The sequence below is a fragment of the Bacillus sp. FJAT-27445 genome (assembly GCF_001510665.1).
In the GTDB taxonomy this organism is placed as follows: domain Bacteria; phylum Bacillota; class Bacilli; order Bacillales; family Cytobacillaceae; genus Bacillus_D.
The window spans coordinates 108,583-166,253 of sequence record NZ_LMTI01000005.1; the positions used below are offsets into that span (position 1 = coordinate 108,583).

55 protein-coding genes and 1 riboswitch (1 of these 56 running past the window's edge) are annotated in these 57,671 nt (G+C 45.9%); of the genes, 30 read left to right on the top strand and 25 right to left on the bottom strand.

Annotated features, from left to right (window positions below):
• Positions 1-343 (top strand): hypothetical protein (locus AR337_RS23635; protein ID WP_216637387.1); only part of this gene is annotated, 343 nt, incomplete at its 5' end.
• A gap of 111 nt (positions 344-454) precedes the next feature.
• On the opposite strand, the gene AR337_RS15165 is transcribed toward AR337_RS23635, so the two are convergent.
• Positions 455-802 (bottom strand): metalloregulator ArsR/SmtB family transcription factor, encoded by a 348-nt coding sequence (locus AR337_RS15165; RefSeq protein ID WP_059172864.1) that lies wholly within the window; start codon positions 800-802, stop codon positions 455-457.
• A 17-nt stretch (positions 803-819) separates the two neighbouring features.
• Positions 820-2,586, bottom strand: a complete 1,767-nt coding sequence (locus AR337_RS15170; protein ID WP_156424417.1) for a SulP family inorganic anion transporter — start codon at positions 2,584-2,586, stop codon at positions 820-822.
• Between the two features lie 167 nt (positions 2,587-2,753).
• Here AR337_RS15170 and AR337_RS15175 point away from each other — a divergent pair, with 167 nt between their 5' ends.
• Positions 2,754-3,434 (top strand): copper homeostasis protein CutC, encoded by a 681-nt coding sequence (locus AR337_RS15175; RefSeq protein WP_082687007.1) that lies wholly within the window; start codon positions 2,754-2,756, stop codon positions 3,432-3,434.
• Between the two features lie 96 nt (positions 3,435-3,530).
• Here AR337_RS15175 and AR337_RS23225 read toward each other — a convergent pair whose 3' ends face one another.
• A complete protein-coding gene (locus tag AR337_RS23225) occupies positions 3,531-3,674 on the bottom strand; it encodes a hypothetical protein (protein ID WP_156424418.1) in 144 nt (47 codons plus the stop codon).
• 211 nt (positions 3,675-3,885) lie between these two features.
• Between AR337_RS23225 and AR337_RS15180 the strand changes: the two genes are divergently transcribed.
• The 5 genes from AR337_RS15180 (at position 3,886) to AR337_RS15200 (ending at position 9,731) form a co-directional block, all read left to right on the top strand.
• Positions 3,886-4,260 carry a metalloregulator ArsR/SmtB family transcription factor gene (locus AR337_RS15180; RefSeq protein WP_059172865.1) on the top strand — a complete coding sequence of 125 codons (375 nt, stop codon included), beginning with the start codon at positions 3,886-3,888 and terminating at the stop codon, positions 4,258-4,260.
• The gene (locus AR337_RS15185) at positions 4,229-6,361 is read left to right on the top strand and encodes a heavy metal translocating P-type ATPase (protein WP_082687040.1); all 2,133 of its coding nucleotides are present in this window, start codon (positions 4,229-4,231) and stop codon (positions 6,359-6,361) included. Before AR337_RS15180 ends, AR337_RS15185 begins: the two co-directional genes overlap by 32 nt.
• 91 nt (positions 6,362-6,452) lie before the next feature.
• Positions 6,453-7,115, top strand: coding sequence for a class I SAM-dependent methyltransferase (locus AR337_RS15190; protein WP_059172867.1), 663 nt, complete (start codon positions 6,453-6,455; stop codon positions 7,113-7,115).
• 48 nt (positions 7,116-7,163) lie between these two features.
• Positions 7,164-8,090: a cation diffusion facilitator family transporter gene (locus AR337_RS15195; RefSeq protein ID WP_059172868.1), complete on the top strand. Its 927-nt coding sequence runs from the start codon at positions 7,164-7,166 to the stop codon at positions 8,088-8,090.
• Between the two features lie 636 nt (positions 8,091-8,726).
• A complete protein-coding gene (locus AR337_RS15200; RefSeq protein WP_059173283.1) occupies positions 8,727-9,731 on the top strand; it encodes an STAS domain-containing protein in 1,005 nt (334 codons plus the stop codon).
• 69 nt (positions 9,732-9,800) lie between these two features.
• On the opposite strand, the gene AR337_RS15205 is transcribed toward AR337_RS15200, so the two are convergent.
• The 3 genes from AR337_RS15205 to AR337_RS15215 form a co-directional block, all read right to left on the bottom strand.
• Positions 9,801-9,995 (bottom strand): hypothetical protein, encoded by a 195-nt coding sequence (locus AR337_RS15205; protein ID WP_059172869.1) that lies wholly within the window; start codon positions 9,993-9,995, stop codon positions 9,801-9,803.
• 138 nt (positions 9,996-10,133) lie between these two features.
• The gene (locus AR337_RS15210) at positions 10,134-11,075 is read right to left on the bottom strand and encodes an AtpZ/AtpI family protein (RefSeq protein WP_059172870.1); all 942 of its coding nucleotides are present in this window, start codon (positions 11,073-11,075) and stop codon (positions 10,134-10,136) included.
• A 413-nt stretch (positions 11,076-11,488) separates the two neighbouring features.
• The gene (locus AR337_RS15215) at positions 11,489-11,788 is read right to left on the bottom strand and encodes a HesB/YadR/YfhF family protein (RefSeq protein ID WP_059172871.1); all 300 of its coding nucleotides are present in this window, start codon (positions 11,786-11,788) and stop codon (positions 11,489-11,491) included.
• 211 nt (positions 11,789-11,999) lie between these two features.
• On the opposite strand from AR337_RS15215, the gene AR337_RS15220 reads away from it, so the two are divergent.
• A complete protein-coding gene (locus tag AR337_RS15220; protein ID WP_059172872.1) occupies positions 12,000-12,356 on the top strand; it encodes a hypothetical protein in 357 nt (118 codons plus the stop codon).
• Positions 12,357-12,484: 128 nt separating this feature from the next.
• Here AR337_RS15220 and AR337_RS15225 read toward each other — a convergent pair whose 3' ends face one another.
• From AR337_RS15225 to AR337_RS15235, 3 genes are all read right to left on the bottom strand, one after another.
• Positions 12,485-13,837 carry a hemolysin family protein gene (locus AR337_RS15225; protein ID WP_059172873.1) on the bottom strand — a complete coding sequence of 451 codons (1,353 nt, stop codon included), beginning with the start codon at positions 13,835-13,837 and terminating at the stop codon, positions 12,485-12,487.
• A 58-nt stretch (positions 13,838-13,895) separates the two neighbouring features.
• A complete protein-coding gene (locus AR337_RS15230) occupies positions 13,896-14,330 on the bottom strand; it encodes a MerR family transcriptional regulator (protein WP_059172874.1) in 435 nt (144 codons plus the stop codon).
• A 182-nt stretch (positions 14,331-14,512) separates the two neighbouring features.
• Complete coding sequence (locus AR337_RS15235) at positions 14,513-15,064, bottom strand: GNAT family N-acetyltransferase (protein WP_059172875.1); 552 nt, start codon at positions 15,062-15,064, stop codon at positions 14,513-14,515.
• A gap of 171 nt (positions 15,065-15,235) precedes the next feature.
• On the opposite strand from AR337_RS15235, the gene AR337_RS15240 reads away from it, so the two are divergent.
• Positions 15,236-16,507 (top strand): dicarboxylate/amino acid:cation symporter, encoded by a 1,272-nt coding sequence (locus AR337_RS15240; RefSeq protein WP_059172876.1) that lies wholly within the window; start codon positions 15,236-15,238, stop codon positions 16,505-16,507.
• 57 nt (positions 16,508-16,564) lie between these two features.
• Here AR337_RS15240 and AR337_RS15245 read toward each other — a convergent pair whose 3' ends face one another.
• A complete protein-coding gene (locus AR337_RS15245) occupies positions 16,565-17,473 on the bottom strand; it encodes a cation diffusion facilitator family transporter (protein WP_059172877.1) in 909 nt (302 codons plus the stop codon).
• A gap of 214 nt (positions 17,474-17,687) precedes the next feature.
• Positions 17,688-17,796: riboswitch (TPP riboswitch) on the top strand.
• A gap of 158 nt (positions 17,797-17,954) precedes the next feature.
• Here AR337_RS15245 and thiT point away from each other — a divergent pair.
• On the top strand, positions 17,955-18,557 hold the full coding sequence (thiT, locus tag AR337_RS15250) for an energy-coupled thiamine transporter ThiT (protein ID WP_059173284.1): 603 nt from the start codon (positions 17,955-17,957) through the stop codon (positions 18,555-18,557).
• A 65-nt stretch (positions 18,558-18,622) separates the two neighbouring features.
• On the opposite strand, the gene alr is transcribed toward thiT, so the two are convergent.
• From alr to AR337_RS15265, 3 genes are all read right to left on the bottom strand, one after another.
• Positions 18,623-19,804, bottom strand: a complete 1,182-nt coding sequence (alr, locus tag AR337_RS15255) for an alanine racemase (RefSeq protein WP_059172878.1) — start codon at positions 19,802-19,804, stop codon at positions 18,623-18,625.
• 118 nt (positions 19,805-19,922) lie between these two features.
• Complete coding sequence (ald, locus tag AR337_RS15260; protein WP_059172879.1) at positions 19,923-21,056, bottom strand: alanine dehydrogenase; 1,134 nt, start codon at positions 21,054-21,056, stop codon at positions 19,923-19,925.
• A 131-nt stretch (positions 21,057-21,187) separates the two neighbouring features.
• Positions 21,188-22,423 carry a CdaR family transcriptional regulator gene (locus AR337_RS15265; RefSeq protein WP_059172880.1) on the bottom strand — a complete coding sequence of 412 codons (1,236 nt, stop codon included), beginning with the start codon at positions 22,421-22,423 and terminating at the stop codon, positions 21,188-21,190.
• A gap of 434 nt (positions 22,424-22,857) precedes the next feature.
• Here AR337_RS15265 and AR337_RS15270 point away from each other — a divergent pair, with 434 nt between their 5' ends.
• The 5 genes from AR337_RS15270 to AR337_RS15290 all read left to right on the top strand — a co-directional run bounded on the left by AR337_RS15270 (position 22,858) and on the right by AR337_RS15290 (position 27,524).
• On the top strand, positions 22,858-24,273 hold the full coding sequence (locus AR337_RS15270) for an amino acid permease (protein ID WP_059172881.1): 1,416 nt from the start codon (positions 22,858-22,860) through the stop codon (positions 24,271-24,273).
• 215 nt (positions 24,274-24,488) lie between these two features.
• A complete protein-coding gene (locus AR337_RS15275) occupies positions 24,489-24,713 on the top strand; it encodes a FeoA family protein (RefSeq protein WP_059172882.1) in 225 nt (74 codons plus the stop codon).
• Positions 24,714-26,717, top strand: coding sequence for a ferrous iron transport protein B (gene feoB, locus AR337_RS15280; RefSeq protein WP_059172883.1), 2,004 nt, complete (start codon positions 24,714-24,716; stop codon positions 26,715-26,717). It begins immediately after the preceding gene.
• A gap of 24 nt (positions 26,718-26,741) precedes the next feature.
• Entirely contained in the window at positions 26,742-26,891 is a 150-nt protein-coding gene (locus AR337_RS15285) for a FeoB-associated Cys-rich membrane protein (protein ID WP_059172884.1), read from the top strand.
• Positions 26,892-27,068: 177 nt separating this feature from the next.
• A complete protein-coding gene (locus AR337_RS15290; protein ID WP_059172885.1) occupies positions 27,069-27,524 on the top strand; it encodes a helix-turn-helix transcriptional regulator in 456 nt (151 codons plus the stop codon).
• Positions 27,525-27,543: 19 nt separating this feature from the next.
• Here AR337_RS15290 and AR337_RS15295 read toward each other — a convergent pair whose 3' ends face one another.
• Positions 27,544-28,053, bottom strand: coding sequence for a universal stress protein (locus AR337_RS15295; protein ID WP_059172886.1), 510 nt, complete (start codon positions 28,051-28,053; stop codon positions 27,544-27,546).
• 191 nt (positions 28,054-28,244) lie between these two features.
• Between AR337_RS15295 and AR337_RS23230 the strand changes: the two genes are divergently transcribed.
• Both AR337_RS23230 and AR337_RS15300 read left to right on the top strand, forming a co-directional pair.
• Positions 28,245-28,412, top strand: a complete 168-nt coding sequence (locus AR337_RS23230) for a hypothetical protein (protein ID WP_156424419.1) — start codon at positions 28,245-28,247, stop codon at positions 28,410-28,412.
• 426 nt (positions 28,413-28,838) lie between these two features.
• Complete coding sequence (locus AR337_RS15300; RefSeq protein WP_059172887.1) at positions 28,839-30,917, top strand: transglycosylase domain-containing protein; 2,079 nt, start codon at positions 28,839-28,841, stop codon at positions 30,915-30,917.
• Positions 30,918-31,278: 361 nt separating this feature from the next.
• Here AR337_RS15300 and AR337_RS23520 read toward each other — a convergent pair whose 3' ends face one another.
• Both AR337_RS23520 and AR337_RS15310 read right to left on the bottom strand, forming a co-directional pair.
• A complete protein-coding gene (locus AR337_RS23520) occupies positions 31,279-31,428 on the bottom strand; it encodes a hypothetical protein (RefSeq protein WP_172797556.1) in 150 nt (49 codons plus the stop codon).
• Between the two features lie 108 nt (positions 31,429-31,536).
• Positions 31,537-31,860 (bottom strand): HPr family phosphocarrier protein, encoded by a 324-nt coding sequence (locus tag AR337_RS15310; RefSeq protein WP_059172889.1) that lies wholly within the window; start codon positions 31,858-31,860, stop codon positions 31,537-31,539.
• 234 nt (positions 31,861-32,094) lie between these two features.
• On the opposite strand from AR337_RS15310, the gene iadA reads away from it, so the two are divergent.
• The 4 genes from iadA to AR337_RS15330 all read left to right on the top strand — a co-directional run bounded on the left by iadA (position 32,095) and on the right by AR337_RS15330 (position 39,349).
• Positions 32,095-33,267 (top strand): beta-aspartyl-peptidase, encoded by a 1,173-nt coding sequence (gene iadA, locus AR337_RS15315; RefSeq protein WP_059172890.1) that lies wholly within the window; start codon positions 32,095-32,097, stop codon positions 33,265-33,267.
• A gap of 396 nt (positions 33,268-33,663) precedes the next feature.
• Positions 33,664-35,421: an ABC transporter ATP-binding protein gene (locus AR337_RS15320; RefSeq protein ID WP_059172891.1), complete on the top strand. Its 1,758-nt coding sequence runs from the start codon at positions 33,664-33,666 to the stop codon at positions 35,419-35,421.
• Positions 35,418-37,433 carry an ABC transporter ATP-binding protein gene (locus AR337_RS15325; RefSeq protein ID WP_059172892.1) on the top strand — a complete coding sequence of 672 codons (2,016 nt, stop codon included), beginning with the start codon at positions 35,418-35,420 and terminating at the stop codon, positions 37,431-37,433. The genes AR337_RS15320 and AR337_RS15325 overlap by 4 nt, the downstream gene beginning before the upstream one ends.
• 539 nt (positions 37,434-37,972) lie before the next feature.
• Positions 37,973-39,349 (top strand): LVIVD repeat-containing protein, encoded by a 1,377-nt coding sequence (locus AR337_RS15330; protein WP_059172893.1) that lies wholly within the window; start codon positions 37,973-37,975, stop codon positions 39,347-39,349.
• Positions 39,350-39,423: 74 nt separating this feature from the next.
• On the opposite strand, the gene AR337_RS15335 is transcribed toward AR337_RS15330, so the two are convergent.
• Together AR337_RS15335 and AR337_RS15340 are read right to left on the bottom strand one after the other, a co-directional pair.
• The gene (locus AR337_RS15335; RefSeq protein ID WP_059172894.1) at positions 39,424-40,044 is read right to left on the bottom strand and encodes an NAD(P)-dependent oxidoreductase; all 621 of its coding nucleotides are present in this window, start codon (positions 40,042-40,044) and stop codon (positions 39,424-39,426) included.
• A gap of 227 nt (positions 40,045-40,271) precedes the next feature.
• A complete protein-coding gene (locus AR337_RS15340; protein ID WP_059172895.1) occupies positions 40,272-42,050 on the bottom strand; it encodes a M3 family oligoendopeptidase in 1,779 nt (592 codons plus the stop codon).
• 118 nt (positions 42,051-42,168) lie between these two features.
• Between AR337_RS15340 and AR337_RS15345 the strand changes: the two genes are divergently transcribed.
• The gene (locus AR337_RS15345; protein ID WP_059173285.1) at positions 42,169-42,693 is read left to right on the top strand and encodes a GNAT family N-acetyltransferase; all 525 of its coding nucleotides are present in this window, start codon (positions 42,169-42,171) and stop codon (positions 42,691-42,693) included.
• Positions 42,694-42,835: 142 nt separating this feature from the next.
• Here the strand turns inward: AR337_RS15345 and clpP are convergent, their stop codons facing one another.
• Both clpP and AR337_RS15355 read right to left on the bottom strand, forming a co-directional pair.
• Positions 42,836-43,417, bottom strand: coding sequence for an ATP-dependent Clp endopeptidase proteolytic subunit ClpP (clpP, locus tag AR337_RS15350; protein ID WP_059172896.1), 582 nt, complete (start codon positions 43,415-43,417; stop codon positions 42,836-42,838).
• A gap of 54 nt (positions 43,418-43,471) precedes the next feature.
• Complete coding sequence (locus AR337_RS15355) at positions 43,472-44,161, bottom strand: sigma factor-like helix-turn-helix DNA-binding protein (RefSeq protein ID WP_059172897.1); 690 nt, start codon at positions 44,159-44,161, stop codon at positions 43,472-43,474.
• A gap of 279 nt (positions 44,162-44,440) precedes the next feature.
• On the opposite strand from AR337_RS15355, the gene fumC reads away from it, so the two are divergent.
• The 3 genes from fumC to AR337_RS15370 all read left to right on the top strand — a co-directional run bounded on the left by fumC (position 44,441) and on the right by AR337_RS15370 (position 46,433).
• On the top strand, positions 44,441-45,817 hold the full coding sequence (gene fumC / locus AR337_RS15360; protein ID WP_059172898.1) for a class II fumarate hydratase: 1,377 nt from the start codon (positions 44,441-44,443) through the stop codon (positions 45,815-45,817).
• Positions 45,818-45,922: 105 nt separating this feature from the next.
• Positions 45,923-46,144 carry a hypothetical protein gene (locus tag AR337_RS15365; RefSeq protein ID WP_059172899.1) on the top strand — a complete coding sequence of 74 codons (222 nt, stop codon included), beginning with the start codon at positions 45,923-45,925 and terminating at the stop codon, positions 46,142-46,144.
• Between the two features lie 46 nt (positions 46,145-46,190).
• Positions 46,191-46,433, top strand: a complete 243-nt coding sequence (locus tag AR337_RS15370; RefSeq protein WP_059172900.1) for a hypothetical protein — start codon at positions 46,191-46,193, stop codon at positions 46,431-46,433.
• Positions 46,434-46,615: 182 nt separating this feature from the next.
• Here the strand turns inward: AR337_RS15370 and AR337_RS15375 are convergent, their stop codons facing one another.
• From AR337_RS15375 to AR337_RS15390, 4 genes are all read right to left on the bottom strand, one after another.
• Positions 46,616-47,728, bottom strand: coding sequence for an ABC transporter ATP-binding protein (locus tag AR337_RS15375; RefSeq protein ID WP_059172901.1), 1,113 nt, complete (start codon positions 47,726-47,728; stop codon positions 46,616-46,618).
• A 192-nt stretch (positions 47,729-47,920) separates the two neighbouring features.
• Positions 47,921-48,829 (bottom strand): CdaR family transcriptional regulator, encoded by a 909-nt coding sequence (locus AR337_RS15380; protein WP_059172902.1) that lies wholly within the window; start codon positions 48,827-48,829, stop codon positions 47,921-47,923.
• Between the two features lie 85 nt (positions 48,830-48,914).
• Entirely contained in the window at positions 48,915-49,127 is a 213-nt protein-coding gene (locus AR337_RS15385) for a YheE family protein (RefSeq protein ID WP_059172903.1), read from the bottom strand.
• A gap of 87 nt (positions 49,128-49,214) precedes the next feature.
• Positions 49,215-49,508 (bottom strand): hypothetical protein, encoded by a 294-nt coding sequence (locus AR337_RS15390; protein WP_059172904.1) that lies wholly within the window; start codon positions 49,506-49,508, stop codon positions 49,215-49,217.
• 126 nt (positions 49,509-49,634) lie between these two features.
• Between AR337_RS15390 and AR337_RS23950 the strand changes: the two genes are divergently transcribed.
• The 4 genes from AR337_RS23950 (at position 49,635) to AR337_RS15410 (ending at position 55,495) form a co-directional block, all read left to right on the top strand.
• Positions 49,635-50,795: an SEC-C metal-binding domain-containing protein gene (locus AR337_RS23950; protein ID WP_059172905.1), complete on the top strand. Its 1,161-nt coding sequence runs from the start codon at positions 49,635-49,637 to the stop codon at positions 50,793-50,795.
• Between the two features lie 17 nt (positions 50,796-50,812).
• Entirely contained in the window at positions 50,813-52,948 is a 2,136-nt protein-coding gene (recQ, locus tag AR337_RS15400; RefSeq protein ID WP_059172906.1) for a DNA helicase RecQ, read from the top strand.
• A 117-nt stretch (positions 52,949-53,065) separates the two neighbouring features.
• Positions 53,066-53,854, top strand: coding sequence for an ABC transporter ATP-binding protein (locus AR337_RS15405; RefSeq protein WP_059173286.1), 789 nt, complete (start codon positions 53,066-53,068; stop codon positions 53,852-53,854).
• A 3-nt stretch (positions 53,855-53,857) separates the two neighbouring features.
• Positions 53,858-55,495: a hypothetical protein gene (locus AR337_RS15410; RefSeq protein ID WP_059172907.1), complete on the top strand. Its 1,638-nt coding sequence runs from the start codon at positions 53,858-53,860 to the stop codon at positions 55,493-55,495.
• A gap of 115 nt (positions 55,496-55,610) precedes the next feature.
• Here the strand turns inward: AR337_RS15410 and AR337_RS15415 are convergent, their stop codons facing one another.
• The gene (locus AR337_RS15415; RefSeq protein ID WP_059172908.1) at positions 55,611-56,975 is read right to left on the bottom strand and encodes a YheC/YheD family protein; all 1,365 of its coding nucleotides are present in this window, start codon (positions 56,973-56,975) and stop codon (positions 55,611-55,613) included.
• A 348-nt stretch (positions 56,976-57,323) separates the two neighbouring features.
• Here AR337_RS15415 and AR337_RS15420 point away from each other — a divergent pair, with 348 nt between their 5' ends.
• Positions 57,324-57,671, top strand: partial view of a DUF445 domain-containing protein gene (locus tag AR337_RS15420; RefSeq protein ID WP_059173287.1) — the beginning only. The gene runs 789 nt beyond the window's last position; 348 of the gene's 1,137 nt are visible here — the first part of the coding sequence; its start codon is at positions 57,324-57,326; its stop codon lies off the right edge, out of view.

Genomic DNA, 57,671 nt, shown 5'->3' on the forward strand with positions numbered 1-57,671 from the left:
TGTTGGAGGAACGGGTCGCCGCAGGAGGACGTGCCGCACACGCGGAACGGGCCGCCAACGCACAACCGGGCGAGTAGGAGGAACGGGCCGCCGCCGGAGGACGTGCCGCTCACGCGGAACGGGCCGTCAACGCACGACTGGGCGTGTAGGAGGAACGGGCCGCCGCCGGAGGACGTGCCGCTCACGCGGAACGGGCCGTCAACGCACGACTGGGCGTGTAGGAGGAACGGGCCGCCGGAGGACGTGCCGCTCACGCGGAACAAGTCGGTCAAAAGCACATTTTACCCGTGAAGAACGCTTCTGGCATAATGGCAGCATGGTAGAGTTAAGATTAAAAAAATAGTTTTTTAGAATGATAGAGAGTCCAAAAGTATCTGAATTCTCTATTCTTACATGAAAAACCTCCCTTTTGGGAGGTTTTTGCATGGGTGCAACTTGACTCGTCTAATTATGTCTAAAGCTCTTCTGGCTTTTCAAAATCTTCGCTGAATCTGTCCAGCATCGTAATCGTATCGACAAGATGATTATTAAAGATTTGGCGCGCGACAGCGAGCAATTCAATGATTAGGGGATCGCGGAGTGAATAAATCACACGGTTCCCGTCTTTTTTTCCTGAAACAATATTCTTAGTCCTTAATATCATTAATTGCTGCGAAACGGCAGAGCCTTCACTCCCGACCAGGCTTTGGATTTCATTTACACTTTTGTCGCCTTCCCCAAGCAATTCAAGTATCCTGATTCTTAGGGGATGAGCCAATGCTTTAAAAAAGTCAGCTTTAAATTTTTGCATTTCCAAATCCAATACTTTTTTCCTCCCTTTTACCCCTGCGAATGAATGAGGGCTTGTCTTTTTGAGCCTGCCTTTTGTTTAATTGCTGATAATGTGGCGCATTCCCTGAAAGCGAAATGTTTGCATCCAAGGCATTGGTCTTTATTTAAATGATTCAGTGCAAACTGAATGGCATCTCCCGTTTCAATGAAAAAGTGCTCTTCGCCAATAAAATCATACAAGCCTGTTTTCTTCAGCAGCTCTCTTGGCCCGGGTTTTATCCCGGTGACCAATACTCTTCCGTGAGCCGAGAAATCTTTAACGATGCTGGATAGATGCGACTCACCGGTCGTATCCATAAATGGGACTTTGCCAAGCCTTAAAATAAGGACCTTTGGTTTATAGTTTATTGTATTTAGTATCGTTTGTTCAAATGTTTGTGCCGCTCCAAAGAAGAGGGGGCCTTCTATACTGTAAATACTAATCTGAGGGCAATCATGGGAATTGGCCGTGGCCGGCATGTTTACAGCTTCAAGTTTGCGATTGTTGTTCGGCAAGACTTTTGTGGTAACCAGTGCTTCGCTCATCCGTTTTGTGAAAATAATGACTGCAAGAAGAAGCCCAACCTGGACTGCGACTGTAAGATTGACAAATACCGTTAATAGGAATGTAACGATTAAAATGAATGAATCAAGTGTTTTCGTTTTGAGAACATTGTAAAATATCGTCTTTTCGCTCATATTCCATGCGACAACCATCAGGATCGGCGCCATGCTGGCTAACGGAATCTTTGAAGCAAAAGGCGCAAACATGACAAGTACAACGAGTACAACGAGTCCATGGATGATGCCCGACATTGGGGAAACGGCCCCGTTCTTAATATTGGTGGCAGTCCTTGCGATTGCACCCGTTGCCGGAATCCCGCCGAACAATGGGGCAATCATGTTGGCCATACCCTGGCCCATCAATTCCCGGTTACTATTATGCCTGCTGCCGCTCATCCCATCGGCAACGACAGCCGATAATAAAGATTCAATTGCACCAAGAATGGCAATGATAAATGCGGGTTTAATGAGAAGCTGGATTCTTTCCATCGTTAGATCGGGAAATTGGAATTCCGGCAGCCCGCTAGGAATATCCCCGTAAGTTGACCCAATAGTTGGGACGTGGCCCGGATAGAGATACGCAGCAACCAGAGTCGATAGGATTAGGCCGATTAGAGGGCCAGGAACTTTTGGAAAAAGCTTTGGTGTGAAGAGGACAGTTACTAGGCAAATAGCAGCTGTCGCAATGCTGTATAGGTTCATGCTCTTGGAGTGGATGATTATCTCCCTTACATTGTCGATAAAATATTCATGGTTTTTAACCCCAGCCAGCCCAATGAAATTCGGGATTTGCCCGATGAAGATGATAACGGCGATTCCAGCAGTAAAACCAATTGTTACTGGTCGCGGAATGAATTTTATTAGTGAACCAAGGCGTAGTACTCCCATTAAAAAGAGGATAATTCCAGCCAAGAATCCGGCAATCAACAGATTTTCGAATCCATAGGTCATGACTATTCCAAACAGGATAGGTATAAATGCGCCTGTCGGGCCGCCAATCTGATACTTTGAGCCGCCCAGCAACGAAATAAGAATTCCAGCAATGATAGTTGTATAAATCCCGTATTCCGGCTTCACTCCAGAAGCGATTGCAAATGCCATCCCAAGCGGAATGGCGATAACGCCCACGACAATGCCTGAAATAAGATCTTTTTGAAAGGAGTGAAGAGAATAATTCTTAAATCTTCCGTCAAACGCCAACTTATGCAGCACACTTACACTTCCTTAGTATTGATATTTGTATATTTGATTATTTGAATATACACTAACTTATTTTACGCCATTTAGTTAGCATGTCAATGCTTTTGTTTTATGTCATGACTTTACAATTGCTCATAGGATGATATTCTGAACCAAAAGGCGTGAAAGGAGCTGACAATGTGTTAATTGAATATATTGCCACAACTTTTGAAGATGCCATGCGAATCGAGGAATCCGGGGCGGACCGGATAGAACTTGTATCCGCATTGACAGAAGGAGGGATAACCCCAAGCTATTCCCTTATTGAAGCGGTTGTTAGAGGCGTGAGCATACCGGTGAATGTTATGGTGAGGCCCCATTGCCAATCGTTTGTCTATTCGGCTGCGGACGTAGCAATAATAAAAAATGATATCAAGGTAATCCGGACCTTGGGTGCAAATGGTGTTGTAATAGGAGTGCTTAACGAGGAAAAAGAGATAAACCGTATCGCCTTGGAGGAATTGCTTACGGAGTGTGGCGGTATGGATGTTACTTTCCACCGGGCAATTGACGGGACAGTCAGCCTCAGCCATTCAGTCCGGCTCCTATCCGAATACAAGGAAATTACCAGTATATTAACCTCAGGCGGAAATGGCGATTTAGCGGGCCGCCTTAAGGCTGTCAACGAGATGAAAATCGAATCAGGGAAGGCTGCCATATTGGTTGGCGGCGGTTTAACAAGAGAGAATATTCTATCTGTACATTCCGAAGTAAACACTGGGCATTACCACTTTGGAACAGCAATACGGAAAAACAATAGCCCGATAGAGGGTGTGAACTTGAATAAGGCAAAGGAAATTGTACAACTGTTAAAAGGATGAGAAAAGAGCCTGGATTAGGCTCTTTTTTTCTTTTTAAAAATTATTAATCCGCCTTTAATGGATGCAATTTTCTCTCGGTTCCGCATGGTTTACCTCTTATTGATCGCCTTTACCCAACTTGGAGGCAATGAATGCGTCCAAACCTTCACTGACTTTCTGATTTATTGGGCTCGCATAAACGGCCATGCCAAGCCCGAAAAAAGAGGCGCAACTCAATAAGATGATAAGGATTCGCTTCATCTTTCTTCTCCCCCCATGTTAGAAAATGGTTATTGTTGTTTTTATTTTATCAATTTCTTAATAGTGGAAACTATATATATATGTCCAAAAATCAACGAATGTAAAAATTGAAATGCGGCTTTTTTTTTTTGAAAAAATGAAAAATGTTTGACAATCAAATGCCCATTTGAATATTATATACTCAAATGAATGTTTGAATGAGGTGCAAGATATGGTTCAGCATGATATATGTGAAGTTACCTGTGTCGAGCGAGAGAAAGTAGAGAGGGTTAAGGTCAAGCTTCAGCAGCAAAGTACCGTGGGTGTAGCGAAAATCTTCAAGGCTCTTTCTGATGATACGAGGGTTAGGATTGCCTATGCCCTCGCAATGGAGGATGAGCTATGCGTCTGTGATGTAGCCAATATAGCCGGTTCATCGCTGGCGACGGCTTCCCACCATCTAAGGACACTACGGAACCTGGGCATCGCAAAGTTCCGAAAAGAGGGAAAGCTTGTTTATTATTCCCTGGACGATGACCATGTTAAGCAGCTCATCGAGATTGCATTTGAACATCATGAGGAGGTGGCGGGGCGTGGCAGAAGTTAAACAGACTTTCCGGATCCAGGGACTTTCTTGAGCCAGCTGTGCAACGAAGTTCGAAAAGAACGTAAAACACCTGGATGGTGTTTCTCATGCAGCAGTCAATTTTGGCGCTTCGAAAATAACCGTTTACGGACAAACAACTATTGAGGAAATTGAAAAAGCGGGTGCCTTTGACCGCCTGAAAATCTTGCCGGAGAATGCCATGGAGGAAACAGCGGGGCAAGGACACTTTTTAGAAAAATATGCAAGGGTCCTGGTTTCAGTGGTGTTAGTCCTGCTAGGCTATGTCTCGCATTTGCTGAATGGGGAGGATGCGACTTATACAATTGTGCCATTTTTGGCAGCTATTCTGATCGGCGGATATCCATTATTTAAGACCGGCTTGAGAAACTTGTTCAGGCTTGAATTTGATATGAGGACCCTGATGACAATCGCAATCATCGGGGCGGCGATTATAGGTGAGTGGAGCGAGGGTGCGGTCGTTGTCATCTTGTTCGCTATCAGTGAAGAACTTGAAAAATTTTCAATGGACAAAGCAAGGGCTTCCATCCGTTCACTAATGGATATTGCCCCAAAGGAAGCGCTGATTAGACGGAATGGCAATACATTGGAAATACCTGCAGACGAAATTGAAATTGGCGACATCATGATTGTAAAGCCTGGCCAAAAACTTGCCATGGACGGGATTGTAGTAAAGGGCCATTCCTCGATTAATCAGGCAGCCATCACCGGTGAATCTGTACCTGTTGAAAAAAAGGTGAAGGATGAAGTATACGCGGGAACCTTGAATGGTGAAGGCATCCTTGAGGTAAAGGTAACAAAGCTTGTGGCAGACACAACCATCGCAAAGATTATTCATTTAGTGGAGGAAGCCCAGGCTGAAAAAGCACCGTCCCAGGCGTTTATTGACCGTTTTGCAAAATACTACACCCCAGTCATCATGGCAATCGCGGCACTGGTCGCGATAGTCCCTCCGCTTGCTGTCGGGGCGGAATGGAATACATGGATTTACCAGGGGCTCTCTGTGCTGGTTGTAGGATGCCCGTGTGCCCTTGTCATCTCAACTCCAGTTTCCATTGTAACAGCAATTGGCAATGCGGCCCGAAACGGGATTTTGATTAAGGGAGGCATTCATCTCGAAGAAACCGGGGCGCTGAATGCCATTGCGTTTGATAAAACAGGCACTTTGACAAAAGGGGTTCCGGCTGTAACCGACATCCTGGCGCTTAATGGAAATGATGAAAAGTCCTTGTTTTCCATTTTTGCTGCGCTTGAATACGGCTCGCAGCATCCGCTTGCTTCGGCAATTTTAAAGAGAGCGGATGAGCTAGCATTGGCCTATAAAGATATTCAGGCGGATCATTTCACTTCCATGACCGGAAAAGGAATCACAGCGGAAATCAACGGCATTTCCTATTTTGCAGGAAGTCCGGCCTTTATTTCGGAAGTATGTGAGGAAAAGGTGGATACCCAGCTGCAGGCTCAAATATATAACCTCCAAAAACAAGGAAAGACGGTTATGGCTCTTTGCACTTCTAAAGAAATTCTCGCACTAGTGGCCGTTGCCGATGAAGTGAGGGAAAGCAGCCGGGAGGTTATCGCCAAGCTTCATGATATGGGCATTAAAAAGACAGTGATGCTGACAGGAGACAACGCGGGAACGGCTTCTGCGATCGGCAGCCTTGCCGGAGTAACGGATATCCAGTCAGAACTTCTCCCGCAGGATAAACTTTCGATCATAAAACAGTTGCGGAATGATTACGGGAAAGTCGCCATGGTCGGCGATGGAATAAATGATGCTCCGGCCTTGGCAGCGGCAACTGTAGGTATTGCAATGGGAGGTGCAGGCACGGATACCGCCCTTGAAACTGCTGATCTCGCCCTCATGGGAGATGATCTAAGGAAACTTCCTTTCGCCATAAAGCTTAGCAGGAAGGCATTAACAATTATTAAACAGAACATTACGTTTTCGTTGGCCATTAAACTCGTAGCCCTGCTTCTCGTTATTCCAGGGTGGCTGACTTTATGGATTGCGATATTCGCAGATATGGGCGCGACAATATTGGTCACACTGAACGGCCTCCGTCTGTTAAAGGTAAAGTGAAACTTGCCGCTGGTTCTTCCAGCGGCTTAGTTGAGCCAATCGGACCTTTAAGGCTTAATGTTCTTCTATAGGCTCTTCTGGGGGTATGGCAATGAATAGCAAATGGAACCTGTATATCTATAAGCTATGGTCACCTATTTATGACGTTTTTTTCAATCGCGGCTTATTTTTAAAAGCCCGAAGAGACGTATTTGGATCTTTATCTTTTAAGAAAGGCCAGCGTGTCTTGTTTGTCGGAGTCGGGACCGGAGCGGATTTCCCGCACGTTCCCCTCTCCGAATTAGAAGTAACAGCGATCGATTTTTCAAAGGAAATGCTTGAAAAGGCTCGGGAAAAGACCATAGGCTCGGATATTAATTTATTGGTAATGGATGCGCAAAATATGGCTTTTCCTAAAGAGTCATTTGATTGGGTGATTGGCAGTCTGATTCTATCGGTTGTCCCAGACGGAGAGAAAGCTCTTAACGAAATGGTTAGGGTTGCAAAAGGTGATGGCCATATCCTCATATTCGATAAATTCACACCAAAGGGAAAAAGCCTCAGCCCGTTTAAGAAAATTTTCAGGCCAGCCATCCGTTTTCTCGGGACGGATATCGGGATTTCCTTTGAAAAAATACTTGAAAGCTCAAAAAAACGGGTAAGGATAAAGGATGACAAAGGGATCCTGTTTAACGGGATGTACCGGAAGATTGTCCTGCAAAAGGTGAAAAATCACCAGGAGCATATACATTGGGAGGCTGCTGGACATAAATAAGGAATCTCCCGCTGCTGGCGGAGGGAATACACCAGGGAGGAAACCAGCATGGGACATCATCATTCCCATTCACATGACCATGGGCATGGGCACCATCACCATACAGGAAATAAAAAAGCGCTGCTTTGGTCGTTTGTATTAATTGCATCGTTTATGTTTGTAGAAGTGGCAGGGGGGATTATAACAAACAGCCTTGCCCTGCTGTCCGATGCCGGACATATGCTGAGCGATGCGGCGGCATTAGGTTTAAGCTTTTTTGCGATTAAGCTTGGGGAAAAGGCATCGACACCGGACAAAACATACGGCTACAAACGGTTTGAAATTATTGCCGCTGCCCTAAATGGTTTAACGCTGATTGCGATTTCAATCTATATTTTTGTCGAAGCTTTCCACAGATTCAGGAACCCGCCTGAAGTGCAGAGTTTAGGGATGCTCACGATTTCCGTCATCGGCCTGCTTGTAAATATCGGAGCCGCTTTTATTCTGATGCGAGGGGATAAGGACGACAACCTTAACGTCAGGAGCGCATTCCTTCATGTCCTTGGCGACATGCTGGGATCGGCCGGTGCGATAGTTGCCGCGCTTCTGATTTATTTCTTCGACTGGGGAGTTGCGGACCCTATTGCAAGTGTTGCAGTCGCAATCCTGATTATCATTTCCGGCTGGAGAGTGATAAAGGATTCAATCCATATCTTGATGGAAGGCGCGCCTTCACAAATTGACGCTGCCAAGCTGCGCGCTGCCTTATTAAACATTCCTTATGTAAAAGACGTCCACGATCTTCATATTTGGTCGGTGACATCAGGGATGCCAATGCTGAGTTGCCACATTGCGATTTCTTGCGATGGTTTGCATGATACCATACTGCGGGAGGCACAATCCCTTCTTCATGACCAGTTTGGCATCGACCATAGTACCATTCAGGTTGAAAGCGAAGACGAGGGCTGTCCTAGCAATCATGGCGTTTGCAACTAAATGAACGGAAAGACCTCAGTTTTTATTAAACTGGGGTATTTTTTTGTTGGCCCCCAATAAAGAACATCCCATTTTTACACTTGAAGACCATTTTGATCTCTTTCCTGGTTTAAAATGGTCATCATTAGCGTTATGAAAACCGTTTTGTCAGGCGTTTCTGCTTGAAACGGTCATTCATTTACCATGTTTTGAAAAGTTAAGAGATAAAAAGTAACTATTTCCGGTTTTTTTGAGGACTTGATACCGGATATCGAAAATATTTTTAATTTATCGAAAGTTTAAGGATGGATATCGAAAGAATTTTCAATATATCGAAAGTTTAAGGATGGATATCGAAAACCGTCAAAATTCCGACACATTTTTACAGCGGGACAGTAGTGATGCAGCTCGCTTTTGCGCACAGCCACTGTGGAGAAATGGATGATGAATAATACCGAGTAATTATATAGAGCATAATAAAAGCTATCAGTATGTCCCTACTAACGCTAATTGTAAAAAAGCGTTTGATTAGACACTAAGTATGGAAAGAGGTACATTTATTACAGAATAAGTGGGTTGAAAGAGTGAATTGCCCGTCGAATAGGAAGAGGGGAGCAATCTAAAGTGGCTACTGAAAAGCAAACTGCCAAACAAGAAATGAATGTGGGCGGCCTGGACTTTAAATGGAATCTGCAGGAGGGCCGATTCATTTTCGAAGGTGAAGATGCCGTCCTATTTTGGATTACTTCTGCGATGAGAACATTTTTTGATACGATAGAAGAGGTTTCCGGCGAAGAAGCCGGCGCTTTGGTGCTTGAAACTACCGGTTTCCGCCAAGGGCTGGTTGTAGGTGAGTATTTTGCTAAAAATCATGTGTCACCTGAAGAAGCATCCAGGCTAATTCCTTATACATATGCATCGGCCGGGTGGGGCAGGGCGGAAATTAAACAACTTAACCTTGAAGATAAAAAGCTATCCATTGAACTAACGGATAGCTGGGAATATAAAATTAATAAAGAACAGGGAAAAAGCGCAAGCGGTAAATATTTGGCCGCCCACTATGCGGGAATTTTCACAGGACTTCTGGGAACGAACATTTGGTATAGGGTAGTGAAGGACCAGTTAACAGGCGCCGAGTGTACAATTGTGGAGTATTTTCCATCTGAAATAACAGTTTCGAGCAATATCCATCAGCTTGCCAGGAGAAGAGAATCAGAAAAAATCCGTGAACTTGAACTATTGGTGGAGGAAAAAACAAAGGATTTACAGGATCTTGTAAAAGAGATATCGTCTCCAATTATTCCTGTCTTAGAGGGAATCGTCGTTGTTCCGTTAATTGGGAAGTACGATGAAAGCCGTTCCGAAAACCTTCTTGTTAAAACACTTTTCAATTTGCCTAAACACAATGCGAATTATTTGATCCTCGACTTAACGGGGCTTGACCATAATCACGATATGGGGGAGTACGGCTTTGACTTTATTCAGAAGCTGGGCTCGGCTGCCTCCCTTGTCGGCATTGAAACAATCCTTGTAGGTATTTCTGCCGAGCTAGGGGCTTTGGTCACACACTCCCAAATCAATCTATCCAAATTCCAATGCTACCAAACCTTGCAGTATGGCATTTATTATGCGCTATCCCAAAGCGGCAAGAAAATTATTTAAGTAACAATTGGCAATGCCAGCAAGTGGTGTTGCCTTTGTTGTTCCAAAACAAAAAGGCCGCTGCCGGCCTTATTTTAACCTCAAGGATGAGGAATCAGTTAAGTTAAGTTGACACACCAACTCACTGAGTGCAATTGTGACTAAGTCACGCTCTGTGTAGTCAAAAGTATCCAGAGGAGAGATTTGGTTTCGTTCAGCTAATTTTTCTCTTATTTGCTGGCACATCCAAAGGTGATAGTCTGAAAGCTCAACCTGTTTAAACAATAATCAATCCCTCCTTTCTGATACTTCCGTCCTTATGGAAGCCTCCTTTTCATTATCCCCAAATTAAAAGTACAGCAAACCTTTGGGAACGGCCAATGACCTGTTTTCTATCAGGAAATATTTGGGATACCGTTAATTTCAGCCTGGTTTTTTTACAGGTTTGATATGAGTAACAAGGCCATCGTAATCCGTGATATAAAATTGGATTTTTGGTTGTTCCTTTAAATAATGGTTCTGCAAAAGCTGATAGTAATTCACCCGTTTGCTGGGATCGAAGGGGAGCATTGGGTATTCGCGTTTTTCCTTGACATACAGGTCCACAGCTATTTGTACCCTATCCATTTCATAAGATATATCCTTATCTGATTCTTCAAACAAATCATACGTCTCCTTGGACATATAAAATTTCTTTGAAGGGATTCCGCCTAAAATGTGGGTGAGTTGGCTAAAGTCAACGCTATTGTCCTCATTGACTAGGATGGTCCTGTAAACACCTTTTGGCAGACTGTCTGAAAATTTTCTGACCGCCTTGCGTACTTCATCAATGCCGATATCGATTTCCGGCCAATCAATCGCTGCCTTGCCAAGGGGCTTTTTTTGTTTATAATTTTGGTTTGTTCTGAAGTATTTCAATGCCATCGAATAAACGGCAAACCCGCCAAGTCCAAGGCCGGCTGCAAGTCCAAGCAGGGTGAATATGGGATAGATGGAAAAATAACCGTCAAGGAAATCACCGGCCATATAGCCCAGGAGAACAGAAAGTGCGATTGCCACAGCAAATACCATATAGAGAAACAACGCTTTCACGGGAGAGTTTGTAAAATCGGTCCACTTGTTTCCTTTTAAGAACCCGGTTTCTTCAAGAAACTTTGAAACATCTTCATTTAATTCAGAGGATGCATTGTTTTCTTTAAGAAATTCGCTCAGGCATTCCTTAAGAGACTTGGTTTCATTTTTCAAAATATTGGCCGAAGTTTCAAAGTCGCCATTTTTGTAATGGACGTACAGTAGATCTTTCTCAAGGCGAAGCTCAAAATGTTCCTTCACTTTTCCAAAGTTTTTCGAGAAGGTTTTGTTCATTTTAATAAGCCCCCTGATATAGTTTTGGCTGGCGCGAATTTTTCATGCCATCATGATGGAAAGGCACTGTGAAATAGACAAACTCCACGAAGATACTGGATTGGCCCTCTGTTTCAATAGAAAACGGGTCGCTAAAGCTGTTTGAAATTAATATCGATAAAGAAGGTGGGATATTCTCCGTCCGAAGCGGTTAAACATTTGTGGAAAGGGTATAAAATGTAAGAGGCTCTCTGAGGATTTGTTGCTAAATTCTGCATTCTACAGTTTAATAGTAACACTATTCACACATTTTTTGTAACAGATTGACTTAAGTTTGTAAAATTGGAAAATAGAGGTAATTCTGGTGCGCTCTGAGTTATTTCAATAAAAAACCGGAAGCAATGGATGCTCCCGGTTCTCAAACCCAAATTCATTTAAGCCGCCTCTTCTTCATACCGAATGGCTAACTCCTCAATGGATTCATCATAAAAAAAGAACGTATTGGTTTTTTCAAAAAACCAACTGTCGCTCGCCTCAACATAAAAGGTTACGCCATTTAATTCCCTCAAATAGCAAGGGTCGGTTGGGGGTTCGGCAGAAAGGGCAAGGCTGAATCCTTTGTGTTGAAGTCCGAAACCATCATATTGCGGGTGCAAACGGATGCTGATTGGTTCTTTAATTCCAAATTCATTCGCAAACCAGGAGAGAGCCTTTTTATCAAATGATAAATACATATTATCCACCAGCCTTTGCGGAATTTTTTAGAAAAACTGTATTCTTGATTTAAGAGTACTCTCTTGTTGAGCAGCATAACTATGATAATTTTCACACCCATGGCGAGTTATACCCACAGTTCATGAATCGTTCATGATTTTCTCTGATTTGTAACATTATTACAGGGTTAACGGTGTTAAAATGAGAAAAAAGCGAAGGAGCTTTCACAAAATGGACGATACTAACAACAAGTTTCAAGATGCGGTAAATGATATAAAGAAACTAATCGACTCGTTCGGTTCTACATTGGAAAATATAGAAAAACGGTTAGCACGGCTTGAAAAGGTAGACAGCATTGAACACCGTGTTGCCGTAAATCAGATTGATTTGTCTGATATAAAAGAATCACTCCTGAGGATTGAAGAAAGGCAGACGGATGAAATTTTGAAGACTGTTAAAGAAATAAGGGAAGCGACTGGCGGGCCGGCGCGCGAGGAAATCAGGCATATTAACCGCAGGCTTGATTCTCATCTAGTCAAGCTGGCAAAGGCGGAAGAGGAACTAATTATTATAAGAAATAACCGTTAGGTCTTCACGAAATTTGAAAAAGTCGAGTGTCATCAATCGAAAACTGCCGGATAGGACGGCAGGGAGAGAGTTGCTCCCAAAAAGTAAAGGCACTTCCCGAGTTATCGGGAGGTGCCTTCTTTTGCTTATTATGACAGGATGCCGGGATTTGCAATCGGGACCTGTGATATGGCTGGTTCTGTTTGTTCTGCCAGTTTAGTAACTTCAATGTAGCGAATGTGATGTTCTTCCATCTCAATGATTTTGAATTCATAGGCACCGCGGGTAATGATATCCCCTTCGCGTGCTTCGAAATTTTCAGTCAGGATCCATCCGCCCATGGTATCAACATCGTCCTCCTGAAGTTCCAGGCCAAGCAAGTCGTTGATTTCGCTGACAAGAACTTTGGAATCTATAATATAATGTCCATCCTTCATTTTTCGAACCATCGGAACTTCGTCCATGTCGAATTCGTCTCTAATATCGCCGACGATTTCCTCGAGGATATCCTCTGCAGTAACAAGGCCTGAAGTGCCCCCATATTCGTCCATCAGGATGGCCATGTGAATCCGATCCTTCTGCATTTTGACAAGCAGTTCATGGATAGGGATAGTATCAATGACGCGGATAATTGGCCTTGAGTAACTCTCAATTGTTTTATCCGGTATTTTCGTTTCTCCTATTAGGTCTGTCAAAATTTCCTTAATATTGATTTGTCCAATAATATGGTCCTTATCGCCATCAATTACCGGATAGCGTGTGAATTTTTCCTCTTTTATTATAGCGAGGATGCTTTCAAGCTTGTCATCCTTGGAGAGGGAAACAATTTCTGTCCTTGGTACCATGATCTCTTTGGCGATCCGGTTATCGAATTCAAAAATCTTGTTCACATACTTAAACTCTGATTGGTTTATTTCACCACTTTTATAGCTCTCGGACAGTATAATCCGAAGTTCCTCTTCCGTGTGGGCCAGTTCGTTTTCTGCAGCTGGTTTTAAGCCGAAAAATCTGACAATCACCTGTGCGGATCCATTTAAAGCCCAAATGAATGGATACATCAGCTTGTAAAAGAAGATAAGCGGCCTTGCTGTTAAAAGTGTGATTGCCTCCGCCTTTTGAATGGCCAATGTTTTTGGGGCAAGTTCGCCAACTACCACATGCAGGAACGTAATCCCCGCAAAGGCAATCGAGAACGTAAGGATTTTTGAAACACCTGCCGAAACATTCATTCCATGCAAAATTGGTTCGAGAATCCTTTCCATGGTCGGCTCGGCAATCCATCCAAGGGCGAGCGCCGTGATGGTGATGCCAAGCTGGCATGCTGAAAGGTATTCATCTAGATTTATAATCACTTTTTTTGCTGCGGCTGCGCTGGAACTTCCTTCTTCAATCAACTGGTCAATCCTTGAACTCCTAACCCTGATAATCGCAAATTCCGATGCGACAAAAAAGGCTGTCAAAGCAATAAAAATGGCTATTAAAACCAAGTTTAATATGTCCAATAAATTTCCTTATCCCGCAATTACGGGTAAAGGAGTCACCTCCTGGTAATATAGAAAATCAACTTGTAAATTCCTTCAGGGACTGAAGCAGGGCATTGCCCTCATCATTCAGGTTCTTTGAAACCAGGCCCCTTTTGTGTGTATCTAGTTTTTGGATAAGCGGCAGCAGAGCCGTTAAATCGTCCTGGAGCTGCTTCATTTGCTGAGCAACTAAATAGGCCTGGTCTTCCACTTCCGACTCGCGTATTTTTCCGGCTTTCCTAATTTCCAGCTTTCTCTTAATCTCTTCAAGAGGGAAATGCATATGTTTGCATTCCTCTATATATTTTAGGTCCCAGAGTGCTTCCTCGTTATAAAGCCGGTAGTTGGCTCGGGTCCGATCAGCGTTCAGGAGTCCGATGGAAGTATAGTAATCAATTGTCCTCTTGGATACGCCGGCCCGGTTTGCTAGTTCGCCAATACGATAGATAACCCCATCATACCACCTCGACATGTAAAATTAAGAATAATTATAAATGAAAACAAACTGTACAGTCAAACGTTGTGGTTGCTGTTCAGCATCTTGCTAGCTTGCCAGGCTTGACAGCTGGCTCTCCTAGTCTAGTTCGATTCTTTATCAGTTTATTGTTCAGCTTCCACCCTTATGAGAGAAATAAACGATTCTTCTTTAAAGGCTTAGACATTTGTATGATTCCAGTCCCTGGCCAGCATTCCATAGATAATCAAGTCATGGAATTCATTATACAGCATTTCTCCGTCCCTGACTCTTCCTTCAATTGTAAATCCAAGCCGCTCTGGAATCGCCCTGCTTTTTAGATTGAATTCGCCGCAGCGGATTTCCACACGGTTTAGGTTTAAATCGTTAAACGCATAATTCAAGAGGGCTTGGGTTGAACGGGTCATAATGCCTCTTCCTTCAGCATTTTGTGCGAGATAATAGCCAATGGTTGTATGCTTGTTTCTCCAATCAATATAATGAAATCCAATGGAGCCGACCAGCTCGCCACGATAGCGGATGCCAGTATTGAAACCATTATTATCGGAAAATTGTTTCAGCCACATCGGAATGATTGTTTCATACTGGTAAGGGCTGGACATATCATCCACCCAAGCAAGCCATTTCCTTAAATGCTTCCTGTTTGTATCGACAAGCCGGTATAATTCCTTGCAATCTTTTAACTGAAATAATTGCAATTCTATTTCCTCATCCACCTTAAAGGTAAACATCTTCCATCCCCCTTTTTAACTCTCAACCTAGTATATAACCAGATTATGCCTGTTTGTCCATGTTTTAAAACGGGTATTTAAACGGAAATTATTTTTTTGTGGACATGTAGGGGTTATCTTTTACATTCCAACTAAAAAGACAAAAGGGAACACAATAGGGAGGTTAAAGGTATGAAGTTGACAACAAAAATTATTATCGGACTTCTTGCAGGGGCGATTACAGGTCTTTTATTGAACTTATTTGCTCCGGGGGTTTTCGGTATTCTGGATAAGTTTGTATTTGCTCCGATGGGAAAGATTTTTATTAGCCTTATTACTATGCTTGTAGTTCCAATTGTTCTATTTTCTATTATTCTCGGTGTTGCGGGGCTTGGCGATCCTAAAAAGCTTGGCAGGATGGGATTTAAAACGATTTCCTATTTTCTTATTACTACGGCAATTGCGATTGTGATCGGCCTTATTTTAGCGTTTACTATCAAACCGGGGAATATGGGCACATTTAATACGAAAACAGCAGATTTTAGTGCGGAAAAGGCCCCGCCAATCAGTGACACACTTTTAAATATTATTCCGACAAACCCGATTGACGCATTGGCGAGCGGAAATATGCTCCAGGTCATCGTGTTTGCGATTTTCATTGGGCTTGCCCTCACCGCGCTAGGCGAAAAGACAAAAGGGTTTTACCATTTTGTTGAGCAGGGCAACGACATAATGATGTATCTTGTGAACATGGTAATGAGATTTGCACCCTTCGGCACGTTTGGATTGATTGCTTCAGCGATCGGGAGCCAGGGGTTCAGCGCAATCAAATCAATGGGGGTATATATGATTGTCGTGCTCCTAGGCTTATTTATTCACGCGTTTGTTACGTATGGAGCCGCTGTTTATTTTCTTGGGAACATGAACCCGATTACATTTTTTAAAGGCTTTTCCCCAGCAATGGGTGTAGCTTTCAGTACATCAAGCAGCAATGCGACGTTGCCTGTTTCTATGGAAGCTGCACAGAAAAACCTAAAGGTACCAAAAAGCATTTCAAGTTTTGTTCAGCCGCTTGGAGCAACGATTAACATGGATGGAACAGCCATCATGCAGGGAGTAGCGACGATCTTTATCGCACAGGTGTACAACGTTGACCTTAGTATGACTCAAATTTTGACTGTCATTGTAACCGCGGTTCTCGCGAGTATTGGGACAGCAGGGGTACCGGGTGTCGGTCTTGTCATGTTAGCGATGGTCCTGCAGTCAGTCAATCTTCCGGTAGAAGGAATTGGGTTGATTCTCGGGATTGACAGGCTTCTTGATATGGTCAGAACTGCTGTGAATATTACAGGTGATGCTTCCTGTGCCGTCATTGTCGCTGACGGCGAAAAGCGCCGCGAGGAAAGGGAGAGGCAAAAGGAAAGGCGTGTAAAACAAGCGCCGTCCATCATTCATGAAAAATAACTAAACAGCTGCAAAATTAAACAAACCCGCACTTTGCGAAGTGCGGGTTTATTCTGTTCAAGATGTATACGGGCCGTTATCGGTACGGGCATTTTTCGATTCAATGTAAGGCTCGACATGGATGATCGCATAACGGACACCATGCTTTGATTGCAGCCCTTTTTCGATTGCTTCAGTAATGGCATGTCCCTCAATGATGGTCAGGGTTGGGTCCACCAGGATTGTTGATTCAATCAGTGTCTGATTGCCATGGGTTCGAGCCTTGATTTCCGTTACGCCCTTAACGCCAGGAGTCCCTTTGATGGTGTGTTTAAGTTCGGGAACCTTGCTTACATCAAAACCGTCGGTAAGCGCGTGTGATGCATCCCGGAAAATCTCCCAGGCTGTTTTACAAATGATAAGCCCCACCACAATAGCCGCCAGCATATCCAGCCAAACGATGCCAATTCTTGAGCCAAGGATACCTATTAGGGCGCCAATGCTCACCAGGGCATCCGAGCGGTTGTCCTGTGCGACTGCGTGAATGGCCGCGCTGTTGATTTTTTTGGCAAGCCGTTTGTTATATGAATAAACTCCCAACATAATACCTGCAGAACCTAGTGCAGTCCAGGCAGTCAGCCAATCTGGAACCTGCTTGTTGTCCTCAAAAAAAGATTGGAATCCATTCACCAAAACTTCGATGCCAACACCGAGCATAATAAATGCGGCAACGAGGGAAGCAATTGTTTCCGCACGGTAGTGGCCATAGTGATGGTCTTTATCGGGTGGCTTTCTTGATATTTTTAAGCCAACCAATACTGCGATGGAGGCAACCACATCGGTCATATTATTCAGGCCGTCTGCGATTAAACCTTCCGAGTTTCCAAATTTCCCGGCCGCCAGTTTGCAGGATGACAGCAAAATATAGGCGATGATGCTGATCCAAGCGCCTGTTTCTCCTGCCTTTAATTGGCTGTTTCTATCCATTGGCTGTCCTCCCATAAAATAGTACATGTCTACATTAACAAAAAAAGGAAACCATAATCAACTAGGCATGGTATCAAAGGACTATTATGAAAAAAAAGTGGGGAATACCTTAATAGTCCAATACCCCATGCCCTCGCTGTTAATCCCATCCCGACAGTGTTAGTGTTGTCAGAAGCAGGAAAGAATAGTATAGTAAAGATGGATATCAATTGAATACTTCCACAAGGGGAGCTGCTAAAGCGGCTGAGAGTGAACGATTTTTGAGTTCTGACCCTTTGAACCTGTTAGTTAACGCTAGCGTAGGGATGTGGCATGCCGATAAATGGCAATACAAAATCCTTTAAAAAGCGTTTTTGTATTGCTTTTTTATTTGGCCAAAAAGCCTTCACTGGCACACCCATATCGAAAAGGAAGGTTTCAAACGGATACCCAAAATTATGGGATGATTCATATTTCATCCCGGACAAAGGGGGAAACGTTTATGGAACAAAAACAGAAGACATTATTTTTAGTAGAGGTTGCTGTATTTTCAGCGCTTGCCTTTTTACTCGACCTTGCAGCCAGCTTCTTTTCTTTTAAAATTTGGCCGCAGGGCGGTTCAGTTTCAATTGCCATGGTCCCAATCTTCTTGATGGCTTACCGCTGGGGTTTAAAAGGAGGCTTGCTTACTGGATTCCTGCTTGGCCTTCTGCAAATCGTTCTTGGCCAGGCGTATATCATCCATCCGGTCCAGGGCGCGCTTGATTATCTTGTTGCCTTTACTGTTGTAGGAACCGCGGGGATTTTTGCAAATGCTGTAAGAAATTCAAAGGCTGATGGCAAGAAAACAAAATGGCTTTCCTATATGAGCCTGGGCGTCGTACTCGGCAGCGCTCTAAGGTTTCTAGCACACTTTATCGGAGGAATTGTGTTCTTTGGTGATTCCGCGCCTGAAGGAACTCCAGCAGCACTTTTTTCATTTTTATATAATGGCACTTATATGCTCCCGAACGCAATACTCAGTGCAATTCTAGTGGCCTTGGTTTTTGGGGCTTCACCACGGCTTGTTGCAGGACCGGGAAAATCGCTTAATAGTAATATGTAAAAAAAGGAAGGGCATGCCCCTTCCTTTTTTCTCTATTTAATGCCATTGCAAGTGATCAGCGTGCTTCAAGCATGCTCCGGAATGGCGGGCCCACAATCATGATTCATTACGGAAGACTCCATATATTCCCTTGGAACGCGCTTGCCTATTGAGCAAACAACTTCATAAGGTATTGATCCTATCAGGTCGGAAAGCTCTTCTGCCGATTGAAAACCAATCCCATCCTGGCCGAATAGTGTCACTGTGTCGCCGATTTTGCAGTGGCCAACACCTGTAACATCGATTATTGTCTGATCCATGCAGATTCGGCCGGCAATAGGAGCAAAATGGCCTTTTATCAGGACTCTCCCCCGGTTGGATAGCAGCCTTGAAAAGCCATCGGCATACCCGACTGGCAAGGTGGCGAGCATTGTTTCATGCGGCATTTCCCATGTGCAGCCATAGCTGGCAGGCTGGTAAGGAGAAACTTTTTTTACTGCGGATATCTTCGTTTTAAACGACATTGCCGGTTGAAGCCTGATTGGATGATCTTTTAAGGAAGAGTCCGGATAAAGCCCGTACATGGCAATTCCTATACGAACCATATCGAGATGCATTTCCGGGAAATTCATCGTGGCGGCACTATTGCAGCAATGCCGGAGTGGTATTGAAATCCCGGCACTTTCTATACTCTCCAGTACGTCCCGAAACTTCGCAAACTGAAGCAATGTATAGGGAGAGCAGGAATTATCCGCATTCGCGAAATGGGTGAAAACCCCTTCAAGTTTTACTTCTTTTGCAGCATTCGCCTTAATGGCGACCTCAACCGCTTCCTTGGTGGAAGTTAACCCAAGCCTTGACATGCCGGTGTCAATTTTCAAATGGATGGCAGCCGTTTTATTCAGGCTGCGCGATTGAGATATGATTTGCATAAGCATTTCTTCGCTGAAAACCGTTAGGGCTATCCTGTGTTGAATGGCTGCCCGGATGGATCTTTCCGGAGTATAACCAAGCACAAGGATTGGGTGCCCGATGCCAGCTTTCCTTAATTCCAATGCCTCGTCCAATATCGCAACCGCCAGGTAATCAGCTCCCGCGGAAATGGCAGTCTGTGCAATTCGAACAGCCCCGTGGCCGTACCCATCCGCTTTTACAACCGCCATTAACTTAACCTTTTTTTCGATAAATTGTTGAAATTGCCCAAGGTTGCTTTTGATATGATCCAGTGAAACCTCCGCCCAAGTGTCTCTGAAGCTAGTGAAACCCACCCAAATAATCCCCCTTATTTGAACGTATTGCCCTTTTTTATGAATTCTTAGTAAGGCCGCCTTCAGAATTTTTTTAAAAAACAGCCCCTCTTTCATCCAGAGGGGCTGTTCAATTTGATTATATTAAAGCAAATTCCTTTTCAAGCGCTGTTTCAACTGGAACATACACATATCCAAGATCACGGGCTACCGCTTCATACGTAACCTCTCCATTTGCTGTATTGACGCCAAGCTTTAAATGCGCATTGTCCGAAATTGCTTTTATGACCCCTTTGTTGGCAATTTGCAGGGCATAAGGAACGGTTACGTTTGTCAGGGCGATTGTTGAAGTCCTAGGGACCGCGCCAGGCATATTTGCAACTGAATAATGAACTACCCCGTGCTTTTCATAAACCGGCTTGTCATGTGTCGTTACATGGTCGATTGTTTCGACAACGCCGCCCTGGTCGATGGCGACATCCACTATGACGGAGCCTGGTTTCATCCTCTTAACCATTTCTTCTGTTACAAGTTTTGGAGCTTTTGCACCAGGAATGAGAACAGCTCCGATGAGTAGGTCTGCTTCAGCAACCGCTTCGGCAATATTGAATGGATTTGACATCAGTGTTTTAATTTGCGCGCCGAAAATGTCATCCAGCTGGCGGAGGCGGTCCGCATTCAAGTCGATGATGGTTACATCAGCGCCAAGCCCAATCGCCATTTTAGCCGCGTTGGTACCAACGATCCCACCGCCAATAATTGTCACCTTGCCGCGGTTCACGCCGGGTACGCCAGACAGGAGGATGCCAAGCCCGCCATTTGTTTTTTGTAAAAATTGCGCGCCAATTTGAGTGGCCATTCTTCCTGCAACTTCACTCATAGGTGTAAGAAGAGGGAGTGTCCGGTTTACTTCTACCGTTTCATATGCAATCGCGATAACTTCTTTTTCAGTCAGAGCCTTTGCCAGTGAAGGCTCGGCGGCGAGATGGAGGTAGGTAAACAGGATAAGCCCCGGCCTAAAATAGCTATACTCGCTTTCGAGCGGCTCTTTTACCTTCATGATCATATCTGCCCCGCCCCAAACATCGGAAGCGCTTTCAATTATTTCGGCACCGGCACCAATATATGCCTCATCGGTAAATCCGCTGCCTTGGCCTGCTCCTTTTTCAACAAGTACCTTATGTCCTGAACCAACGAATGAAACGACACCTGCAGGTGTTAGCGCCACCCGATTTTCATTGTTTTTAATTTCCTTTGGAACACCAATAATCATTGCTGTTACCTCCCCTTTGTCATAACCATACGAATTGGTTTGGGATTAGTATAAAGGGATTTAACTATTATTTCATTGTAAAGAATGGAAAAAGGAAAACCACCCTTTTGTGGAATTCCACAAAAGGGCGGCTATTCGAATTTTGTAAGCTTAAGGTCCAGATAAAGAAGCATTTTCTGATTTGGATCCCTGAAATTGATTTCTCCAATTTCAGATATCCGCTTGAGTCTGTAGTTTAATGTGTTGGCATGGACGTTCAGCGTGCGGGAGGCATCATTTACATTTCCGTCCTTCGTAAGGAACACTTCAAGCGTTTCGACAAGATTGGTATTGTTCTTTTTGTCATATACCGCGAGCTGGGAAATTGAATGGTTTTCATAACGGCTATCCTTACGTTTCTCTAGGACAATATCCATCAGCTGATAGATGCCCAGTTTCGAATAGCTATGGATTTTCCCGGTTTCCTCTGGGAATTTATCCTTGATTGACAAAACGGCAAGTGCTTCCTGATATGCCCGGGCGGACTGGCAGTAATCAGAAAAGACGCTGCTGAATGCCGGGCGGACGGCGATAGGGCTGCTAAGATGGCTGGCCAATTTTCCCGCAAAGGAACCGTAGAAGCGGTCCACCTTGCACGAGTTCCCAGTTTCGTCCTGAATCCCGATGAGCAGGATTAAATGATTGCAGTCGATGGTGTGAAGCATAGGCTTGATTTCCTGGTATGTGTAAAGCAAGTAGGATATCCGCTTTTCCTCCTGGATTGAAATGTTTTTTGCAAAGTCAAACGCGGCAATGACAAATGCCGGAGCAGGGTTAATCTTTAGCTGTTCGAAATTATCAGTGATTTCCAGGTTGTCATTCAAATGGCCGGTTAGCAGCTTCCAGAATAATTCCTGCTTTCGGTCCTCTTTCCGGTTTTTTCGGATTTGGAGTTGGAGGAGCTTGCTCTTGGCGGACTCTGCCGCACTCTTTAAAAGGAGAAAATCCTTGTCTTCGAGAATCCTGTCCACTTCAAGCGCCCAAATGAACCCAAGTACTTCTTCCTGGTTCCGGATCGAAATCGCAACCCTGTTCCCCAGGCCAATTTCATTATTGCATTTTACACGGACAGGGTCAGTGCTTTTCAGAAGGGAAGGAATGGTTCCATCCTTCCAAAGCTGATTCACAACTTTTTCAGGCACACGCCTGCCAATAATTGTAGAGATTCGCGCGGGGTCCGTCCGGTCATCATGGCTGCTGTAGGCAAGCAGCCGATGGTTGGCATCTTCAATCGTTATCGGGCACTGAAGCGCGGAACTGATGGTTTCGGCAAATTCCTCCAGGCTATCAAAGGTTGTTTTAAACAAGTCCTTTACAATGTTGGGCATTCCGGACACCTCCATGGAACAAATAATCTGTCTAAAAAGGACGATTGGTGAAATCGACAAATGGGCTAGAGAATTTTTTTGTTTTTCCACAATAACTCTCTTTTTTGGACATGTTACAATCTTTCCAAGAAATATTCAATATTTTTGAAAGCGCTGTCAACTTGTGGGAAGGGAGAACGAAAAAAATAGGTTTATAGCAATTGCTTGTACAGCTGATTGGGGAATTGGCTGTATAGTAGAAATTATAGCAAAAACGCCATGGTTATTGCATCGGGGCAAAGCCCGCAATTGCGTCTATTTTCTAACGATTGGTTGAATAGGGAAAAAGGGAGAAACTAAGGGAGACAGGAATCTGGATTAGAATGCTCTTTCCTGGGTAAAGGAGAGAGTTGCAAACTCCGGCGACAAGCTGGTTATAAACGGGGGGAAGGCAGATGAGTAAGACAGCGGAAGGGAAATCTTTGCACCGGGGGCTAGAACAAAGGCATATTACGCTTATGTCACTGGGTGCGGCAATAGGGGTAGGGCTATTTCTTGGGTCGGCAACAGCAATTAAGATGGCTGGGCCGGGAATACTGTTTGGGTATGCTTTTGCTGGGCTGATGATGTTTTTCATAATGAGGGCGCTTGGGGAAATGGCGATTCAAAAGCCGGTTGCAGGGTCATTCAGCCAATATGCGCGGGATTACCTTGGACCGCTTGCCGGATACATAACAGGCTGGAATTATTGGTTTTTATGGGTTGTCACCTGTATGGCGGAAATAACTGCGGTCGGAATCTACATGAAATACTGGTTTCCGAATACAGAGGCATGGATTTGGGCGCTTGCCGCACTGGTCATCATGGCGTCAATAAACTTCCTGGCGGTTAAAGCGTATGGGGAATTGGAGTTTTGGTTCGCTCTGATAAAAATTGTGACCATCGTTGCCATGATTATCGTTGGAATCGGAATGATCGTTTTTGGTTTTGGCAACGGCGGCATCGCGACAGGCATCAGCAATCTTTGGGAAAACGGGGGTATTTTCCCGAATGGGCTAAAGGGAGTTCTTCTTTCACTCCAAATGGTTTTGTTCGCGTATCTGGGAATTGAAATGATTGGGGTAACGGCCGGGGAAGTCAAGAACCCTGAAAAATCCCTGGCACGCGCGATTGATACTGTGTTCTGGCGTATCCTGATTTTTTATGTGGGTGCATTGTTTGTCATTATGTCCATCTATCCGTGGACTGAAATTGGAACAAAAGGAAGCCCATTTGTACTGACCTTTGAACAAATTGGGATTCCGGCAGCAGCTGGCATTATTAACTTTGTGGTCATGACAGCCGCACTGTCCTCCTGCAATAGCGGGATTTTCAGTACAGCAAGAATGCTTTTCAATCTGGCTGGCCATGGTGAAGCACCGAAGAAATTCAGCAATGTTACTAAGAACGGCGTCCCGGGCTTGGCCATCATCGCATCGGCATCGGTTCTGCTTGTCGGCGTGGCCCTAAACTATTTGGTTCCGGAAAAGGTTTTCTTAATCGTAACAAGTGTAGCGACATTTGGTGCAATCTGGACTTGGGGAGTCATTCTTCTTTCGCAAATAAAATACCGAAAAAGCCTTGGCGAGAAGGATACAGCTCGGCTTAAGTATAAGGTTCCATTGTTTCCATACAGCTCCTATATTGCCTTGGCATTCCTAGCATTTGTGGTGGGAATTATGGCGTACAGCGCGGATACAAGGATTGCTGTCATCGTCGGGCCGCTCTGGCTTGCATTTTTGACCGTGGTCTATTACATGAAGGGCTTCCACAAGCGTAATCTCCATGAAACAACAAATAAGGGAAGTTATTCGGACGAACGAGTTGGATAGGCTTTAGAGATTTAATAGATGTGGCCGCTGGGTAAAAAGCCCAGCGGTTTTTCGTTGTATTTTATTGTAGTTAAAGCTAGCTCTCAAAGGCCAATTCCGAAACATGTTTAACACAATATTCACAAACAATATGGCGTTATCCACTATTTGGGATGATAAAATAAAAGTATAAGAAAGAGAATCATTCTCATTTAAACTCGTTAGGGTGATAAAGCATGCTGGCACATTTAAAAACAGGGGAAAAAGCGACGATAAAAGATATTTCGCTGGTTGACAGACTTGTAAGAAGAAGGTTGCTCGATCTTGGAATTACCGAAGGAAGCGAAGTGTGCATCAAGTGTATTTTGCCTTTCGGAGGGCCCATCATGATTGAATCCTGCGGGCAATGTATTGGAATAAGGCGCAAGGAAGCGAAATGTATCGAACTGGAGAGGGTATAAATGGAAATTGCGTTGATTGGCAATCCCAATACCGGGAAAACATCGCTATTTAATAATCTGACTGGATCCTATGAATACGTCGGCAACTGGAGTGGTGTAACGGTTGAAAAGAAGGTCGGTGTTTTCCGGAACAAGAGGGACCGCCTAATCGATTTGCCGGGCATTTATACTCTCAATCCTCTATCGAAGGATGAAGGGGTTGTAACAAATTTCTTTCTTGATGGCCCAGTCGACCGTATGCTCAATATTCTTGATGCTTCACAAATTGAACGGAATCTCCATTTAACAATCCAGCTAATTGAATTCGGCAAGCCAATCCTGATTGGCCTAAATATGATTGATGTTGCTAGCAGCAGGGGAATCCAAATTGACTCAGAGAAACTATCCGGCCTCCTTGGCATCCCTGTTGTCCCAGTTGTCGCCAGGAGCGGAAAAGGCTGTGAGAAGCTTCAGGCAATGACAGCTGCTGAAAGCTCACTCCCTCCAAAAAAGAACCTTGTGTATTATGGACACGAAATTGAAGAAGCCATTGTGGCAATAGCTGCCTTGGTGGAGGGGAAAACTGCCCATTCTCCAAGATGGCTCGCCCTCCAGCTTTTTGAAGGAAATATATATGTTGCCGATTACCTGCAAAAAATTGTGGACAGAGCCTTCCTTCACGAGATTGTTGGCAAACTTGAACGAGAGTTGGCTTCCAAAGGCGGGAAGGCATCTCTTGCCCATATCATCTATGAAAAGAGAAAACAGGCTATTTCAAGAATAGCGGCTGAAACAGTCAGGAAAAAAGGTGCGGTAGTTCCGCTTACCGAACGGATTGATGCCATCGTTACCAATAGGTTCCTTGGCATGCCGATTTTCCTTTTGCTCATGTACCTGATGTTCATGCTCACATTTGACTGGCTGGGATCTCCGCTATCAGACTTTCTTGATGGATTTATTAATGGTCCGCTTGCTGGTGCGGCTGATGGTGTACTGACTGCTGCAGGGGCATCGATGTTCCTTCACGCCCTGGTCAGCCAGGGATTGATTGCGGGCGTAGGCGGTGTTCTAGTATTCGTACCACAGATCTTTATTCTATTTTTCTTCATTTCCTTGCTTGAGGATTCGGGCTATATGGCCCGTGTGGCACTCGTCATGGACAGAATCATGGAATCTGTCGGCCTGAATGGGAAGGCGTTCATCCCAATGATGATTGGCTTTGGCTGCAATGTACCCGGCATTATGGCTGCCAGGACAATAGAAACGCCTCGTGAAAGACTGCTCACCGTTCTCTTGACTCCGTTAATGTCATGTTCCGCAAGGCTGCCTGTCTATGCCTTGTTTGTCGGGGCCTTTTTCGTGAAAAATGGGGCGGGAATCGTGTTAAGCCTTTATGTCCTGGGTATTTTAATTACGCTTATATTAGCAAAGTTGTTCTCAAAGACTCTTCTTAAAGCGGAAACTTCTCTCTTTGTTATTGAACTCCCCCCTTATCGTCTTCCGCAATTCCAGGCATTGTGGAGAAGTACGTGGGATAAGGGAAAAGGCTTTATTAAAAAAGCCGGTACATTCATTTTTGCGGGTTCGGTTTTTGTTTGGCTGCTTTCCTATGCCGGGCCAGGCGGGTTCAATGTTGAAATGGACCACAGCTTCCTGGCAGCGATAGGCGGAATCCTTGCTCCACTTTTAGATCCGATTGGCTTTGGGACCTGGCAGGCAGGCGCTTCCCTCTTAACAGGCTTTTTAGCAAAAGAAGCAATCGTCTCAACGATGAATATCATTTATTTCGCACCAACCGAATCACAGCTCCAGGGACTTATGGCAGGCTATTTTACACCCCTTTCAGCTTACAGCTTCATGGCCTTTATTTTGCTCTACATCCCATGCCTCGCAACGGTAGCGACAATCTACAAAGAAACCAGATCGAAGAAATGGACGGCTTTTTCCATCGGGTACGCTCTGTCTATCGCATACCTTTTATGCCTGGTAATCTACCAGGGAGGAAAATTGCTCGGCTTTGCCTAATTTGGAGGAAGGAGAGGATCATCAATGATTATAAACGTTCTGCTTGGAGGAGCCATTTTTGGATACGCCGGTTGGGCACTGGTCCGGTTCATAAACCGTTCGAAGAAAGGAAAGTGTGCGGCTTGTGCAATCCAGGAATCCTGTGAAGGAGGCTGCGGGCCTGCCGGAAAATAAATTTTGACGGTTTTTACTGACCCGCTTCAGCTTCATGGTAGTTGATAAAGTGTCCATTTAAAGACTGCTGTTTTGCGACAGTAGTTTTTATTTTTTTCAATATAGCAGGTGGTGGCTTTTAATTTTGAATATTATTGTGTAAAATTACACTTAAGAACGATGAAGGAAGGTTTTTTTGTGACAAGGGATGACATAATCGAAATGGTTTCCGAAAAACTTCGCCTTATCCGTACAGAGGCGGGATATACCCAGGACAAAATGGCTGATATCATCGGAGTTTCCAAAAAAACATTAGTCCAAATCGAAAAGGGAAGGGTCATGGCAGGCTGGTCAACGGTCGTTGCCGTGTGTGCCCTGTTCCGTGAAACAGAGACTGTTCAATTCCTGTTTGGAAATGAGCCCCTTGAAGTGCTCGAGACTGTCGCCAGAGAAGGAATTGATTATCGCCGCGGAAAGACTTTTGGCGGAAAAATTTGGTGGCGTGAACTAGTTAGGAAAAACGGTTTTATATTGCAGCAAAATATTTTAAGCAAACATCTTCGCATCCTTGATGATGAGCATTATCGGATATTCAGCTCCTTTGACGAGGAAACTGCCAGGCATCGTTTCAGCGAGCTGGCAGAAGGTAAATAAGCCGGGACGGCCGGCTTATTTATTTAGCAATCAAAACATTGCAAGGAGCCAGTTTGGATACTTTTTCCGTGATGTTTCCAATGAAAAATCCTGTAATTCCGCCTTTTCCAGAACTTCCGATAATAATTATATCTGCGTTTACCTCCTCGGCATATGCACAAATACTATCGGCTGGATTTCCTTCGAGCACCTGATAATTTGCATTAACCAAGCCTAACCTTCTTTTGGCTTCAAAAAAAACCTGGTCCACACTATTGCTTATAATTGTCTGGGTTGATGCCTCAGACTGACTGTATCCTAGTGTTGAAGGGGGAGCTGGCATCCCTTCGATCAGATAGCCATGAAGGGCTAGCCGCGAATCCCCGGAAATATCTACTCTTCTCGTTTCAATTTTTTCATCATATACGTTTACGACCGTCAAATGGGAATCGGGATTTCCTTGTATTATGGCTGCCGCCAGGTCAAGAGCCTTATCGCTGCCCTCACTTCCGTCATATGCCAAAATAATGTTCCGCAACTGGAAAGCCATAAAGAATTCCTCCTTTATATTTTTGACTTCAAATATATTCAGAAACTTCCGTCTATTTCTTTACCCTAAACTTCTTCCGCTTACTCCTTCCGAAAACTTCTGGTGATTTACATGATTTTCCCATTTTTCACCCCCAAAAAGCGAAATTCTTCTTCGAATCTTTTAGCAAAAGGGGAATGAGGTGATTTATGATGGGCACACAAGTGCATCCCATCATTAGGAAATGCCTACAACATTTAGATATCATAGAAGCGGATGATAAGGTTAAACAAATTGTGTATATGTATATGCAGTCCCTTTATAAAGAAATCAACGCCCAAAAACAGGAAGAAGAGCCGAAAGCAAGATTTTTGAGGTAAAAGCAGACGAGAAATCGGATGCTTTTTGTTTTTTTGTCGTCTAGGAAATTTCAAAATCGAACACTGTTGATAACTCGAAATATGTTATAGTAATCCAGCTCCAGCGCCTAGCCCCTCGAGGTCTTAAGCCGGTTCCCTCCGGAGGGCAGGCCCGTCCTCGGAAATGCTCGCATTTCCTTCGTGCGTGGGCGGATTCAGGGATGCCAATCAATGTCCTGCGGGTCCCGTCTTAATCTGGTCGGGGCTGACCAAGGCGCTTACGCATTTTGTTCTAAAAGGTGAAGCGAGTGCCGTTAAATTACCTTGGCTTCGGGGTGTAGAGTATTCAGGGCTTGGGTAAAAGATACTAAGAATGAGTTTGGTATAATACATGAGAACAACAAAATTAAAGCAAACAACCAAGAGGTTTTCATGCAGGAGGACACTATGAGAAGGCTATTATTCAGCGGACTATACGAAAATTGGAAAAAGTGGCACATGAACCAGATAATCATTCTGACACTGTCGACAGTTGTCTTGGGATTATTGGGTTCCTTTCACGTTTTTTCAAAAGGCGCTGATATTTCCGCGTTAAAAAATGAATTAAATCAGGCCACGGTCATTTATGATGTCCATGAAAAGGTGGCCAGTAAGGTTACTGCCAATAAGAGTGAAGGTACGCTTATCCGCGATGTACCGGAGCATATGAAAAACGCGGTAGTTGCGATAGAAGACCATCGTTTTTACAAGCATAACGGAGTAGATATAATCGGCATCTCCAGGGCTTTTTTCCGGAACCTTATGGCTGGCGGGGTCGTTGAAGGCGGAAGTACGATTACCCAGCAGCTGACAAAGAATGCAATCCTTGATTCTGAAAAAACATACAGCAGGAAGATAAAGGAAGCATTCCTTGCCAGGGAAATCGAAAAAGAGTACTCAAAGGATGAAATTCTCCAAATGTACTTGAATACGATTTATTTCGGTGACGGGGCTTGGGGAATCAACCGCGCAGCAAAGAAATATTTCGGCAAGGAAGTAAAGGATTTGACGTTGGGGGAATCCGCGATGCTTGCCGGGCTGATTAAGGCTCCATCTGCCCTGAACCCATACAAGCATTTGGAAAAAGCGCTTGAGCGGAGAAATGTCGTGCTCTGGATGATGGCGGAGCACGGTTTTATAACAAAGGACCAGGCCGGGAAGGCAAAAGAGGAAAAGGTAACACTCGTAGATAAAAGTGCCGACCCATTTAACGGCAAACATCCGTATTATGTTGACGCGGTACTTGAGGAAGCTATTAAGGCTTATGGATTTACCCAGGACGAACTATTAACGGGCGGCTATAAGATTTACACGGAATTGGATCCTAAGATGCAAGGCTCAGTTGAGTCGACCTACAAAGACGATTCTCTTTTCCCGGGCGGAAAGGAGCAGCTTGTTCAAAGCGGCGCCGTACTGGTCGATGCAAAAACAGGGGGAATCAGGGCTTTGGTTGGCGGCCGCGGCAAGCATGTATTCCGGGGCTATAATCGCGCAACCCAGCTGAAGAGGCAGCCTGGCTCCGTAATCAAACCGATAATCCCTTACACGCCGGCACTTGAAGAAGGCTGGAAGATTACTGATATGGTCAAGGATGAAAAAATGAAGTTCGGCGATTATGAACCGAATAATTACAACGGACAATTTGCCGGAGAGGTGCCTATGTATGAGGCGGTCAAAGATTCGAAGAACGTTCCAGCTGTTTGGCTCTTGAATGAAATTGGGATTGAAAAAGGCCTTGAAGCGGTTAAGAAATTCGGGCTCCCGCTTGATAAGGAGGACCGCAACCTCGCGATAGCTCTGGGTGGCCTTCATAGCGGAGTTTCCCCGAAAAATATGGCTGAGGCATTTTCCGTTTTTGCCAATCGGGGTGAAAGGGTCGATGCCCATACAATTGTCCGGATTGTGGATGCCTCGGGGAAAGTAGTCGCAAAACGGAAGGAAGAGAAGACAAGGGTTACAACGCCTGAAGTCGCTGACAAGATGAATACAATGCTGCTTGGGGTTGTGGAGCATGGTACGGGAAAAGGCGCCAGGATCGAGGGCCGGGAAGTTGCCGGAAAAACAGGGTCGACCCAGGTTGACATCCCTGGGATCAATGGCGTTAAGGACCAATGGTTTGTGGGGTATACTCCTGATTTGGTAGGAGCAGTCTGGGTAGGCTATGACAAGACTGATAAGGATCACTATCTGACGACCACGAGCAGTGAAGGAGCGGCCGTTATTTTCCGCAGATTTATGTCTGGCGCGCTTGAAGGGACAAAACCGACAAGCTTCAACGTCCAGCACATTGGTGAATTGATTGAACAAAGGAAGCGCGCCGAAGAGGATCGGAAGCAGAATAAACTTTGGAACGAGCTAAACGAAGGCGCAAAAAAATGGGAAGAACGAGTAAAAAAAGAGCGCGAAAAGTGGGAAAAGAAAAAGAAGAACAAAGAAAAAGGTAAAGGAAAAGATAAAAAGGATAAAGGAAAGAAGGATAAGGATTGATGGAAGGCGGGGGAACCCGTCTTCTTTGTTGTGCTGAGGAAAAAGTGTTTGTAAGTTTGAAGAAGAAAAGTATATAAGAGTTGGAGAGCCATCAGAATTAGCCTCCGCATCTGACAGAAAGCTGGCTTTTTAGAGGAAACGAGTCAGAAGTAGCCTGCGCTTCTGACAGGAAACTAGCTTTTTAGAGGAAACGAGTCAGAAGTAGCCTCCGCTTCTGACAAGAAAACTAGCAATTTAGAGGAAATGAGTCAGAAGAAGCCCCCACTTCTGACCGGTAACTGGTATTCTAGAAGATATGAGTCCGAAGCCCAGTAACATTCAGCCGCACCCCAAAATAAAAAACAGGGCCCGCGCCCTGTTTTTAAAATTTCGGCAGTATATAGTTGATCAAAAACCAGAGGACTCCGAAAAAGATGATAAGGTATGCTGCATACTTGATGAAGGTGCTTCCCACACGGGAGCTGTCGGAATGTTCCTCTTTCCTCACTTCGACATTACGCTTTTCTTCCATTCTATACACCTCGTTTCCCCTGGGGTCAGCCCAGCCAGTTAATGAGTAAATAAATAACAACGATTGCCCCAATTAGTGTAAGAATTGTCCGAATCATGAGGCACCCTCCTAGATTTGGAACGTTTCACTTGTGTTGAGGAAACGTTTTTTGCTCTTTTGCAAAATAGAGAATTCGGACGTGCAGATTTTTTGAATGCCATCCAAGTGTTCTTGGACATTTTCGCCTTCCGCAATGATTTTCAAAGCTGTACCCGGTTCAATCATAAGCAGAAAAGAAACGAGTTTTGGAAGATTCGCTGCATCGACCGCACGGTTCCTGCAATATAGATAAGTAGAACCGTTAAATTGTTTTGCAGCCTGGAAAATATCCATCATCTTCTTCATCATGAATCTATTGAGGATAATAACATTTGCTGACATGATTTCTTTCATCGTTTATTCTCCTTTGCCTTTTGTCCTATAAGTACGTTGTGATACTTATTTACCCAGCCTGCTGTTTACTGAAACCTTCCCCCTTTTTCCAGGATAGGACCTATCTCCCAAAGTGCGGTTTTAGCTGATTGCAACGCCGGGTATCTTTTAGGTATAGTAAGGAAAGCGGAGTCACCCTCTTCTGCATGGGCGGGAGAGCTATTGCGAAATCGTTCTAGAGAGGAGAGAAATAAATTGCTAACCCTCATTAAAAACGGGGAAATTTACTCCCCACATTACCTTGGTAAAAAAGACCTTCTTATCATTGACAGGAGGATTGGCTGCATTGGGGATAAAATCGATGTTCCTGAAAATTTCGCGCCTGTTAAGGTAGTCGATGCGGAAGGGAAATACATTGTACCAGGTTTTATTGACGCGCATGTACATATTACTGGCGGGGGGGGCGAGGGAAGCTACCGCACCCGCACTCCGGAGTTGCAGCTGACTGATGCGACTCTTGCCGGTGTAACGACAATCGTAGGTGTCCTCGGAACCGATGGAACAACAAGGACGATGACAAATTTGATAGCCAAGGCGCGAGCGCTTGAGGAAGAAGGCATTACCTGCTATGTCCATACCGGCTCATACCAGGTTCCTTTAAAGACTTTAACCGGAAAAATAGAAGATGACATCATCCTGATCGATAAAATTATTGGGGCAGGGGAAGTGGCGATTGCTGACCACCGTTCCTCGCAGCCAACAGCCGAAGAAATGGCGAAAATTGCGTCAGCGGCCAGGATTGGCGGACTATTATCAGGGAAATGCGGCATCGTGAATGTCCATGTCGGCGACAGCTATAACCATCTCAAGATAATAGAAGAAGTGGTCGAGAAGACGGATATTCCAATCAGGCAGTTTTATCCAACCCATATTAACCGAAACCACCACCTATTCGAAGAGGGCATCCGGTTCGCGAAAAAGGGCGGATATATCGATTTTACAACCAGCTCAATTCCAAAGTTTTTTGAAGAAGGAGAAGTCAAACCTTCGATAGGCTTGAGAAGGATGCTTGACCAGCAAATCGATATCTCCCAGATTACGTTCACATCCGACGCCCAGGGCAGCCTCCCGGATTTCGATGAATTTGGCGAGCTGCTTGGCCTGAAAATCGGCAAGGTTTCAACTCTCTATGATGAAGTCAGGGATGCCATCGTCCAGGAAGGGATTCCTATGGAAATTGCGCTCAGGGTCATCACGCAAAATCCAGCGGCAATCCTTAAGCTTTCCAGTAAAGGCATGGTCACGGAAGGAAAGGATGCCGACATAGTCATGCTTGATAAAGAATCCCTCGCGATTAAAGATGTTTTTGCGATGGGAAGAATGATGGTCCAGGATGGGAACGCCATCGTTAAGGGCACGTTTTCTTAAAAATAACTTCTTTTCAGAAAATAAAACCTATTTTGGAAATTAAAATTGACAAACAGCAAGTCCCAGTGTTAACCTAGCAAAGTATAAAAAAGGAAAAGGTAAAGGAAAAGGAGGGGCGCGACATGCTCAGATTTGTGGATAACCATAATACAGCTGAATATGGATGGAATTGCACCCTGCCCCTGTTTCCGCCCTTTGCCGCCCGTTTATAAAGCGCGAGGCAAAGCTATTCAGGCAGGCATGGCTGCGTTCCTATTGAACGCAACATGGTTTGTCTCCCAAAGTAAATGAATGTTCAGGGACATATCGCAATGCTGCGGTATGTCCTTTTTGGTGTTTTCGGAAAAAATCATTGATACGGCAAGGGCACGGTTAACAAAGAGGAGTTGGTTTTACATGTTTTCTGTTTTGAAAAAATTAAGTTGGTTTTTTAAAGAAAATTGGAAAAGATATACGGTTTCAATTATTCTGCTGGTCATCGTGGGGCTAATCGATATCCTGCCGCCAAAACTGATCGGGATGGCGATTGATGACATCCAGACAGGGACGATGGTGAAGGAAATCATTCTTCGCTACGTTGGGATCCTGTTGTTGGTAACGGTTCTTTCGTATTCAATCACGTATATTTGGCATTATAAGCTTTTTGGCGGCGCGTTCCTTGTCGAGAGGAAACTCAGAAGCAATTTCATGCGCCATCTCCTTAGAATGGCACCGCCTTTTTACGAAAAGAACCGGACAGGGGATCTAATGGCAAGGGCTACAAATGACATTAAGGCGATATCCATGACCGCTGGGTTTGGAATCCTTACGCTTGTCGATTCGACTGTCTGGATGTTAACAATCCTTTTAACAATGGGATTTTCAATCAGTTGGAAATTGACGCTCGTATCCATCATTCCTCTTCCAATCATGGCAGTGCTAATGAATGCGTACGGAAAGAAGATTCACGGAAGCTTTATGAAGGCGCAAAATGCGTTCGGAGAGCTGAATGACCGGGTGCTTGAATCCATAGCGGGAATACGCGTCATCCGCGCATATGTCCAAGAGAAAGAAGAGCGGGAGACATTCCACGGCCTGACAGAAAGTCTTTTTGAAAAAAATATTGCTGTTGCGAGAATCGACTCGCTCTTTAATCCCACGATTAAAATTCTTGTCGGGGTCAGCTATATGATTGGCCTTGGCTACGGTGCGAAGCTTGTTTTCAGCCAGCAGATAACTTTAGGTAATCTTGTTTCGTTCAACGTTTACCTCGGGATGCTGATTTGGCCGATGTTTGCCGTCGGTGAGTTGATCAACATCATGCAGCGCGGCAACGCGTCACTGGATCGCGTGCAGGAGATCCTCGTTTATAAGGAGGATGTTAAAGACAAGGAAGAGACGGTTAGCGCTGAATCGCCTGACAGTATCCACTATGAGGATGTAACATTCCGTTACCCAAGCTCAAGCCAGGATAATCTTACCAATATAAATGCCCGCCTGAACCGGGGGGAGACGCTTGGGATTGTCGGAAAAACCGGCAGCGGGAAAACAACGTTCATTAAACAGCTTTTGCGTGAGTATCCGACAGGGGAAGGCAGGCTTGCAATTGCGGATGTGCCGATAGAGAATCAGCCACTTGAGGAAGTCCGCGGCTGGATTGGTTATGTTCCACAGGACCATGTGCTGTTTTCAAGGACAATCCGCGAGAACATTTTGTTTGGTAACCGGGAGGCAAGTGAAACTGAGCTTCAGCAGGCAATCGACTCGGCAGATTTCCGCAAAGACATGGCTAATCTTCCGGAGGGGCTTGAAACGCTTGTCGGCGAGAAGGGCGTTTCCCTGTCCGGCGGGCAGAAGCAAAGGATTTCGATTGCCCGCGCGATGATCAAGAATCCCGAAATCCTAATCCTCGATGATTCGCTTTCCGCGGTTGATGCGAAAACGGAGCAGCAAATCATTGAAAATATCCGGAGGGACCGCGCCGGAAAAACAAATGTCATCACAACCCACAGGATGTCCGCCGTGCAGCATGCCGACCGGATCATCGTGCTTGATAACGGGCGAATCATTGAAGAAGGTACACACGAACAATTGATGGAAAACGGCGGCTGGTACAAGGAGCAATACGAACGCCAGCTTGCCGAAACGGCTGCGGAGGAGGGAGTATCCCTATGACAACGGGAAAAAGATTATACAAATACGCGCTTCAATTTAAAATGATCATTTTTGCGGCCCTGGCGATGCTCACCATTTCCGCGGCGGCGGACCTTGCCGGGCCGTTTATCGCCAAACGGATCATTGATGTCCATATTCTCGGCATTGAATCCACCTGGTACGAAACCTCTAAAGGAAGTGAAGCTGTCGAGTTTGACGGCAGCTATTATAAAAGGGATGTTTATTTTAACAAAGGTGAGGAAAAAGGGAAGCCTGTCCAAATTCTCCAGGCAGGCTCGAAGTTTGTCCTTGTGGGCCAGCCGGTTAAGGCGGACGGAAAACGGAGCTACCAAAACGGGGTCCTGAAAATTGAAAAAGACGGCCGGATTGAAAGCTATCAGTCAACACTCCTGTCTGCAAAAGACGTAATGAAGTTTTCGGCGCCTGAACTGCCGCACATCTTCCGCCTGTTGGCAATGTATTTCGGCCTACTGCTCGTGTCAGCATTTTTCCAATACTGGCAGAGGTTCACGCTGCAAAAATCCGCCAACCGAATTATCCAAAAAATGCGGGAGGACGTTTTCGCGCATATTCAGAAGCTGCCTGTCCGCTTCTTCGATAATTTGCCGGCCGGAAAAGTGGTTGCGAGGATCACGAACGACACCGAGGCGGTAAGGGAGCTATATGTTACCGTCCTGTCGACTTTCTTTACAAGCGCGATATATATTGGGGGCATTTATATCGCCCTGTTCATCCTGAGTCCGAAGCTTGCAGCGGTCTGCCTGCTGCTTCTGCCAATCCTGTATGCATGGATCCTTGTTTACCGGAAGTTCGCATCGAAATACAACCATATCATCAGGTCACGCAACAGTGAAATTAATGCGACGGTAAATGAATCCATCCAGGGGATGAACATCATCCAGGCATTCGGCAGGGAAAAAGAAACCGATGCCGATTTTGAAAAATTGAACACGGACCATTTCAGGAACCAAAACAAACTCCTGAACCTTAATTCCCTGACTTCCCATAACCTCGTCAATGTCCTTCGGAACCTCGTTTTCGTCATGTTCATCTGGTACTTTGGCGGGGAAGCGCTGAACGCTGAGGCGGTTATATCACTAGGTATGCTGTATGCGTTCGTTGATTACATCAACCGCCTGTTCGAACCCATTGTCGGCGTTGTCAACCAGCTTGCGAACCTTGAGCAGGCACTGGTCGCAGGCGAGCGGGTGTTCACGCTGCTGGATGAATCCGAAGAGGAGGACAATGGAGCCAACCTTCCGGATTACAAAGGGAATGTCCGTTTTGACAATGTGTCTTTTGCCTACAAGGAAAACGAGTGGGTTCTGAAAAACATCGACTTCGAGGCGCGTCCAGGAGAAACGGTCGCGCTTGTCGGCCACACCGGCTCTGGAAAAAGCTCGATCATGAACCTGCTCTTCCGGTTTTATGACTGTCAAAAGGGTGCCATCACGATTGACGGAGTTGATGTCAAAACGATTACCCGGAATGCGCTCCGCCGCAATATGGGCATTGTGCTGCAGGATCCGTACCTGTTCACAGGCACAATCGCTTCGAACGTCAGCCTCGGTGATCCTTCAATTTCAAGGGAACGGGTTGAAAAAGCGCTTCGCGATGTCGGTGCGGAGGAAATCTTCAAGCATCTTGAAAAAAGCTATGACGAGCCGGTCACCGAAAAAGGCGCGACTTTCTCTAGCGGCCAGCGCCAATTGATTTCGTTTGCCAGGGCGCTCGCGTTCGACCCAGCCATCCTGATCCTTGACGAAGCGACGTCCAGCATCGACAGTGAGACGGAAGCCGTCATCCAGGAAGCGATGGAGGTGCTGAAGAAAGGGCGGACCACGTTCATCATCGCCCACAGGCTGTCGACCATTCGCAATGCCGACCAGATCCTTGTTCTGGATAAAGGTGAAATCGTCGAAAAAGGAAATCATGATGAATTGATGGAACAAAAAGGCCGCTATTACCAGATGTACCAGCTCCAGTTTGGGAAAGGGAATCTGGCCGTATAATAGTTGCAAGCCCGCCATGGCGTGATGGCGGGCTTTTTTGTTCGTCTAGGAAATTTTAAAATCCAACATTGTGTATAACCCTAAATAAGTTGTTGTAATCCAGCTCCAGCGCCTAGCCCCTCGAGGTCTTAAGCCGGTTCCCTCCGGAGGGCAGGCCCGTCCTGCGGGCCCCGTCTTAATCTGGTCGGGGCTGACCAAGGCGCTTGCGCATTTTGTTCGGGGGGTGGTCAACGTAATATATTAAACCTATCGAATAATGGAATAGAGAATGCAGTCTAAAGGACTATTTAGTTAGAAAGGGCTTTATAGTAATAATCTAGCTATTTCCCAATAAATATAGTGAATTAGAATTACTGTTCCACTACTAATAATTGTAAAAAAAACAGGAAGGATAGTCGATTTTTAAAAGACTGAATATTCACTATAATAAATGAAACCACACTACCCCTCTGAATCATCTTCATTGCCACTCCTATTAGTGTGAGTCCATCATGACCTACATAGCTGCTTGTCCATTCTATTTTAAGGGAGGAAACTGAATGAAAAAAGGTATTTTCTTAAATGCTGCGATGGTGGGAGTACTAGTGTTTTCCGGAACTGGAACGGCCGTGTTTGCCCATGATGAATTTGGGGGTGGAGAGGAAAAAGGAGAGAATCTGGCTGGTGTCGAATTGTCAGTACCGCTGCTTGAAGGAAGCAAGAATGTTGGCAACTTAAAGGAAGTGGCTGCGGTTCCACTTAAGCAAATTCGGGAAGGTGTTAATAATACAACCGGGGATGTTTATGCTTATAAGGGTTATGCCTATCTGGGAACGCATTCTGCTAATGGGGGCGGTGGAGGAGTAAGGGTTTTTGATATGAAGAATCCTGCCAATCCAGTTGAAGTTTCCTACTTTGCCTCCATCCTAGGCACCTGGCAGGAAAAAGTCATAGTGAAATCGGTCAACACTCCGAACTTTAAAGGCGATTTGGCTGCTGTTAGTGTTCAGAAGGTAGACCGGAACAACCCTAATGCAAAGGGCGGATTTGCCTTGTACGATGTCACGAATCCCGCTAACCCTAAAGAACTCGGTTTTTGGGAAGACTCATCCGGCTCGCGAGGAACCCATGAATTGTATTTGACTGTACAAGGAAAAAACGTATACGTCCTGACAGCGAATTGTTATGCTGACTTTTACTCGCATGGTGAAAAAATGGATGTAAACATTGTGGATGTTTCCAATCCGGCTAAGCCCAAAACCATTTATGAGTTTGATCCGCGGGACCATATTGGCGAAGTAAGCGATGAAAACTATGATGGCTACAACTGGACAGATGAAGAAGGCGTCAAACGTATGGCATTTGCCCATAGTGTAAAAACCGATGTAACAGGCAAAACGGCATTCCTGTCATATTGGGATTTGGGAACCATTATTCTTGACATAAGCAATGCGGCTCAACCAGTTTACCTTGGCAGGACTGATTTTGCCAATGAAGTACAGGGTGCAGCACACTCAATGGACCTTGCAAAGGGTGGGGATGTCCTTGTTGAAACCAGGGAGGTATTCGGCCCGACAAGGAATGGCTTTGAATCCGCATATGGATATACGATGATCTATGATATTAAAGATAAATCAAAACCAAAGCTCCTGAGCACATTCAGGACAGACTTCACCGAAAAAATTCCTGGAGGAGCAACAGTCCACGATCCAAAAGTCCACGGTAATACTTTGTATTTGTCCCATTATTCAGGCGGGGTAAGGACAGTTGATATTTCAGACCCTTCTTCACCAGTTGAAACGGGCGTATACATTCCAAGCAAATCGAATATTTGGGGAGTTTTCGTGGACCGGAATTACGTTCTGGCTTCCGATATCGGTTCAGGTTTGAAAGTTCTGCAAAAAAATGGCTCCACAGCCAAAGGTGAAATAAAATAGGTCAATTCTGTGGTAAAAACCCGAATAGCTTTCCGTTATTCGGGTTTTTGAGTTGAGGATTATTGAAAAGTGAATTAATACGTCAGCGCCGCCCGGCAGTGGAGATAGTCATCGCTCCCTAGCTGGCTGAACGCAAAGTCACCTGTGTCATAAATTGAAATCGAAGCCGGGTTTTCGGGAAGAACGTTGCGGCCGACCCGGTATGTGCCCAGCCGTTCGCCGACTGGCAAATACGTTGGGCAGACAGCGGTCCAATCAAGGCCCGAATCCTTCAGGATAAGCCATGCCTTTAAATGTTCTTCCGCATCCTTTGTACTTGTCCTCCGTGACTCCGGCGATTGGAAACGGTAAAGCTCAGGCGCTGTCCGGGCCTGGGTGATGCCGGCTGTGCTAACCATGATGATTCGTCTTATTCCGTTTTCCTTCATGGCAGAAACTATATGCGGCATGGAATCAGAAAGGACGGTAGAGCCGCCTGTGTTCAGCGAGCTAATTACCGAGCCGCAGCCTTTCATTGCGGTTCGTACATTGTCTGGGTTTGTTGCATCTCCTTTGAAAATTTTGAGCCCGGGGCCGGTATGCTTCAGTTTTCCTGGACCCCGTACAAGCGCATGGACTCTGTAACCGGCATTCAGGCAGTTTTCGAGGATGACCGAGCCGACTCTTCCGGTTGCGCCAAACAGGCATATGTTCATGAAAAATTCACCTTTCTGTCACTGGATTGTGATTTTGCCACTCGCCATTCATGGTATTTTAGGAATGAAAGAAACTATGTCAAACAGGGGTGCTGTAAAATGTTTTCAGTAACGCTTACGATTGGCAGTCTTATGATCCTTGTCTATTATATCGGATATATGATTGCAAAACCCTGATTCTGCAGACGGCTGTCTGCAGTTTTTTTTTCGCTCCGGCTTGAGCCTTTTTATAGCCCGTTGTCCAGGGTTAGGAATTCCTCGGCATCCCTGGCACATAACCGGAGCCCTTTCTCCCAAAAGCCGGTTGTGGTGATATCCTCGCCCAAGTGCTTACTTACCAGTTCTTCCGCCGACATTTTCCCGGAATCACGCAATAAATTAATATAGCTTTTTTCAAATTCAGGACCCTTCGTTTTAGCGGAGGCAAAGATGCTTTGAGAGAATAAATATCCAAACGTATAAGGGAAATTGTAAAAAGGCGATTTGGTCAGGTAAAAATGCGGCGTCCAGATCCATGAACGGAAGGAGGGGCTGCCGAACGAATTCATATATGCTTCATCCATTGCTTCCCGCATGAGCTTATTCAACCGTTCCGCTGGTACATACCCACTTTTTCGTTCATGGAAAAAGCGTTCTTCAAATAAGAAGCGAGCGTGAATATTCATGAAGTTCATGACACTCCGCTTTAATTTTTCATCAAGGATGAATCGTTTTTCCTCCCTGCTATCGGCCTTTTCGTAAGCAGCATTCAGGATTGCCAATTCAGAAAACGTGGAAGCCGTTTCGGCCAAGCTCAATGGATAATACCGATTCAGCCCGCGGACAGGTTTCAAGGCATGGTTATGGAAAGCATGGCCAAGTTCGTGAGCGAGGGTCAAAACATTTGGAATCCTGCCGCCATAACCCATGAATATTCGTGACTCGCCGGACAGTGGAAAGCCTGCGCAAAAGGCGGAGCCAGCTTTTCCGAGACGGTCCTCCGCTTCGACCCAGCCGTTTTCAAAGGCGTGGTGTGCAAAGTCTTTCATTTCTGAGCCAAAAGCGCCGAATTGTTCCATGATGAAATCCGCCGCCTCGTCAAAGGGAATCTCGTGATGCGAGGATGGGGCGGGAGCCCAAAAATCATAGGATTGCAGTTTTTCGCTGCCAAACAGCTTTGCTTTGTGGTTAAGATATTTGGCGAAAACAGCTTTGTATTTCGTAACGGCACTCCACATTGCGCCGAGGGTTTCCTTTGTAATACGGTTTTCGTGTAAAGGGACCTCCAATACGTTTTCGATGCCCCGTCTTTTATACATCTCAATCCGGAAGCTGGCAATGTGGTTAAGGATTTTCGCGAAAAGTTCCTCTTTTTCCTCCAAGGCACTTTCCAGGGCAACATGCGCCATTTTTCTCACAATCCGGTCCGGGTGGGAGCGCAAATTGATGGCCTGGCCAACAGACATTTCCTTTTCCGCTCCGTCAATTTGGATAAAGACTTTAATACTGCTGATTAGTGTTTGGTAAAACTGGCCCCACGCATGGTACCCGTCGACACTTAAATCTGCAAGTAGCTTTTCCTCTTTTTCGGGGAGCTGCCACTTCGCTTTTTCCCGCCATTCATTTAAAAGTAATCTGTAATCATCCAACTCTTCAGATGCAAGCATCTGCTCCCAGGCATCGCTGTTTAAGGTTGTCATTCGGCTCTGGACAAGTTTTTTCGATTTATCGTATCGGGCATTCAAAGCGGCGGTCTTGCCCTGAAGGGATAGGGCATACGGGTCTCTTGGATTTTGCGCGATAAGACATATGGTAAATGAAGATGCCTGGGAGAGGTGGATGCGGATGTCGCCTAGGGAATCCAAAAGTTTTTTAGTTTCATAGGAATTATGTATATTTGCAGTTTCTGCTTCAGCTTCTAAACTATCAATCATATCTTCAGTATGAGCAATGTGCCCGGTGAGTTCTCCGGAATTTTTAAAAAGGCTTTCCAAATCCCAGTTTTGCGGATACTTATTTTTTTGCATAGTTTACCTCCGTGCTATTTATTACGAACATATATTCCTGTTTTAATCATCTCGTAAATAGGAGTTTTTTGCAAAAATAAGAGATGTTATGATGGAATTGGTGAAAGGAGATGAATATATGGACATTTCAATCAGGCAGGAAAAAGAATCGGACCATCAAGCTGTGGAAGAAGTGATTAAGCGGGCGTTCGCCGCAGTGGAAATCAGTGACAAGACAGAGCATCAGCTTGTAAAAAGGCTCCGTGGCTCCGAAGCATTCATCTCGGAACTCTCGCTTGTCGCGATCCATGAAGCGACTGGCGAACTGGTTGGACACATCCTTTTTACCAAAGCTCGAATTGGTGATGCCGAAACGCTCGCACTCGCACCGGTCTCTGTCCTCCCGGAGTACCAAAACCGTAGGATCGGCGGAGTTCTTGTAAATACGGGGCTGGAGGCGGCAAAGGAGCTGGGTTATATGTCTGCAATTGTCCTCGGCCACCCGGGCTATTACCCGAAATTCGGCTTTAAAAAAGCTTCATTTTGGGGAATCAAAGCGCCGTGGAACGTCCCGGACGAAGTCTTCATGGCACTGGAACTTCGTGAGGAATCTCTTGATGGGATATCCGGAACCGTTGAATATGCTGACTCGTTTAATCAGTAAAACTTAGAGATGAGGCTTGAAACGGGTCCGATTTTTTAAAAAATGAGAATTTTTTTGAAAAGAACCCTTTCTAAAGTCCGGAAAGGGTTCTTTTGTGGTTAAGCGGAATGAACCTTGGGTCCCATCCGTCCAACTTAACCGCTCACGTTTTGCTGATGATCTTATCAATAATCCCGTACTCCAAAGCTTCCTCGGCACTCATGTAAAAATCACGGTCTGAATCCTTGGCGACTTTTTCAACAGGCTGGCCGGTGCGTTCGGAAATGATCCCGTTGACATGCTCGCGCAGTTTCAGGATGCGGCGTGCCGAAATTTCAATTTCGGTTGCCTGGCCACGGGCACCGCCGAGCGGCTGATGGATCATGATTTCGCTGTTCGGAAGGGCATATCGTTTTCCTTTCGTCCCGGCAAGGAGCAGCATCGCGCCAAATGAAGCGGCCATACCGATACAAATTGTGCGGATTTCCGGTTTGATGAGCTCCATCGTGTCAAAAATCGCAAACCCGGCGGACGTTGAACCGCCCGGACTGTTGATGTAGATGGAGATGTCCTTTTCTGGATTATCGGCCTCAAGGAACAGCAGCTGGGCAATCACGCTGTTCGCTACCTGGTCGTTGATTTCGTCCCCGATAATGACAATCCGGTCCTTCAGTAGGCGCGAATAAATGTCATAGGACCGTTCGCCGCTGCCCGATTGTTCAATAACATATGGTATTGGTGCCAATTGAAATCCTCCCTCATAGCGCGCGGCCAGCTGAAACCCATCGGCAAAAGGGGGTTACGCCGCCACGCAGTAAAATTCGAGAGATGAACGGGAGTGCTTTTGCGGTGCCGGTTTTCGGAACTCCGCCAGCGAAGGGATTTTAGGAAGATTTTTTAGTAAAATGGCCGGGTCGCCCTGCTCGAGCGCTTCCGAAAATAATTCCTCCATGAGTTCCTTGTCTTCATCCAGCTGCAGGGGGGCGACAGCATGGAGATGCCTTTCCTTTTCCAACCGGTTCTTTGCCCGGTGAAGAAGGGACTTTACCGCCATTTCCGAAGTATCCATGAGGTCCGCGATTTCGCTCGCCTGGTAACGGAAGCCTTCTTTCAAAAGGAACATGACCGCTTGCTTCGGAGTTAGCTTTTCAAGTAAAACCTTCACTGCATCAAGCCTTCCATCAATTAGTCCGCGCTCCTTTTCAGCCGCATCCACGGGAACACCGACAATCTCATGCCGCCCCTTCCTGGCAAGATCAATCCAGTGATGGTAGGCGATTTTTTTCAAAAGGGGAGTGGATAACTGGCAAGGCGAGTAATGCTCCATTCCCTTGAGGACAGCCGCCTGAAAAAGGTCATCGGCCTCCCAATGGTCTTTTGCAAGAAAGCGGCAATACTTCTGCAGGGAATCGCACAGCCTTTGAAGCCGCTCTTCTTCAATCTCAACAAAGAATTTCTCCTCCGCTGGCGTGTTCTTGCTGGCAACCATACATCGTCACTCCTTTTTGCCTCTCTTCCCTCTATAACGGCGGGGGACTTCGAAAAGATACGGGCAAGTTGATTTAATTTAATTTATTTTACCACTTCCTCTTTGGATACCTGAAATTTACGGGGACTGTTACGTTTTTAAAAAAGAAACCCCTTATTTGGCTTTTAAAAGTAAAAAAGGGGAAAATGGAATAAGGGAATACAAAGGAATTTTGGCAATAGAAAGAGCGTTTGCAAAAAACAGGGTCCGCTTAGCGCGGCGAGAAATGGGAGGAGAAAAATGGAGTACCGCATTGAAAAAGATACACTTGGCGAAGTAAAGGTCCCGATTGACAAGCATTGGGGTGCTCAGACGCAAAGGAGCCTTGAGAATTTTAAAATCAGCACGGAAAAAGTGCCGCCAGATCTCATTTACAGCCTGGCTACCGTCAAGCTTGCGGCGGCAGTCGTGAACAACGCGGCAGGAAAGCTTTCGGATGAAAAGAAGGATGCGATTGTCCACGTATCCGCGGAAATCCTTGAAGGGAAATATGACAGCCATTTCCCGCTTGCCGTTTGGCAGACAGGCAGCGGCACGCAGACAAACATGAACGTCAACGAAGTCATCGCGAACCGGGCAAACGCACTGCTTGAAAGTGAAGGCAGCATTACAAGAATCCACCCGAATGACGATGTGAACATGTCGCAAAGCTCAAACGATACCTTCCCTACAGCGATGCACATCGCGGCGTACGGAAAAGTTGTTTCGTCGCTATTGCCCGCGGTTGAAAGGCTTGCTGAAACCTTCCGCCAAAAGGAAAAGGATTATGAGAGCCTTATTAAAATTGGGCGCACCCATCTCCAGGACGCGACCCCGCTAACTTTAGGACAGGAAATCAGCGGCTGGCGGACGATGCTTGAAAAAAGCGCGGCAATGATTAAGGAAGCGAGCAAAAGCCTGCTTGATTTGGCAATCGGCGGGACAGCGGTCGGAACAGGCATAAATGCCGCTCCGGATTTTGGCGGCCAGGTAGCTGAGGTTATATCAGGGGTTACCGGCCATTCGTTCCGTTCTTCCGCCAACAAGTTCCATGCGCTGACGAGCCATGATGAGCTCGTATACGTCCATGGCGCGATGAAGGCCCTTGCTGCTGACCTGATGAAAATTGCCAACGATGTCAGATGGCTTGCGAGCGGGCCGAGGAGCGGAATCGGTGAAATCACCATCCCGGCAAATGAACCGGGGAGCTCCATCATGCCCGGAAAGGTGAATCCGACCCAAAGCGAGGCGCTGACAATGGCGATCTGCCAGGTATTCGGGAACGACGCAACGATTGGCTTTGCCGCCAGTCAGGGGAATTTTGAGTTGAATGTCTTCAAGCCGGTCATCATTCATAACTTCCTTCAATCGGTAAGGCTTCTCGCCGATGGAATGGACTCTTTCAATAATAATTGCGCGATGGGCATCACAGCGAATGAAACAGCTATAAAGGCGCAAATGGAACGCTCGCTCATGCTCGTGACAGCGCTCAATCCGCACATCGGCTATGAAAAAGCCGCGCTGATCGCCAAGCTTGCTTTCAACGAAAACTTGAGCCTAAAAGATGCGGCCATCAAATCCGGATATCTGACCGAAAAGGAGTTCGACGAATGGGTACGCCCGGAGAATATGGTCTAAAGGAGAGTTCGGGTGGCCGGTTTTTAGAAGGGCATTGTTCAACTGATTCAGTATGGAACCTTTGAATGCAAAATGCCCCCTCAATAATAAGGAGGCATCCTGCTATTGGCTGGGCTGGCCGGAGTCGCACCGGCTCGCCGGGACAAGCGTGTTGCCCGGCACTGGAACCCAACGATAAAATGCGAACAATGTCACTCCCTGAATAATTTTGTTTCACAGGGTGTTTCACAGGTGGATTCCATCTCCCAGGCTGATATCCTGCGGCACTATCTAGTTTGGACAATCGCCGTTCCATTATTCAGATTCATGCAGGGAAATTTTGCATAGAAACAACAGAGCCGCAAACACTAACCAAAAAGGGAGGGGATTGGACATGAGAGTATGCCCGGTCTGCAACGGACTAAAAAAAGTCGATGTGAACTGCGAGAACTGCACCAACTTAATGGAGGAAAAGGGGAGGTATATGGACTACTTCGACGACTACAGCCCCTACATGCCAATCGATCAGATGAAACTCGAGGACGGCATACCCGACGACCACAAAAACCGCCAATGCCCCCACCTCTACCGCTGCCCAGCCTGCGGGACCGATAGCGTCATCCTGATAGGAGAATAGCCTTTTTTGAAAATGAACCCTGTCTTTCTGATGCCAAACGGCTCATTCAGAGGCAGGGAATGGAGACACAAAAAGCTTTCAATTAACCCAAAATTAGAAAATTATAATCAAAAGAGAGCACCGCCCCTTTTGGGTGATGCTCTCTGTTTTTACTAATAATTAGTTTTGGAAGCCGACGCTATTTATTGCTCTCCGGCAGGACGGATGCGCAGCTCGTTTTCAACATCGAAGAAGTGGACCTTGTTCATGTCGAAAGCAAGATCAATCTTGTCGTTCGGATGGATATCGGAGCGGGAATCAACCCTAGCCACGAAATCCTGGCCGCCAAGGGTTGAATAGATCATTGTCTCGGCGCCGGTCAACTCGGAAACATCGACAGTCGCAGTAATTTTCGAGCCAGATGAAGCATCGATGAAAACAGGCTCATCATGGATGTCTTCAGGACGAACGCCGAGTACGATTGGCTTCCCTACATACCCTTGTTCGCGAAGGTATTTCATTTTGCCCTCCGGAACGGCAATCGATACATCCGCGATAACAAATTTGCCATCTTCCAGTGTCCCGCGGAAGAAGTTCATCGCAGGGGATCCGATAAACCCGCCAACAAACACATTCGCAGGCTTTTCGTAAACCTCTTTTGGAGAACCAACCTGTTGGATCAAGCCATCCTTCATAACAACAAGGCGGGTCGCCATTGTCATCGCTTCGGTCTGGTCGTGGGTCACGTAAATAGTCGTTGTATCAAGGCGGCGGTGAAGCTTGGCGATTTCCGCGCGCATCTGGACGCGAAGCTTCGCATCAAGGTTGGAAAGCGGCTCGTCCATCAGGAACACTTTCGCGTCACGGACGATCGCGCGGCCAAGGGCGACACGCTGGCGCTGACCCCCGGAAAGAGCCTTCGGTTTACGGCTTAAATATGTTTCAAGGCCAAGGATTTTCGCGGCCTCTTTTACTTTCTTGTCAATTTCAGCCTTCGGAATCTTGCGGAGTTTCAAACCGAATGCCATATTGTCATAAACAGTCATGTGCGGGTAAAGGGCGTAGTTCTGGAATACCATTGCGATATCGCGGTCTTTTGGCGCAACGTCATTGACCCTTTTCCCATCAATATAAAAGTCGCCCTTTGTAATTTCCTCAAGGCCGGCAATCATCCTCAATGTCGTGGACTTTCCGCAGCCGGACGGTCCGACGAAAACGATGAATTCCTTATCCTTAATATGAAGATTGAAATCTTCAACCGCTGTCACTTTGTTGTCGTACACTTTATAAATGTGATCGAGAATTAACTCTGCCATGTTTGAATCCTCCTATAATAAAAAATCTCTTGCTTTAAGTGTACGTGAAACGGCGAAAAAACCATATGGACAGCCTGCACAAAGATAAGCGTCCTGTTTTTGGGCAATGTGCATGGGTGAAGCAGTGAAGCAGGGGACGTTTCTACTGCTTCATCGGAAAACAAAAAGACCGCCAGATGTGGTTGGCGGCCTTTAGCTTGTTCCCCGGTCTCTTTCATATAAAAGGCAGGCAAGGTAAACGGTGAAGGCGGAGTGGAAATCCTTCAGGCTGACTCCTGTCTTATCGGCGAATTTATCGACCCGGTATTGGAGCGTGTTGCGGTGGATGTACAGTTTTTTTGCGGCAAGGCTCGCATTCGACCCATTTTCGAGAAATCCCTTTACCGTTGTGAACATCTCGTCGTCACTAATGAACGCCTCCGCGAAAACAGTGTTCAACGCTTCGGCAAGCGGCCCGGGCAGCAGTGACGCGACATAGGCAGGAAAAACCTTTTCAAATGTGTAATAACCTTCCGGAGGAATGTTCTTTTTCGCAAAATCAAAATAGTTCCGCTCCTCCCTGAATTGGCCTGGCAGCTCATCGGAAGTTGTTAACTGCCTTCCAATATAAATCTTCGTTTTTATGTAAAAGTCGCTTTCAAACGCATCTGCCATCGAAGCAATGTCCCGCTCGTCTAGTGAAAATGCGCCACGTTCAATCGCTAGAGCCCTTTCCGAGCTTTCCCAAAGAATAAGGATTTCTTCAGGAAAAAATCCCTTGATTGCCGTTTCAAGCTCCTCGCGGTTATGGTTTTCCCCAAGGAACTCAAACTGAATGAGCCGGATAGGTTCCCCTTCATAGCCGGCAGGCGGTTCAGCGCCTTCAAAAAGGTATTCCTTCCATTGCCGCGGCAGGGGAGGAAGATTTTCAGACGGCGCCTCTGCCTGGACATATATCGCCCCCAGAAGGTCCAGCTCCTTTTGGTTGAGCATTTCCTCGGGAATGAACATCCAGTTCCTCTCGGCTTCATTATGGAAAATATAAAATTTTTCTTGTCCCGGTACAGGCGGTTGCTCCGTAATAAAGGCTCCCGGGTAAAGCGTAATCAGCTTTTCGAACATAATCGTTCTCCTATTTTTAAAAATTCGTCTAACTCAATTATAGCAATGAACCGGTAAAATGCTAAAATGCCGGGCGCGCCCGGCACTAGCGATCATACACATGAAAAAGCATCAATTCGTGAACCTTGCTTTCCACGTCAGCCTTTTCAGAGTCATCCGGGATATGAAGTTGCCATTCAATTTTCCCATCTTGAAGATAGCGGCCCGTACGTTTCAGCTTTTTGTAAAAGAACGAAAACTCCCAGCCGGGAATGTCCGTGTTTTTGTACAGTGGCTTGTATTGAAAATGTGTCAGCAATGAGAATCCCCCCGACTCAATTGTAGCGTACAACCGGGAAAGGAGCGAGGAGAAAGCGAGTAAGCCACCTTGTTAGTGCGGCCCTGCCTATCCAATCATCCTGTTTAAAAAACCAATAACCCATACAAGAACCGCCGTTACAGCAATGACAGAAAACAGCATTTTCACCGGAGCTGCCTTCCATCCGGAACGCAAAGGGGGAAGGGCGTGCAGCGCGAAAGTTGCCAGAAATACAGCCAGTGGGACCCAATCAAGAAATGACTCACGGTGAGAACCATCCAGAGCATTTGAAATCGTCTGCGCAAAAAAGTAAAAAAACGAACCCGCATGGGCTGCGCAAGCTACAAGAAATAGCGGCAGTGACCGCTTATTTTTAAACATGAAAATCGGCTCCTTCGAAATAGCATTTTTTCTATAGTATGTAATGAATTATACGCCGTACCCGGGAAAACAGTTTGTTTTTTCGGTATAATGAAACTAAATGTCCAACTACTTATGAGGTGTAAAATGCAATTTACTACGAAGATAGAACCATTTTTGAAGACACAGGATCCTTTCCTTCTTGATTTTATTATGAATATGGTACGGGATTATCCTGGGATGCCAGAACAGTGGGCCACAACCCTATTCGAAAGGGCTTTGGAATCGGAGCAAAATGCCGATATTATCCTGTCCAATACGAAAAATTTTCCGTTGGCTGATGATTCAATTGATATCTTATTAAACGGGTTGAAAAGAGGAGGTCCATCGGCAAGTTATTTTAAACATTCCCTTTATCAAATTAATACCGAATCCGCTCTTGAAAAGAGGCGTGAACTGGGGCCTTATTTGCCTGATGAAATGTGGAAGACATTTGATTTCATTGTGAATGCCGAAGATGAGCATGAAATGTGGGAAGCATATGCCGAAATTTTGGCTGAATTGGACCGAGGCGGGAACAATATTCTCCTCCATTCGAGGGCTAAACGGATGGCAGAAGCCATGCTGGAAAGAGGATGGATGGACGAAAGTGAAATCAAAGCTGTCCTTACCGGGAATGCGGAAAAAGATATCCAGCATACTTCTTGGGGAATGCTGGCCTCCTACATGGCGGCGAAACTAAAGTTGAAGGAATACATTCCATTAATAGCTAAACTTCTGGCCAGTGATGATTACAGTGTACAGGAAGAGGCCAGCGATGCCCTAATCGCATATCAATCAGATGATGTTATTGAAGCCGTTGTACCTTATTTACATCACAAAGATGCCATTATTTATGCTGCTTCAGTTTTAGCAAATCTAAAAACCGATCTCTCGTTAAAAACCTTAAAAGAACACTACAAGCTCGCCGGTATCGAGGATAAGGAATTCTTTTTCGAGGCGCTTTGCCATTCACTGTCCCCAGAGGCACTTCCTGAAATTCAAGATTTCATGGAAAACGGCCCGGATGGGATGGTTGTTGAGTATGAATTGAATCTGCTTGGCTACCATGTGATGACGGGTATCCCTTCTCCTTACGTTAATACTTGGAGAAAGATTCTTGTAGAACGAGAGCAATTATTTGGAGAAATTGAAAGAAATAAAAAGGAAAAAAGCCCACAAGAGGCAAGAATAAGTGAAAAAATTGGCAGGAACGACCCTTGTCCGTGCGGTAGCGGTAAAAAATACAAAAAATGCTGCGGGATGTAAAAGGAGGCCCTAAACTGATGCTCCAAAAAGCAAACGAACTTTTAAAAACGTATTTTGGCTACCCGACATTCAGGGAAGGGCAGGAGCGGGCAATCGATTCGGTCCTCGAAGGCAGGAACACTCTTTGTGTCATGCCGACCGGGGGAGGAAAATCTGTCTGCTATCAAATTCCAGCGTTGATGCTCGAGGGGACGACGGTTGTCATTTCCCCGCTCATTTCGTTGATGAAGGACCAGGTCGATACCCTCGTCCAGCTTGGCATAGATGCAGCTTATATTAACAGTTCGCTATCAAGCCAGGAAGCGGCGGAACGCATGGAAGACGCTGTTGCGGGAAGGTACAAGCTGCTGTACATTGCCCCCGAGCGGCTTGATTCACCGTATTTTACCGAGCAGCTTGGAAAAATGGATATTCCGTTGATTGCGGTTGATGAAGCGCATTGTATTTCACAGTGGGGCCACGATTTCCGGCCAAGCTACAGGCATATTGCTAAAATGTCGCAAGGCCTCCGCAATCGGCCGGCAATGCTAGCCCTGACTGCAACCGCGACTCCAATCGTCAGGGATGATATTTGCAGTTCACTCGGCATTGAGATTGGGAATGAGATTGTTACTGGCTTCGAGCGGAAAAATCTTTCGTTCTCTGTAATAAAAGGGCAGGACCGAGGCAAGTTCCTGAAGCGTTTTTTGCAGCAGAATGAAAAGGAAACAGGGATTATCTACGCCGCGACCAGAAAGACCGTCGACCAGCTGTATGAAAGCCTGAGAAGAGGCGGGATTTCGGTTTCCCGCTACCATGCAGGGATGAGCGACGTGGACAGGTTCAGTGAGCAGGATCGCTTCCTCCGCGATGAAGCCTCCGTTATGGTCGCGACCTCCGCTTTTGGGATGGGCATAGACAAAAGCAATATCCGCTATGTCGTCCATTATCAGCTACCCCGTAATATGGAGAGCTATTACCAGGAAGCGGGCCGCGCGGGCAGAGATGGCCTTCCGAGCTCTTGTATCGTTCTCTATTCGCCGCAGGATATACAGGTCCAGCGTTTCTTGATTGAACAATCGATTGAGGGGAACCGGGTCGGCGCTGAGCTTGAAAAACTTCAGGGAATGGCAGATTATTGCCACACCGAGAGCTGCCTTCAGGAATACATCCTCCGATATTTCGGGGAAACGGAAACGGATTCGTGCGGCCGCTGTGGGAATTGCACCGATACCCGGGAAAGCGAGGATGTAACAAAGGAAGCACAAATGGTTCTGTCCTGCATCATTCGGATGGGGCAGCGGTTCGGCAAGGCGCTCACCGCCCAGGTGCTGACCGGATCGCAAAACAAAAAGATAGCCGAATTTGGCTTTGACAAACTCTCAACCTACGGAATTATGGAATCTTGGACCGCGAAGGATGCCGCAAGCTTTATAGAGTTTTTGATTTCCGAAGAGATGATTGGGGTTGAGCACGGCACCTTTCCAACCATTTACGTTTCCACTAAGGGGAAGGAAATTTTGCAGGGAAGGATGCAGGTTTCAAGGAAGACAGCCGCCCGATCTGCGGAAATATCGGTTGAAGATCCGCTATTCGAAGAACTGAGGGCTTTAAGGAAGCAGCTTGCAGATGCGGCTAATGTCCCTCCGTTTGTCGTTTTCTCGGATGCCACACTGAAGGATATGTGCTTGAAGCTGCCGCAAACGGAGGAGGATTTCCTTGAGGTAAGCGGGGTTGGCGCAAATAAGCTTGAGAAATTTGGCGAGGCGTTCATAGGCGCGATTAAAAAATACGTTGCTGAAAACCCGGAACGAGAGCCTGTTTTTGAAGAGGCCAGGCCTGCGAAAAAGCGTCCCTCGGCCAAGCCGACGAGCGACTCCCATCTCGAAACGCACCGGCTGCACCTTGAAGGAAAATTGATTGAGGAAATCGCTTCATCGCGCGGGCTTGCCGCCAGCACGGTTGAAAACCATCTATTAACCTGCCACCAGCAGGGGATGCTGGTTCACTTTGAGAAGCTGATTCCCTTGGAGTTTATACCGCTGTTGGAAAATGCGGTCACCGAGGCCGGGCGTGAACGGCTAAAGCCAATCAAGGAACTCCTGCCTGATGAGGTAACCTATTTTATGATCAAAGCATTTTTAATAATGGAAAAGAGCCGCACGCTATCCTAGCTGCGGCTTTCGTTTTCTTAGGAGTTCTTTATTTCTTTTTAAGGTAAGTTATTCTTCCAAAATTAACTATTTTCTGTGTTAAACTATTCCTTAGATTAACAGAAGCGGGTGATTGTTATTTTGCATACGGCAGATGTAGTCCTGGCTCTCAGGGACTTAAGAAAAAATTATGGTTCAAAGCAGGTGCTGCAGGGAATCGATCTCACCGTTTCCCGTGGCCAGATAATCGGATATATTGGGCCGAATGGAGCAGGGAAAAGTACGACAATCAAGCTGCTACTCGGCCTTGATGAAAACTATCAGGGTGACATTGAGATTTTCGGGCAAAAGCTGAAATCCGGAGATTATGAGTATAAAAGAAAAATAGGCTATGTGCCTGAAATTGCCGAGCTTTATGACAACCTGACAGCAATCGAGTACCTGATATTCACGGGGGAGCTGTACGGAATGGATCCCGAAAAGGCGGAAGTGAAGGCGAAAAAGCTTATGCGTGTGTTCGGCCTTGATAATGTGTTCTATAGCCGGATTTCGTCTTTTTCAAAAGGGATGAAACAAAAGGTAATGATCATCTCAAGCCTTCTGCACGATCCAGAATTGCTGTTCCTTGATGAGCCGCTTAGCGGGCTCGATGCGAATTCAGTCATGATATTTAAGGAAATCCTTTCCCAACTGGCAGCCAGCGGGAAAACGATATTCTACTCCTCACACATAATGGATGTAGTCGAAAAAATCAGCAACAGAATTATTTTAATCAACGGCGGGAAAATTGTTGCCGATGGAAGCTTTGAAGAGTTGAAGGAACAAAACGCAGAGGGCTCGTTGGAACAGATTTTTAACCAGCTGACTGGCTTTGACGAGTTCAAGGAGCTGGCCGAAGATTTTGTCTCAATCGTCCAGGAGGTGTAAAGCTTGGAGGATTTCAGGACACTGAAGGTACTCGACAAATTCCGATGGATGTTTGAGAAACTTGGGGCGGACTATCCGGTGATGCGAAACATCCTGGCAATGAAGCTGACAATGGACCAAAGAAGAGTGCCGACCATTCTTGGAGGGGCCAGGAAAAAGAAAGACCACAGCCACGAAGAAGAAAACCGTTTTATGAAGTCGCTGTGGGTCTATTCGGTGTTTGGCCTGCTGCTGTTGCCGCTGATTCTGATGGGCGAACACTTTTTCCTCCAAATGACCATCTTTTTTGGTATCCTGATGTTCATTATCATGACCTCGCTCATATCCGACTTTTCGGCGGTCCTCCTTGACTTGAGGGACAGAAATATACTGTTGGCCGGGCCTGTCGGCAAAAAAACGATCAGTCTTGCCAGGGCGGTCCATGTGGCTTTTTATTTGTTCTTCCTGACAGGCTCTTTGGCTGCTGCACCGCTGATTGCCGGTTTATTCAGGCATGGGCCGGTCTTTTTCGTTCTCCTGCTTGCTGCGCTTTTCTTCGCCGATTTGCTAATTATGGCCGCTACCGCTTTGGTGTATTACTTCATTCTCCGCTTTTTTGACGGGGAAAAGCTTAGGGACATCATAAACTATGTGCAAATCTTCCTCTCAGTTTCGCTCGCACTTGGGTACCAGCTCGTTGGGAGAAGCTTCGAGCTCATTGAAATGGAAAAAGGAATTCACCCAGATTGGTGGCAGGCACTGTTTCCGCCAGTGTGGTTTGGCTCCTTATTCGAGTTAGTGTTGAATCGCACCTGGATGCCGCAGCTTGTCCTGTTTGCGTTTTTGGCATTTGCGGGACCTGTCGCCGCATGGGCTATCTATGTAAAAAAGATGCCTGCCTTCGAGAGCGGAATACAAAAACTATCATCTGGGAGCGGTCCGAGCAGGGTGAAAGTTCCCCCTTTGAACTCGTGGGCTGCCGGGTTGCTTTGCAGGGATAAGGAAGAGCGGGCTTTCTATCGGTTCGCGCTCGCAATGATGAAAACAGAACGCGATTTCCGGTTAAAGGTATACCCATCAATCGGGCTGTCGATGGTTGTACCGCTTATACTTATCCTCAATCATGTCCGTTGGGACTCGTTCGAAAACCTTGTTCATAGCAAGTACTATCTCTCGATCTATATGGCGGCGATTGTCATTCCGACCTCAATCATGATGCTGAAATACTCCGGGCGCTACAAAGCCTCATGGCTGCTCGGGGCTGCACCTTTAAAAACACACGCCCCATTTTATAGCGGAACATTAAAAGCATTTCTGAGCAGGTTGTTTTTCCCCGTATACGCCATTGCGGGGGGGATCTTTTGTTTGATTTTTGGGCTAAAGGTGCTACCGGATATTATCGGGGCCTTTCTTGCCGCAATCGTCTATACCGTATTTTGTACATATTTGCTGAAAGGGTCTTTGCCGTTTTCGGAATCCTTTGAGGCAAGCCAGGAAAGCGAAGGCTGGAGAACGATTATTTACCTAATTCCAATGTTCGCCTTAATGGGCATCCATTATTTATTTACCTTCATCCAGTATGGGAGTTTTCTATATATCCTCATCATGCTCGTCGCAGCCTCCGTCTCCTGGAGAGTGGCTAGCCGCAGGATTTGGGTTTAAATGAGGCATTGAGGCAGTGAGGCAGTGAGGCAGGGGACGTTTCCTCCGCCTCAATGAAGCAGGGGGACGTATCCAGTGCCTCAAATGAGGCACTGGATACGTCCCCTGCTTCGTTTTATCTGTATATATCCTCGGGTGCTTTGACTGATTTTTCGGCTAGATGTATGGCGAAGTCGATTGGCAGTTTTCTTGTTAAATATTCATATTTACGCATTCCTCGGTGGTGGAAAATGGACCTGCCTGGCTTTGAATTTACCTCGAATAGCCACACAATGCCGTCCCTATCAATGCCAAAGTCAAATCCGAATTCTGCGGTGATTCCATCCAACCGATCCTCGAGTATCTCGCTGAGTTCCAGTGCCGCCCCCGATAGCTTCCGTTCAAACTCAGCAGCTGCCTTTTCCCCGAAAAGTTCCTTCAGCGTTTGGACGTCCCCGCCGTTTCTGACATGGGTTGTGATGCTCCCGAATCCCGCTTTTTTTCCGGCAATGGCGGAAACCTGCCATTTGCCGCTCCTGTCCCTATTTGTATGGACCCTGAAATCGACAGGCCTGCCATCCACTTTTAAAAGAAGAATTCGCTGCTGGATAAGCAAATTTCTTGTCCCACGCTTGCCGAACATCGTTGAAGCAAGCGCATGCAGGCTATTAAATTTCAGTAGTTTGTTATTCCCGTGTTGATCCCGGAAGCGGCAATAACAGGTGGAACCGGGAAATTCGGCAATCACATGGCGGATTCCAAGGCCAAGGGTACCGTTAACCGGCTTTAAGTAAATTGAACTATACTTATCGAGCAGCCGCCTGGCCTCGGCTATCGATGTGAACAATTTGGTCTCCGGCAAGTATTTTTGCGCGTCGGGGCTATCCTTCAGCCGCTCGAAAATCTCAATTTTGTTAAAAAATCCGGGATTAAACCAAGGAATCAAATAGTCCTTTTGAAGCCTTTCTTTTGCAAGTTTGCTTTCGGGCCTGCTCTCGCTTTTCCTTGTCGGCAGCCGGTCGTAAACCACATTGGGGAAGGGGACAAGTCGGGTTTCCCATTTCCCGTCTCCCCAAAAATAACCTTTGACCAAGTTTTTTTCCCAATCAATTGCCTGGCCGGTAAAAAGGAACCCTACAGCACCTGAAGAGCTGCACGTCTCCAGCAATTTTGAAAACGAATGCGTCCTGTCACCCGCCGGATTGGTGTTTGAATCAATCAGGCCGGAAGTAAACACTCCAATCACAGGACCTAAAAACAGGGTGTCATCGTTCGAAAAGACGGCAAGTTTCCCCGCGTTTTCTGGAATATGCAGACCTTCCATGACAGCTTTGCTGATTCCGATACTTTCCTCGTCTTCCGGATGGGGCAGAATAGCGGCATCCAAAGAGGCGGAACCGAAAGCCGCCTTCCGGATGGAGGGGAATGGGCCAAGACTGGAAGGGTAATAAACAATGGGCTTGTCATGCTCGAGCGTTTCAATTGGGTATACTTTTACCATTTCTACTCACTTCCTTTTTAATTTGAAAGAATGAATTTAGAAGAATGAATGAAACCTTAATTCCCCTAGCCACGTATTTATGGACGGAAAAGTTTTATGGGGAAGGAAAGATGGGCGATCTTTTCCTATTCAATGAAGCGAAAGACTATACTTCGTGTTGGTAATAGGGGACCTCCCATGCGATAATTTTTAAAGCAGCTTTCATCGGTGCGGTGAACAGCAGAAAGTTTAATAAAAATAGGTCAACCCTTGCGATTTTGGGGTAAAGATAGGCAAAAACTGTTATAGTAGCGTATGTACAGGACAAACAAGATGTTCGTGCTATTTATCGGAAAGGTTGATTTTTACATGAATATGGTTATTACGATTTTGTTTATGGTGGTTATTGGCGCGGTTATCGGCGGGGTGACGAACCACCTGGCGATTAAAATGTTATTCAGGCCTTATAACCCCGTCTATATTGGAAAATGGCGCGTCCCTTTTACTCCCGGACTGATTCCGAAAAGGCGGGACGAAATGGCGGAGCAAATGGGGCGAATGGTTGTCGAGCATTTGGTTACCCCTGAGAGCATCCGGTCCAAATTCCTTGATAAAGGTTTTCAGCAGGATATGACCGAGCTTGTAAAAAAGGAGCTTAGGACAATCCTTGAATCGGACGTGACAATTAAGGACCTGCTTGAAAAAGCGGGGATTGAA

Excerpts from the sequence above, each read along its gene's own strand:
- AR337_RS23225 (WP_156424418.1), bottom strand. The coding sequence starts at position 3,674 with ATGAAGCGAATCCTTATCATCTTATTGAGTTGCGCCTCTTTTTTCGGG.
- AR337_RS15180 (WP_059172865.1), top strand. The coding sequence starts at position 3,886 with ATGGTTCAGCATGATATATGTGAAGTTACCTGTGTCGAGCGAGAGAAA.
- AR337_RS15190 (WP_059172867.1), top strand. The coding sequence starts at position 6,453 with ATGAATAGCAAATGGAACCTGTATATCTATAAGCTATGGTCACCTATT.
- AR337_RS15195 (WP_059172868.1), top strand. The coding sequence starts at position 7,164 with ATGGGACATCATCATTCCCATTCACATGACCATGGGCATGGGCACCAT.
- AR337_RS15200 (WP_059173283.1), top strand. The coding sequence starts at position 8,727 with ATGAATGTGGGCGGCCTGGACTTTAAATGGAATCTGCAGGAGGGCCGA.
- AR337_RS15210 (WP_059172870.1), bottom strand. The coding sequence starts at position 11,075 with ATGAACAAAACCTTCTCGAAAAACTTTGGAAAAGTGAAGGAACATTTT.
- AR337_RS15215 (WP_059172871.1), bottom strand. The coding sequence starts at position 11,788 with ATGTATTTATCATTTGATAAAAAGGCTCTCTCCTGGTTTGCGAATGAA.
- AR337_RS15220 (WP_059172872.1), top strand. The coding sequence starts at position 12,000 with ATGGACGATACTAACAACAAGTTTCAAGATGCGGTAAATGATATAAAG.
- AR337_RS15230 (WP_059172874.1), bottom strand. The coding sequence starts at position 14,330 with ATGTCGAGGTGGTATGATGGGGTTATCTATCGTATTGGCGAACTAGCA.
- AR337_RS15235 (WP_059172875.1), bottom strand. The coding sequence starts at position 15,064 with ATGTTTACCTTTAAGGTGGATGAGGAAATAGAATTGCAATTATTTCAG.
- AR337_RS15240 (WP_059172876.1), top strand. The coding sequence starts at position 15,236 with ATGAAGTTGACAACAAAAATTATTATCGGACTTCTTGCAGGGGCGATT.
- AR337_RS15245 (WP_059172877.1), bottom strand. The coding sequence starts at position 17,473 with ATGGATAGAAACAGCCAATTAAAGGCAGGAGAAACAGGCGCTTGGATC.
- thiT (WP_059173284.1), top strand. The coding sequence starts at position 17,955 with ATGGAACAAAAACAGAAGACATTATTTTTAGTAGAGGTTGCTGTATTT.
- ald (WP_059172879.1), bottom strand. The coding sequence starts at position 21,056 with ATGATTATTGGTGTTCCAAAGGAAATTAAAAACAATGAAAATCGGGTG.
- AR337_RS15265 (WP_059172880.1), bottom strand. The coding sequence starts at position 22,423 with ATGCCCAACATTGTAAAGGACTTGTTTAAAACAACCTTTGATAGCCTG.
- AR337_RS15270 (WP_059172881.1), top strand. The coding sequence starts at position 22,858 with ATGAGTAAGACAGCGGAAGGGAAATCTTTGCACCGGGGGCTAGAACAA.
- AR337_RS15275 (WP_059172882.1), top strand. The coding sequence starts at position 24,489 with ATGCTGGCACATTTAAAAACAGGGGAAAAAGCGACGATAAAAGATATT.
- feoB (WP_059172883.1), top strand. The coding sequence starts at position 24,714 with ATGGAAATTGCGTTGATTGGCAATCCCAATACCGGGAAAACATCGCTA.
- AR337_RS15285 (WP_059172884.1), top strand. The coding sequence starts at position 26,742 with ATGATTATAAACGTTCTGCTTGGAGGAGCCATTTTTGGATACGCCGGT.
- AR337_RS15295 (WP_059172886.1), bottom strand. The coding sequence starts at position 28,053 with ATGGCTTTCCAGTTGCGGAACATTATTTTGGCATATGACGGAAGTGAG.
- AR337_RS23230 (WP_156424419.1), top strand. The coding sequence starts at position 28,245 with ATGGGCACACAAGTGCATCCCATCATTAGGAAATGCCTACAACATTTA.
- AR337_RS15300 (WP_059172887.1), top strand. The coding sequence starts at position 28,839 with ATGAGAAGGCTATTATTCAGCGGACTATACGAAAATTGGAAAAAGTGG.
- AR337_RS23520 (WP_172797556.1), bottom strand. The coding sequence starts at position 31,428 with ATGGAAGAAAAGCGTAATGTCGAAGTGAGGAAAGAGGAACATTCCGAC.
- AR337_RS15310 (WP_059172889.1), bottom strand. The coding sequence starts at position 31,860 with ATGAAAGAAATCATGTCAGCAAATGTTATTATCCTCAATAGATTCATG.
- AR337_RS15320 (WP_059172891.1), top strand. The coding sequence starts at position 33,664 with ATGTTTTCTGTTTTGAAAAAATTAAGTTGGTTTTTTAAAGAAAATTGG.
- AR337_RS15325 (WP_059172892.1), top strand. The coding sequence starts at position 35,418 with ATGACAACGGGAAAAAGATTATACAAATACGCGCTTCAATTTAAAATG.
- AR337_RS15330 (WP_059172893.1), top strand. The coding sequence starts at position 37,973 with ATGAAAAAAGGTATTTTCTTAAATGCTGCGATGGTGGGAGTACTAGTG.
- AR337_RS15335 (WP_059172894.1), bottom strand. The coding sequence starts at position 40,044 with ATGAACATATGCCTGTTTGGCGCAACCGGAAGAGTCGGCTCGGTCATC.
- AR337_RS15340 (WP_059172895.1), bottom strand. The coding sequence starts at position 42,050 with ATGCAAAAAAATAAGTATCCGCAAAACTGGGATTTGGAAAGCCTTTTT.
- AR337_RS15345 (WP_059173285.1), top strand. The coding sequence starts at position 42,169 with ATGGACATTTCAATCAGGCAGGAAAAAGAATCGGACCATCAAGCTGTG.
- AR337_RS15355 (WP_059172897.1), bottom strand. The coding sequence starts at position 44,161 with ATGGTTGCCAGCAAGAACACGCCAGCGGAGGAGAAATTCTTTGTTGAG.
- fumC (WP_059172898.1), top strand. The coding sequence starts at position 44,441 with ATGGAGTACCGCATTGAAAAAGATACACTTGGCGAAGTAAAGGTCCCG.
- AR337_RS15370 (WP_059172900.1), top strand. The coding sequence starts at position 46,191 with ATGAGAGTATGCCCGGTCTGCAACGGACTAAAAAAAGTCGATGTGAAC.
- AR337_RS15375 (WP_059172901.1), bottom strand. The coding sequence starts at position 47,728 with ATGGCAGAGTTAATTCTCGATCACATTTATAAAGTGTACGACAACAAA.
- AR337_RS15380 (WP_059172902.1), bottom strand. The coding sequence starts at position 48,829 with ATGTTCGAAAAGCTGATTACGCTTTACCCGGGAGCCTTTATTACGGAG.
- AR337_RS15390 (WP_059172904.1), bottom strand. The coding sequence starts at position 49,508 with ATGTTTAAAAATAAGCGGTCACTGCCGCTATTTCTTGTAGCTTGCGCA.
- AR337_RS23950 (WP_059172905.1), top strand. The coding sequence starts at position 49,635 with ATGCAATTTACTACGAAGATAGAACCATTTTTGAAGACACAGGATCCT.
- recQ (WP_059172906.1), top strand. The coding sequence starts at position 50,813 with ATGCTCCAAAAAGCAAACGAACTTTTAAAAACGTATTTTGGCTACCCG.
- AR337_RS15415 (WP_059172908.1), bottom strand. The coding sequence starts at position 56,975 with ATGGTAAAAGTATACCCAATTGAAACGCTCGAGCATGACAAGCCCATT.